Origin of the sequence: Sphingomonas sp. CL5.1 (assembly GCF_013344685.1) — a bacterium.
Lineage (GTDB): Bacteria > Pseudomonadota > Alphaproteobacteria > Sphingomonadales > Sphingomonadaceae > Sphingomonas.
Map to the genome: position 1 here is coordinate 1,880,402 of NZ_CP050137.1, position 57,671 is coordinate 1,938,072.

The following is a 57,671-nucleotide window of genomic DNA, read 5'->3' on the forward strand; positions in this document are numbered from 1 at the left end:
CTGCTTGTTGAACCAGAATTGGTGATCCGGGATCGCGACGCCCAACCGCTTTGCCTCTTCGATGTGCTTGCGGTAGTTCATGCCGATCGCAAGGAATTTACCGGGCCGTTCGACGGGGGCCAGCAGATGGACATCGGAAAGGCAGGCATGGACGGGCGCCGTCTCGGCGAATGCCCGGACTTTCGCCAGCGCCGCGTCCCCGCCCGCGATCAGCGACAGCATCGTGGGATATTCGCCGGCCAGCGGAGCGAGGCTGATCACGCCCCCGTCCCGGCACACGCCGAGCGTGGGGCGCCCGCCGTCATCGAATCGCAGCAATTTCATCTGGCATCCCTCCATCCGTCGCGCCGCGCTTCCCTCCGCCGGCTAGTGTATAAATCTTGCCACTAACATTTTTTTGGAGCAATATATATTTCTATGCTGAGGTTGATAGATAATGAGCGCGCCGACCCGGCTGCTCCACGCAGCCAGACCAGCGCCGCTTATTCGGAGATCAAGTCCGGCATCCTGACCGGCCGGATCGGGGGCGGGGAGAAGCTCAAGATCAACGATCTTGCGGCCCAGCTCTCGGTCAGCCCCGGCGCGGTGCGCGAGGCATTGTCGCGGCTGGTGCCGGAAGGCTTCGTCATTTCGCGCGACCAGCGCGGCTTCACCGTCGCGCCGCTCTCGATCGCGGACCTGCTCGACCTGACCCGGCTGCGTTGCGACATCGAGGAGATCGCGCTGCGCCGATCGGTGGCGGAAGGCGATGCGGCATGGGAGGCGTCCGTCCTCGCCACCGCGCATCGCCTGCGCCGCACGCCGCGCGTGATCGACGATGCGCCCAACCTCGACTGGCTCGCCCAGCATGAATCATTCCACCGCGCATTGGTGAACGGCGCGTCCAGTCCGCGGCTGTTGATGCTGAATTCACAGCTTTACCAGCAACTTGAGCGGTATCGCGTGCTGGCGTGGAAAGCAGATCGCGCGCGCGATGTCGATGCCGAGCATCAGGGACTGGTGGATGCGGCGCTCGATCGCGATGCCGACGCGCTGGTGCGCCAGGCGCGGGCGCATTTCGAGAAGACGGCGGTATTGATCGTCGATGCCGCGAAAAACGACGACGCGAATCTGGCTGCCTGCTGAACGTCCGCGACCGCGCCGCCGTTGCTTTCAAGTGTGCGCCAGCCGCGCCGTGCGATGGAGGCGGAGCAGGGAAATTCCGCCTGTATAAAAATTTTATTGTAAAAAAAGTTTTTTTAGAGCTATTGGCCCCGACATAACAAAGTGGACGAGATTCGTCCGAGTTGGGGAGGTTCCGATGCGTCATATCCTGCTGTGCTCCGCTTCTGCCCTGATGTTCCTCGGCGGACAGGCCGCCGCCCAATCGGCCGACGGCGCCGCGTCCGCCAGCACGGCCGGCGCCCCGGACGCACAGGCGGCGGGCCAGCTCGGCGACATCATCGTCACCGCCCAGCGGCGCGAGGAAAGCATGCAGCGCGCGGCGGTCGCGGTGAACGTGGCCAGGGGATCGGACCTCATCAACGCCGGCATCACCGAGCCGTATCGCCTGTCGGAGCTCGCCCCCGGCCTCACCATCCAGCCGACCAGCGCCGGCAACCTGATCTTCATGCGCGGCGTCGGCAACGTCACCACCACGCCCAACAGCGACCCGGCGATCGCGTTCAACTATGACGGCGTCTATATCGCGCGCCCGACCGCGACCAACGGCCTGTTCTTCGATCTCGACCGCGTCGAGGTGCTGAAGGGGCCGCAGGGCACGCTCTATGGCCGCAACGCGACCGGCGGCGCGATCAACGTGATTCCGGCGCAGCCGAGGGCGGGCGAACTGTCCGGCTATTTCACCGGCAGCTACGGCAATTACAACACGCGCACGCTGGAGGGCGCGGTGAACCTGCCGATGGGCGACACCGGCGCGCTGCGCGTTTCGGGCGCGATCGCCAGGCATGACGGCTATCTGCGCGACGGCACCTATGACAACGACACCGCGTCGCTGCGCGTGCAGGTGAAATCCGAGCTGACGCCTGACCTCACGGTGCGCGTGGCGGCCGATTTCGAGCATGTCGGCGGCACCTCCTTCGCCCCGACGCTGATGGGCAGCTACAAGTCGACCACCTCGGGCAACACCTTCATCCCGTCGGGCCTGTCGCTCGACGCGGGCAGCTTCACGCCGGAGGCGACCGCCTATCGCACCAGCCTGATCGCCGGCACCGCCGCGCGGCACTATAACGCCACCGTCCCCTATCCGAACCATGATGACCGCTTCTACGGCGCCAACGCCCAGATCGACTGGAGGACCGGCGCCGGCACGCTGACGATCATCCCGGCGTGGCGTTATGGGGCGCTCGATTCCAGTTCGGACGGCGGCGGCATCTTCTATTACCGCACGCGCGAGAAGGACGAGCAGTTCAGCCTGGAGGCGCGCTTCACGGGCAATCGTCTCGGGATCTTCGATTATGTGCTGGGCGCTTATTATTTCCACGAGGACATCGCCTCGCGGATCACGGTGAACGTGCAGTCGGCGGCGTCCTTCCCGGGGCCGAACGATTACAAGACCGAATCCTTCGCGCCGTTCGCGCGGCTGACCGCCAACCTGACCGATCGCCTGCGCGTGGTCGGCGGCCTGCGCTATACCAGGGACAACAAGAGCTTCGTCGGCACCACCACCAGCTTTCAGATTATCTGCGTCGCGGCGGGCTGCCCGACGGTGCCGTTGCTGCCGACGGTCGATTACTACACCGATTATCCTTTCCCGTATCCCACCACGGCCGGAACCATCCCTTACGCCCCCGGCGCGTTGCTGGCGCGCGGCGCGACGCGGAACGACAACAGCCGCCTGACCAACGACCGCGTCACCTATCACGGCGGGATCGAGTTCGACGCTGGCCCTCGCTCGCTGCTCTATGCCACGGTGGAAAGCGGCTATCGCGCCGGTGGCTTTAACCCGGCGACCGGGTTCGAGACCTACAAGCCGGAGTTCATCACCGCCTATACGATCGGGTCGAAGAACCGTTTCCTGGGCGATCGCCTCCAGCTCAATATCGAGGGATATTGGTGGGAATATAGCAACCAGCAAATCTCGCACGTCGGCGTCGACCTGTCGGGCCGCGCCGCCAACTTCACCCAGAATGTCGGCAAGTCGCGCATCAAGGGCGTCGAGGTCGAGGCGCACGCGCTCGTGACGCGGAACACGCTGGTCAGCGCCGATGTGCAATATCTCGACGCGCATTATCTCTCCTTCTCCTATCCGCAGCTCGCCACCGGGACGACGCCGCTCAACGGCTGCTCCAACACCACCAGCGGCACGCTGGTGACGACCGATTGCTCGGGCCGCCCGGCGCTCAACTCGCCGAAATGGACGATCAACCTGGCCGGGCAGCAGACCATCCCGCTGGGCGACTACAAGCTGGTCGCGGGCGTCGACACGCAGCACCAGTCGAGCCGTTACGTCGGCTTCGAATATCTGCCGCAGGAGCTGGTCGGCCCGACCTGGACGACGAACGCGCAACTCACCTTCTCGCCGCTGAACGATCGCTGGTCGATCTCCGGCTTCGTCCGCAACATCGAGGACAACCGCATCTACCTGAGCACCACGATCGTCCCGACCACCACCATCCTGGCGGTCGGCACCTCCGCGCCGCGCACTTATGGCGTGCGCGCCTCGGTGAAGTTCTGACGTGATGCGGGTGACGGTGGCCCTGGGGGCGTTGGCGGCGGTCGCCGTCGCGGGCGCCGCCCCGGCGCGCGAGGCGCGGCCGGGCGGCAACGTGGTGCTCACCAACGTGCGGGTCATTACCGGTACGGGCAGGGTGATCGGGCACGGCGCGATCGTCGTCGCGGACGGCAGGATCGTGTCGGTCGCGGAAGGCGCGGCCCCGCGCGGCGCGCGCGGGACGCGGATCGACGCGAGCGGGATGACCGCGATCGCCGGCTATATCGACACCCACCGCCACCTGATCCCGCTGGGGAAGCCGGGGACGGGGCCGACGGCGGCGCAATATCTGGCGGGCGCCGCCGCGCGCGACATGCAGGCGCTGCTCGAATCCGGCGTCACCACCGTCCAGTCGGGCGGGGACGATGCGAAGGGCATCATCGCGCTGCGCGACATGGTGGCGGCGGGCAAGATCAACGGTCCGCGCATCATCGCCGGGGCCTGGGCCTTCCCGCCGGTGATGGCGCCGCGCACGATGACCGAGGCGCAGGTGCGCGCCGCGATCGACGCGATCCATGACGAGGGCGCGGATTCGGTCGCCGAAATCCCCTATCCGACGATCGCGTCGATGACGGTGGACACGCAATGGCCGTTCAACCCGACCGGGCAGGAAACCCGCAATCTCGCCGCCGCGCTGGCTGAGGGGAAGAAGCTGGGCATGGAGGTGCAGGTCCATGCCGTCAGCCCGCCGGCGCAGGTGGCGGCGGCGCGGCTGGGCGCGCGGCGGCTGGTCCATTCCTCGCACTACGCCTTCATGACCGACGCCGAGGCGAAGGAGATCGCTGCGACCGGCGCGATGGTCGCCTCCTCGGTCGCCAACGCCTCGCCGCTGTTCGGCGTGTTCAACCATGACGACAAGCCGACCACGCGTGACGGCGCGCCGTGGCCCACGGGCAACCCGGCGTCGGAGGATCGCGGGCAGGCGGCGGGCAAGTTCCCGCTCAACCTGCGCACGCTTTACGACAATGGCGTCAAGATCGCTTATTCCTCGGACACCAGCTTCGATCCGATCGCCACATTGGCGCACGAGCTGAACACGCTGAGCCTCGTCTTCTCGCCGGTCGACCTCGTGCGGATCCTCGGGCCGAACTCGGCGGCATTCGTCGATCACGCCGCCGATCGCGGCACGCTGGAGCCGGGCAAGCTCGGCGACATCCTGCTGCTCACCGGCAACCCGCTGGACGGCTATTGGAATTTCCTGAAGCCGGTGGTGGTCATCAAGGGCGGCAAGGTCGTGGTCGACAAGCGCGGCAAGCTGCGCACCATCAGGACGCTATAGGGAGAAGGCTTATGACCGGGATGCGTGGCAGGTTGCTGGCCGGGATCGTGCTCGCGGCGCTGGCTGTTCCGGCGGCGGCCGGCACGCCGCTCGCGCTGGCGACATGGACGACGCTCGGCACCAATTCCGGGCCGATCCCGCGCAAGGACCGGTCGGAGCCAGCCAATCTGCTGCGCTACGGCGATCAGGCCATATTGGTCGATGCGGGCGACGGCGCCTCGGTGCAGCTCGCCAAGGCGGGCGTGCCGCTCGCCGGGCTGCATGCCCTGGTCATCAGCCACCTGCATTTCGACCATACCGGCGGCCTGTTCGCCGTGATCGCCGAGCGATACCAGATGATCGCGCCCGGCAAGCTCGTCATCTACGGCCCGCCCGGCACGAAGGAGATGGTGCGGGGGTTGATCGCGGCGATGCATCCGTCGCCGTCCTCCGGCCCCGGTGCGCGCGTGCCGCCGGATCAGACGGTGGAGGTGAACGAGGTCGGCGACGGGGCGCAATTCACCATCGGCGCGGTCCGAATCACCGCCGCCGCCAACTCCCACTACGCGGCGACCCCGGCGGCGGCTGGCGACCTGTCGCTATCCTATCGTTTCGACACGCCGGGCCGCTCGATCACCTATACCGGCGATACCGGGCCGAGCGAGAAGGTCGAGAAACTGGCGCGCGACACCGATCTGTTGGTGAGCGAGATCATCGATCCGCAGGATGCGATCACCCAGCTGCGCCGCACCCGGCCCGACGTCACCGAAACGCAGCTCGCCGTGGTGATGCGTCATTACGAGCAGGAGCACCTGCCGCCGCAGCAGGCCGGGCAGCTCGCCCGGCGCGCCGCGGCGAAGGCGCTGGTGCTCACGCACGACGCGGTCGATCCGCAGCGCACGCCGGAGCTATTGCCGGGGATCGCGGCGGAATATCACGGCCCGGTCCGCTTCGCGCGTGATCTGGACACGTTCTGACGCCGGAACGGATATCGTCCCGCTCCGGCGAACGGGCATCGACCAGCAATAATCATCGCCGAACAGTCGGCTGGCCGTCCGCTTCATGTGCGGCACCTCGCCGGGATGCGTGCCAATGCCGCCAGGCAGGCCAAGCACCGCCATGCGTTTGCTCCGTGTGAAGCAACGCCTAACGGCGCGCCGTATCGGACGATTGACGATGAAGGGTGCCGATGAGCGCGGCCGCGACCAGCGGCCCGACAGCGAAGATCAGCGAGACGCCCGCGCGGGTCATGCCATGCGCGAACATCATTCCGGCGGTCGCGGGACCCGCGGCACTGGCGATCCGCGCCGCGCCCATCACCAGCCCCATCCCTGACGCGCGCAGGGCGGCGGGAAAGCTGTCGGCCATGATCGCGTAGAGCATCCCGGTGGTACCGGCGAGGCAGAGGCTGAGCGCGCCGGCCGCAATGACGAACAGCGCGATGACCGGCGGCACCAACCCGACCGCAACCAACGTGATCGCGGCCCCCGCCATCGCCGTCGCGGCGACCCGAATCGGCGAGAAGCGCGAGGCGAGGGACGCGAACCCCACGCCCCCGACAAAGCCGATTGCGCCCGACAGCGCCGATACCATGCTGCCTTGCGCGGGGGAGAAGCCGGCGTCGACCACCATCTGGGGAAGCCAGTTGATGATGTAATATGAAGTGGTCGCGATCAGGATCGCTGTCGCCATCAGCCGCAGGACGACGCCCAGCAGGCCCGGCGCCAGCAGCGCGCCATAGCTGCCGTGCCGATGGTCCACCTTTTGCGGGAGGTCGACGATGCCCGGCTGATTCAGGCGGGCCAGCACCCGATTGACCCGTTGCAGCGCGTCCGCCGGGCGCCGGGCGATGATGAAGGAGGGGGATTCGGGGAGCGCGGATGCCACGAGCAGGAATAGCACAACTCCGCAGATCGATCCGGTCAGGAACACCCAATGCCACGTCGCGGCCTTGAGGATCGCCGAGGAAGCCAGTCCGCCAAGCACGCCGCCGAGGGGAAAGCCCAATGTTGCCACCGCCGCTACCGCCAGCGAGCGGCGGCGCGCATTGGTGAACTCCGCCGAGATCAGCGTGGTCATCGCGACCATCACGCCGATGCCGATGCCGGTCAGCCCGCGCGCGGCGGCAAGCATCGGGACCGACCCCGCCGCGGCGGACAAGGCCGTGCCGATCGTCAGCAGCACGATCGCGCCCAGCACGACGGCGCGCCTGCCGAGCCTGTCGGCCACCGGCGAAAGCACGATCGCGCCGGCCGCCATGCCGACGAGGCTGCTCGACAGCAGCAGCCCGATCACATCCTTGCCGATCCCCCAGTCGCGACCGAGCACGGGGGCGACGAACGCCATCGACAGCGCGTCGTAGCCGTCCAGCGCGGCGAGCAGGACGGCCAGGACCAGCACCAATATCTGCCGCGCACGCATCGGCGCGGCGTCGAGCGGATTGTCGGTTCGGGAATCGATCAGCGGTGCGCTCATCCCGCAACTCCGGATTGTGGCACGCCGACCATCATCGCGCGCGCTTGCCTGTTCAGAACTTCGTCGACAATCGCACGCCATAGGTGCGTGGCGGGGCGATGATCGACACGATCAGGTTGGAGGCGGGGACGGTGGTGCCATAGACCTGCGGACGGTTGTTCTCGATATTGCGGACAAAGGCGCCGATCACATATTTGCCGTCCTTCATGCCGAACGAGATCGACGCGTTCGACACCCAGCTATGATCGACATATTCCTGCGGGATATAATCGAACCCGGTGTAGCGGCCGGAGCGGTATTGCGTGTCCGCGTCCAGCACCAGCTGGTTGCCGCCGAGGGGAATGGTTTGCCGCACGCCGAGATTGACCGTCCATTTCGGTGAGTTGAGCGCCGGGCGGCCCGAGCAATTGACCTGATACAGCGCGCCGGAGGGCGTGACGGGGCAGCCGGTGAACACCGGCGCCGGCGAAAGATAGGTGAAGCGGTCGTAGCCGGCGTCCAGATATTGCACGTTCGCGTTCAGCATCGTGGTCGGCGTCACCAGCGCGCGGCCCTCGACCTCCACGCCCTTGATCGTCGATTTCCCGACGTTCGCGGTGATGATGCCCAGCCGCCCGGTCGGATCGATGCCGAAATAGGTGAGCTGCTGATCCTTGTATTTCCAGTAGAAGGCCTCGACGTTGAGCTGGAGGCGATTGTCGAGGAAACGGTTCTTCGACCCGATCGTATAAGCGGTGATATTCTCCGGGTTATAGGCGTTGAAGGCGTTGAAGCCGCCCGCGCGATAGCCGCTCTCGACGCTGGCGTAGAGCAACGACCGGGGCCCGGCGTCGATCTCCACGGCCGCGCGATAGGTCACCTTGCTCGTATTCAGCGCGCCGCCGGGAAAGGTATCCGAACGCGAGACCAGCACGCCCGGCGCGGCGACCACCGCGCTCCCGCTCACCGCGGGGACGAACGGCTGCTGCGCCATGATGCGGGTATAGGGCAGGAGCGGCGCGGTCGGGCAAGCGGCCGGGACGGTGCAGACAACGGAAAGCGCCGTGTTCACCGCGTCGAAATAGCGCTTGTGATCCTCCGTATATCGCGCGCCGCCCGTGAACCTCAGCCAGTCGGTCGCGTGGAGCGTCAGGCGGCCGTAGAACGAGGGCGAATGGGTGGTGAAACGGCCCTTGTTGAAGTTCGCGACGGACCCGGCCGAATTGTGCACGTCGTCGTCGATCTGCTCGCTGAAATAATATGCGCCCAGGATATAATCGACCAGTCGCCCGCTGCTGCCGACCAGACGGGCCTCGACCGAATATTGGTTCGCGTCCTGCGTATTGCCGACCTGTTGCGCCGATTCGGTATTGAGGTTGTCCTTGCGCGCGTGGCGCCACGCCGGGATGATGCTGAACGTGCCGATCGGCGTCTTCCAGTCGATATGCGTCGCGATCCCGTACACGTCGTTGCGCTGGAACGGACGATTGGCGAGCGGGTCCAGGAAACGCCCCGCCAGCCTGCCCGCCGTGCCGTTCGCCGCGCGATAGGCCTGCGCCTCCGGGGTGAACAGGCCGTCGCCGAGCGGCAGGCCCGAAGGAGTGGCGACGAACTGGCCGGTAAGGGGATTGAGCGCATATCTGGCGACATAGTCGGAGCCGCCGCCCACGCCGCGCTGCTGTGCGTAATCGCCCTCGATCCGCACGGTGAGCGACGGCGTCAGCGCGACCTTCAGTTGCGCGCGAACGCCGGCGGAATCGTCGGTCTGGGTGCCGTCGCGGAGATAGCCGTCGTGGTGCGTGTAAAGGCCGGAAAGCCTGAACGCGGCGTTCTCGCCGAGACCGACATTGACCGCGCCCTCCGCCTGGACCTCGTTATGGCTGCCGTAGCTGGCCGAGGCATAACCGGAATTCTCGCCCAGCCGGGGCTGGACGGGCAGGATGTTGAGCGCGCCCGCCGTGGCGTTGCGCCCGTATAACGTGCCCTGCGGCCCCTTCAGCACCTCGACCCGTTCGAGATCGTAGAAGGTGCCGAACGTCGCGCTGGACCGCCCGACATAGACGCCGTCGAAATTATAGGCGGCGGCGGGATCGCTGCTGGCGACGAACGAGAAGTTGCCGACGCCGCGGATGAAGATCAGATTGCCCTGGCCGCCGGCCGCCACCACCAGCGAGGGCACGAGCTTGCCGAGCGTGTCGATGCCGCGAATGCCCGAATTCAGCAGGTCGTCGCCGGAAACCACCGCGACCGGCACCGCCGCCTTCTGGAGATTTTCACCGCGCTGCTGGGCGGTGACGACGACTTCCTGCAACCCCGCCTGCGCCGGCTCGCCCTGCGCGGGCGCGGATTGATCCGCAGGCGCCCGGTCCTGCGCCCAGGCGGTCGCGGGGGCCGACAGGGTCATGGTCGAGATCAGGAACAAAGCCTTGCGTGAAGCGGACATAACCTCTCCTCCCTTTGGCGCCGCGGCTTTCAGGCGGCTGCCTTATCGATCGCTCCGTATCGGGCGAGTTCCGTCCGGCGACGCGGACGGGTCGGTTCCAGCCGCCCCATCCCGACACCGGTCGATAGGCGATCGACATGCGATCTGCGCCGCAAGCGGAAAAGATGGCATTTGACCGATGTTGTTACCCGTGAGGTATAGGGGCTGGCCGTCGGGCGGTTCCGTCGGTCATGCGGAACCGCGAAGCCTGTGCACGTAAGTCGCGGCGGCGCGCATCGCGAGGTCGTTCAGAAACTCGGCGGCGGGCGTCAGGGGGATGTTGGCGCGCCGCAGCGCGCAGATCTTCGGCGCCTTGGATACCTCGCGCACCGCTATGCGCTCCATCAGGCCGGTCGCGCGGATCACCTCCGTCCATTGCTGCGGCACCGGCGCGAGCAATTCGGACGTCGCCACGATCACCGCCAGATTCATCGCCGACGACGCCTGCATGACGATGCGCGGGGCGGGCAGCCCGGCGGCGGCGAACACGCTGTTGACCTCATTGTCGCTGTCGATCGCCATCGGTGTCGTCACCCAGGAGGCGCCGACCAGCTCTTCCAGCGAGGTCGCATGGCGCAGCGGGTGGCCGCGCCGCCCGACGATCATCCGCTCATTCTCGAACAATGTCTCGATGGTCATCGCCGGATCGACGAAACCGGGCGCCACCGGGCCGTAATAGAGGTCGATCAGCCCGTCCCTGATCTGCGTCTCCAGCATCGGCAGCGAGCCTTCGAGCAGCTTGATCCGGATATTGGGATATTTCACATGGAAGCGGTTCACGATCGTCGGCACCATCGCGATCAGCGTCGCGCTGGAGCAGCCGACCGTGATGACGCCGCGATCCTCGCCCCGCAGATGCTCCATCTCCGCCAGCGTGCGGGCGAATTCCGCCTGGATCGCCTTGGCCCGCCGGACGAACACCTCGCCGGCGCGGGTCAGCGTCATGCCGAACTTGTTGCGCTCGAACAGGATGACGCCGAGTTCCTGCTCCAGTTCCTTGATGCTTCGCGACACGGCGGGCTGGGCCAGCCCGAGGTGCTTGGCGCCGGCGCGCAGGCTGCCCCTTTCGACCACCGCCACCACGTTGCGCAGATGATGCAGCTTCACGGACACCCCTTGGGGCGATGCGGGTCGCCACCCTATACCTCGTTGGTAACAACCTCGCCCAAATCATATCTCGTTGCAATCCCGCATCGCCGTTAGGGTCGATCCCCGGACAAGCGGCCCGGCGGAGGCGCGCGATGGCGCGCCTCGATCCCGCCGGTCGCCAGGAGAGGGTGATCCGATCATGTTGCACGGTGCCGGAGAACGAAGCGATGTCGATCATCGGCGTTCGATCGACGACGCGCTCGACCGGCTGGCGATCCGCGAATTGCTGCAGAACTGGGTCGTCTGGCGCGACGCCGGGGAGTGGGAGCGGTTCGCGACGGTCTGGCATGACGACGGGCGCATGGTCGCGACATGGTTCCAGGCGAGCGCGGCGGAGTTCATCGCCGGTTGCCGCAAGGGTTTCGATCAGGGGGTGATCGGCCTCCACGCGCTGGGCGGCATCAGCATCGACCTGCGGGGAACGCGCGCCGTCGCGCAATCGAAGATGCAGATCGTGCAGCGCGGGGAAGTCGACGGCGTCGCGGTGGACGTGACGTGCCTGGGCCGTTTCGTCGATGCGCTGGAGAAGCGCGACGGGCGCTGGGGCATCGTGCTGCGCCAGCCGGTCTATGAACTGGACCGCATGGCGCCCGTGGACCCCGCCGCGACGCCCAGGCTCGACGAATCGCTCCTTCGCTCCTTTCCCGAAGGCTATCGTCACCTGGCCTATCTCCAGAGCAAGGTTGGCTTCACGGTCGACAAGTCGCTGCCCGGCACCAGAGGCCCGGCGATCGAGGCGCTGAACACCCGGATGGCGCGCTGGCTGGATGGCGCGCCCGCCGCCTGCCTTTCCGCATGACCGCCGCCGGGCGATGAAGGAGCGCTGACCGATGGCCGTGCGGCAACTCACCGACGACGTGTGGCTGATCCCCGGACTGGTCAACGTCTACGTCCTTCGCACGGAGGACGGACTGGCGGTGCTCGACACGGGCTTTCCGGGCCATGCCGGCAAGATACTGAAGGCGCTGCGCACGATCGGCAAGACGGCGGGGGACGTGCGCCATATCGTCCTGACGCACTGCCACCCGGATCATATCGGCAGCGCGGCCGCGTTGAGGCGCGAGACTGGCGCGATCGTATGGGCGCACCCGATCGACGCCCCGATGATCGAGGCGGGCACGACGATGCGCGCGCCGATGACCCCCTCGCCAGGCCTGCGCAACCTGATCCTCGCGAAACTGCTTTCCGGGCGCGTGCGGCAGGTCGAGCCGACCAGGGTCGATCGGTTGCTCGCGGACGGGGAAAGCCCGTCGTTCGCTTCGGACATGACGGCGATCCACGTGCCCGGCCATTGCGCCGGCCAGATCGCGCTTCTCTGGCGGCGGGACGGCGGCATCCTGTTCACGGCGGACGCGTGCGTGAACCGGCGCGGGTTGACGCTGGCGGTCGCAACGGAGGATCCGGCGCTCGCGCTTGTCAGCCTCGCGCGGCTGGCGGATCTCGATTTCGACAAGGTCTGCGTCATGCACGGCCCCCCGATCCTGCGTGACGGCGCCGCGCAATTCCGGCGGACCAATTTCGACACTTTCAGGAAAAGAAGGGCTTAGTCATGGCTTGCATCTCAAGCGCACTGGTCGTCGGCGGCAGCATCGCGGGCATGAACGCCGCCATCGCGCTCGCGCGGCAGGGGGTCAGGGTCGATCTGGTCGAACTGGCGGAGCAGCCGCTCGGCGCGTCGCTGGCATTCTCCGGCCGCGCCGCCGAGACGTTGGTCGAACTCGGCATCTATGACGAGGTGCATGCGACCGGGACGCCGTTCGGCCCTGATTCCACCGCCGTGTCGATCCACGATTCCACCGGACGCCTGATCAGCGCCGGGCCGAAACGGCCCACCTGGCCGGGGGCGGTCGATGCGATCGCGGTTTATCGCCCGGTTTTCCTCGACGTCGCCGAAGCCGCGGCGAAGCGCCTGGGCGTCAGGGTCCGCAAGGGCGTGACCTATGAGACGATCGACAATGGCGCGGATGCGGTGGCCGTCACCTTCACCGACGGGGAGACGGGAAGCTACGACCTGCTGGTGGCGGCCGACGGCATCGGCTCCAGGACGCGCGGGCTGATCTTCCCTGATGCGCCCAAGCCGAAATTCGGCGGGCAACTCAGCATCCGCTGGATGGCGCCCGGCCCGGCGATCGAAGGCGAAGGATGGTATGTCTCGCCGGTCGGGCGGCTGGGCTTCTATTATCTTCCGCAAGGCATGGTCTATGTTCCGTCGGTCATCGACATGCCCGAATGGCGCTGGCTTTCCGACGAGGACGTGCGTTCGATCTTTGTCGAACTGCTCGATTCGATGACGGCGCCGCCGGTCGCGGAACTGCGCAGCCGGTTCGACGCGAACGCGCAGCTTATCGGCCGCCCGTTCGACTGGATCCTGCTGCCCGATCCGTGGTTCAGCGGCCGGGTGGTGCTGATCGGCGACGCGGCGCACGCGACCAGCGCCCATATGGGCATGGGCGGCGGCATGGCGCTGGAGGACGCGGTGGTGCTCGGCCAGTCGATCGCCGATGCCGCGACCTTGCCCGAGGCGCTCGCCGCATTCATGGGCCGCCGCTTCGAACGGGTGAAACTGGTGGTGGAAACCAGCGTCAGGCTCGGCCGGCTCGAGCAGGAGAAGGCCCCGCCGTCCGAAAATGCCGCGTTGCTCACCAGGGCGTTCGCGGCGCTTGGCGAGCCTTATTGATCGATGCGATACATATGCGCACGCTAAGCGGAAAAGGCGTGCCCGGCGTTCAGGTCCGTTCCGCCCGGCTGTGATCTGCCGGCAGGTCGGCGAGGGCGCGACGACGTATGGCGGTCATGGCGTAAGCGCGCGGTCAGGCGGGGCGCTGTCGGACGCGCGCCGCCCGCGCGAAGCCGATGAGATTGACGCGCCGCCCGACATGTATCCACACCGCGCGGCGGGTCATGGTCCTGCGTCTCCCGCGCGGTTGGGACTTGATCTCATCCCATATGGACAATATTGTCCCATTAAGAAAAATATTTCCGCGATTGGACTGGCCGCGCCGACGTGCCAGGGGGAGACCGACATGAAGCTGATGCTTGCACTTGCGCTGATGAGTCTCCCGCTGCCGGCGATGGCGCAGTCGTCCGCCCCCGCCGACACGCCGGGCAGGACGCCGGCCGGCGTCCAGTTCGTCCAGCCGAAGGACTGGACGATGCAGGCGAACGGCGCGGTGACGTCGTTCGTTTCGCCCGAGGCGGACTTGCGGATCGCGGTGGTGGATGTCGGCGGCGCGGCGGATGCGCGGGAGGCGGCGGCGAAGGCCTGGTCGCTCTATCGGCCGGCGCGCGCGCCGAATGTGCGGCTCGTCACCGCCGCGCCGGCGACCGACGGCTGGAGCGAGCGCGCCAGCATCGCCTATGAAACCTCCCCGGCCGAGCGGGCGGTGCGCAGCGCGTTGGCGCTCAAGCAGGGGCAGGCGTGGACGGTGATGCTCGTCGACGGCGCGGAGGCGACGTACAACAAGCGCTCGGCGGCGACGTCGGTCATCCAGGGCAGCTTGCTCCCCGCCGGATTCGCCCGCGAGACGTTCGCCGGCAAGGTCGCGCATCGCCTGACCCCGGAGCGCATCCAGGCGCTGCGCGATTTCGTCGCGCAATCCGCGCGCACGCTGGAGGTGCCGGGCGTCGGCATCGCGCTGATCGATCAGGGCAAGGTGGTGTGGGAGGGCGGCGTCGGCGTGCGCGCGCTCGGCTCGGCCGAGCCGGTCGATGCGCATACCAAGTTCATGATCGCCTCGAATACCAAGGGGATGGCGACGCTGCTGCTTTCCGTCCTCGCCGACGAGGGCAAGCTGAAATGGGACCAGCGCGTCATCGATCTCTATCCCTCGTTCCGGCTGGGCAATGAGGAAACGACGCAATCGGTGCTGGTGCGGCATCTCGTCTGCGCCTGCACCGGCCTGCCGCGCAAGGATTACGCCTTCATCCTCGCCGATCAGGGCGCGCCGGCTTCCGACACTTTCCGCCAACTCGCGCAGACCCAGCCGACCAGCAAGTTCGGCGAGCTGTTCCAATACAACAATTTGATGGCATCCGCGGCGGGCTATCTCGGCGGCGCGCTCAGCTATCCGAAGATGGAGATCGGCGCCGCGTTCGATCGGGCGATGCAGGAGAAGATATTCGATCCGATGGGGATGCGCGACACGACGTTCGACTTCGGGAAAGGCATGAGCGGCGACTGGGCGAAGCCGCACGGATATGACGTGGACGGCCGGATGACGGTGATGTCCAATTCGTTCAACTACACCGTCTATCCCTACCGTCCGGCCGGCGGTGCCTTTTCCAGCGCGGCGGACATGGCGCGCTACGTGCAGCTCGAGCTGTCCAAAGGCCTGACGCCGGAGGGCAAAAGGGTGGTGAGCGAGCGGAACCTGCTGAAGCGACGCGAGCCGGGGGTGCAGGTCGCGCGGGATAGCTGGTACGGCATGGGGCTGTTCAACCGCGTGGCCTGGGGCGTGCCGGTCGTCACTCATGGCGGCACGCTGCAGGGCTTCCACAGCAACTGGTATGCGCTGCCCGACCAGGGCATCGGCGCGGTGATCCTGACCAACGCGGATTCCGGCGCGTCAATGCTGGAGCCGTTCCTGCGCCGGCTGATGGAGGTGGTGTATGACGGCAAGCCCGAGGCCGTCGACGAGGTCAACGCCGCCGCGAGCCGCCTCAAGGCGCAGGCCAGGGCGCGCCGGGCGCGGCTGACGGTGCCGGGCGATCCGGCGGTGCTGGCCGCGCTTGCCGGAAGCTATCGCAGCCCCGAGGTCGGCTCGATCACGATCAGCGACCGCGACGGCGGCAAATGGATCAAGGCCGGATCGGTCGAGGGGCCGGTCGCCACGCGCAAGAATGCCGACGGCAGCGTCTCGATCGTCTCGATCGCGCCGGGGGCGATCGGCGTCGAGGCGCTTGTCGGCGCCAATGCCGACAAGGCGCGCACGCTGACCATTCGCGACAGCCAGCACGAATACGTCTACACCGAGGTGCGGTGAGGGGGCCGGCGGATCGTCCTTGACGGACGGTCCGCCACGTCTCCCGGCATCATCGCGACGAAAACGAAACGCCCGCCCGCGAGATATTGTCCTCGCGGGCGGGCGCGTATCGGATCAACGCCGGGCGGCGACCGGCGTGAACAGCAGGTCCTGATAATCCCAGCTGAAGTCCGCCAGCGGCGAGACCGCCTGCATCGTCACCCGATCGACCTTGCCCGTCGGGCCGAGCGCGAAAGTGACATAGGCCGGCTCGGCCGCCGGATCGTCCCAGCGCGTGCGGAAGCTGTCATATTGCCAATGCTCCAGCGTGCCGGTCATGCGCGGCGTCTGCTTGAAGTCGATGCGCAGCTTGCCGCCTACCTCGCGGATCGCGATCGGGCCATACCATGGATCGACATAATCCCCGGCATAATGCGCCAGCGGCAATGACGGGCCGACCTGCGCGCGGGCGGCGTCGGCGCGGCCGAGCGCGGCGAGCGCCTTCGCCTGACGATCGCGCTTGTAGGCGCGCCATGCCGCCGGCCAGTCCTGCGTCGGCTTTTCGAGATAATGGTCGAGCAACTCATATTGCAGGCCCTTGATCAGTTCGCCGTCCTCCGAGTTGATGAGGATCGTGAAGCCGACGTTCCTCTCCGGGATCAGCACCACCAGGGACTGGAAGCCGAACACCGCGCCGGAGTGGGAGACGATCTTGACGCCCTTGTAATCCTGCACGTTCCAGCCCAGCGCATAGGTGTTGAACATCGAGCCGGTGTCCTTGAGCGCGCCCTGCATCGGCGGGTTCGGCAACAGCACCACCGGCTTCCACATCTCCGCCGAGGCCGCCTCGCTGAACAGCCGCCCGTCGCCCTCCGGCAGCTTGCCGTGGGCGAGCTGGATCATCATCCAGCGGGCCATGTCGTTGGCGCTCACCGCCAGCCCGCCGGCCGGCGCGGCGTTGCGGCCGAGCTCGTCGCGCTCGTTGAGCACCGACTGGTCGCCGACGCCGCGAAACGCGCCATTGATCCGCGCGTGCGGCCACGCGCGGTTGACGGTGGCGAAGCGCGGCGCGCTGTCGCTGGTCGAGTTCTTCATCCCCGCCGCCTTCAGCACATGGCTGGCGACGAAATCCTCCCACGTCTCGCCGCTGACCTCCTCGATCAACTGGCCGGCGACCATGTAGAGCACATTGTCATAGGCATAGGCGCTGCGGAAACTGGTCGCCGGCTTGAGATAGCGCAGCCGCCGCACGCTCTCGCGCCGCGACAGGCTGGTGCGCGGCACCATCAGCAGATCGCCCTCGCCAAGCCCCAGCCCGCTGCGGTGGACGAGCAGGTCGCGCACCGTCATCTCGCGCGTGACCCATGAGTCATACATCGCGAACCATGGCACGTGGTCGATCACGCGATCGTCCCATTTCAGCTTGCCCTGATCGACCAGCACCGCGAGCGCCGCGACGGTGAATGCCTTGCCGGTCGAGCCGTTGGGGAAGATCGTGTCGGCGTCCACCCGGTCCGCCGCGCCGAGGCGCTTGATCCCGAAGCCGCGCGCGAAAGTGACCTTGCCGTTCTCGACGATCGACATGGCGACGCCGGGCACGCCGATGTCGCGCCGGAGCTGCTCGACCTGATCGGCGAGGCCGCTGGGCGGATCGGCGGCGGCGATCGACGGCGCGGCGGCGAGCGCCAGCGCCAGCACGGCGCGGGAAGCGAGCGAACGACGGGAGAGGGGCATGGGGCAGCTCCTTGATGGGCGACGGCGCCGGATCATTCGGGCTTGACGAAATGATAGGTTTCGTAGGGTTCCGAGGCGAGCGAGAGGCGCGGGTCCCGCGGGCCGCCGTAGAATTTCAGGCGATCATAGGGGCCGCCGGCGCGCGCGCCCGTGACCTGCTCATATTCGTCCGGCGCGATCTGCGCATAGGCGGTCTTCATGCCCTCCGCCGTGACCGTGATGACGTGCGGGGCCGGCATCTCCACCTTCAGGTCGTGCGCCGGATTGGCGGGGCGGGAATAGTCGCGACGGTTGGCGCGATAGGCGCCGAGCGGCGGCGGCGGGGCGTCCCCGGTGTAGCGCGGCGCGGGCGCCCGTGGAAACAGCCGCCCGATCAGCGCGTTGCGCAGCTCGGTCCGCGCGACATAGCTGCCCTGGCCGCCGGTGAAGGAGATGAAGAAGCCGATCCCCTGCGCCGGCGCGAGCACAAGGTCGGAGTGGAAATCGGCGGTGTTGCCGGCATGGCCGATCATGCGCGGCCCGGCCTCGCGCTCGACGAGGAAGCCGTGCGCCAGCCCCGGCATGCCGGCGACGTTGGTGAGCGAATCCCGCTCCAGCAGCGCGATGGATTCGGGGCGCAGGATGCGCTTGCCGGCGAGGGCGCCGTTGCCGAGGATCGCCAGCATGAAGCGCGCCATGTCCGGCGCGCTCGACGTCGCCGATCCGGCGGGCATGATCGCGCTGAGATATTCGAACGATCTGGGCACGAGCTGCCCGTTCACCAACCTGTGCCCGTCCGCCATACGCGGGGCGAGCGCGGCGGGCAGCGGCTCGCGGAAGGTGGTGGAGGTCATGCCGAGCGGCGCGAAGATGTGGCGCTCGACATAATCGGGATAGGCCTCGCCGGAGACGCGCTCGACGATATAGCCGGCGAGGGCGGCGCCGTAGTTCGAATAGGCGATCTCCGTGCCCGGCGCCCAGAGGCGCGCGGGCACATGCGCCTTGATCCATTGCTGGTAAGGAGTGAGCTTGTCCGGGCTGTCGGTAATGAAGCCGCCGACGTCGCTCATGCCGGGGCTGTGCGACATCAGGTCGCGCACGCGGATTGGCGCGCCCTGGAAATCGGGGATTCTGAAATCGAGGTAGCGGTTGACGTCGGCGTCGAGATCGACGCGGCCCTGCTCGATCTGTTGCGTCAGCGCCACCCAGGTGAACAGCTTCGATACCGAGCCGGGGCGGAACAGGGTGCGCTGGCCGTCGACCGGCACCTGCTTCGCGACATTGGCGAAGCCGTAGCCGCGCGTGAACAGCACGCGGCCGTTCGCCACCACCGTCACCACCGCGCCGGCCACCTCGCGGCTCGCGATCTGCTCCGCCATCACGCCGTCGACGAAATCCGCCAGCCCCGCGAGACGATCATCGGCGCGCGCCTGTCGCGCGGTCGCCGGCGAGGTGGGGGCGAGGAGCGCCACCGGCGCTGTGCAGACGAGCGCGACGCAGGTCAGGGCGCGGTTCAGGGGCATCGGGCTTCTCCGCAAGAGGGGAGGGGAATGGTGCCGCCGCGCCCCGGAAAGGCGCGGCGGTGACAAGGTCGAGGGGAGGCGATGCGGCGGGGCCTCGCCGCCGCATCGCGCGCCGTCAGTAGCGTGTCGACATCGACATCAGGTTGAACCGGAAGGCGAAGTAGAGGATCACCAGCGACGCCAGCAGCACCGCCACGCTCCACAGCCTGCCCGTCCACCTGCGCCCATCGCGCCACGCCAGCCACAGGTTCCAGCCGGCGATCCCGACCCCGCCGATGAAGACGATCGCGCCGATCACCTGCAACGCCATCAGGAGCGTGTCGAACCTGCCCGCGAGGTTCTTGAGGTTGCTGAACATCGCGGTGATGAGCGTCATCCACGCGATCAGCACGCCCGCCTCGAGGCCGGCGGCGATGCGCGTCGCGCGATACGCCTTCAGCGACTGGCCCGAGACGCCGAGCGGCGCGTTGTAGCGGCGGCGGATCGCCCAGCTCACCGGCCACCACAGGAAGGTCAGCAGCATGATCGCGAAGCTGGCGTAGAGCGCCGGCTTGAGCCACGAGGCGGAAACGCCGGCGGGCACGCGATCGAACACGATGAACGGCGACATCTCGTCCATGCTCCAGCGCACGACCTTGCCGTCCACCACCTTGGCGGCGAGGCGGTCATGCCCGTCGCGTTCGCGCCATACGAACGGCGCGATCTCGACCCACTGGCGCGGCCTTCCGCCGGCTGCCTTCAGCGAGGGGACGACCAGCTCGCCCTTCGCATCGACCGTCACCTCGGTCTGGCCGAGCAGCCCGAGCGCGGCGGTGAAGCTCGTCACCGAGCGGCGGCTGTTCTCCCACAGGCCGGTCATCATCTTCGCATGTTCCCGCGCGGTCCGCTCGTCGACCCGTCCGTCGGTGCCCTGGTTGGGGAAGTAGCGGTCGGCGAAATCCTCAAACAGCGCGTTGCGCAGCGTCCCCACCGCGCCCTGCCGGCCGGGGCTGTTGAACGACACGTAGAGCCCGACGTGATCGTTGATGAACAGGTGCAGCGAGGTGTGGAACGCCGCCGTGTCGCCGAGGTGGCCGATCACCTCATGCCCGTTCACGTTGGTTTCGAAGAAGCCCAGCTCCATCCGGTTGAGCGGCGGGATCAGCGAATAGGGATTGACCTTGTCGAGCGGGCTGTCGTGCATCAGCGCCGCGGTCCGTTCGCCCAGGATGCGGTTGCCCCCCAGCTCGCCGCCCTGGAGGTGCGCGAGCATGAACTTCGCCATGTCGATGCCGGTCGCGGAAAGCGCGCCGGCGGGCGCCGGGCCGATCAGCTCGAACTTGTCCGCCTCGCCCGGCTTGCGATAGCCGACCGCCATGTTCGGCACGAGCCGCGCCGGCAGCGGCTGGCGGAAGGTGGCGTCCTTCATGCCCAGCGGCGCGAAGATGTGGCGCTCGACATAATCGTCGAACGGCTCGCCCGAGACGCGCTCGACGATATAGCCCGCCAGCGCGGTCGCCCAGTTGGAATAGGCGGGCGTCGTGCCCGCGTCATAGACGCGCGCCGGCACCGATCCCTTGAGGAAGTCGCCGAGCGGGCGCAGGTGGCGCGGATCGTAGAAGATCACGTCCTTCGCCGCTTCCTCGAAGCCGGCGGTGTGCGTCATGATCTGTCGCAGCGTGATCGGCTGGCCGTTGCGCGGCGGGATCCTGAAATCGAGGTAGCGGTTGACGTCGGTGTCGAGGTCGAGCTTGCCCGCCTCCACCTGCTGCATCACCGCCGTCCAGGTCACGAGCTTGGAGACCGATCCGGGACGAAACAGCGTGCGGCCGGGATCGACCGGGATATGCTTCGCGACATCGGCATAGCCGTAGCCGCGCGCCGTCAGCACCTGGCCGTCCTTGACGATCGCCACCACCGCGCCGGGGATGTCGCCCGTGTGCAGCGCATAGGGCAGGTAGCCGTCGAGCCAGGTGTCGATATCCTCCTTGACCAGCGCGCGTCCCGCGCCGGGCAGGGGAGGGGCCGTGCGCGCCGGTGCTGGCGCCGCCTTCGCTGCCTCCGTCGGCGACAGGCTTGGCGCCAGCCTGTCGCTGCTCTGACCGATCGCCGCGCTCGCAACCAGCGCGACAGCTCCCATTGCCCAATTTCTGATCGACCGCATTGGCCACTCTCCGTGTTTTCCCGCGAGGCGCATTTGCCAATCCCCGTCAGGCGAGATGTGCTCACTATTGCTCTGTATGGGATTTATTATCCCAATTGGAGAATTGGTCAATTGCTCTCCGGCCCGGCCGGCGCTTTAATCGTTAATCCCCTGTTCCGGTCGGCGCGGGAGAGCGTTGCGCAGCCGCGCGCAACGATGCTACGCGAGGGGCGGATCAGCGAGATCGGGATCAGGCCGGAAGGACGGAATGGCGGAACGGCACTCGACGCTCGGAGCGATCGTAAGGGGATTGAGGGACAGCAACGGCTGGACCTTGCGCGAGATGAGCGAGCGCACGGGCATCCCGGTATCAACCCTGTCCAAGGTCGAGCACAATCGCCTGACGCTGACCTACGACAAGCTCCAGGAATTGAGCGCGCGGCTCAACATCCGCATGGCGGACCTGTTCGCGGACAGCGATCCGGCCCCGGCCAACTCCCCCGTCACCGCGCGGCGCAGCATCGGCACCCGCGAGAATGCCTTCCGCGTGCAGACCGCCAACTACGATTATTACTATCTCTGCGCCGAGCTGCGCCGGAAGCGGATGATCCCCAACATCACCACGATCCGCGCCCGCTCGCTCGGCGAGTTCGGCGCGCTAGTGCGCCATGCCGGCGAGGAGTTCATCTACGTGGTCGAGGGGCGGATCACCGTTCATACCGAATTCTACGATCCGGTGACGCTGGAGCAGGGGGAGTCGATCTACATCGATTCGAACATGGGCCATGCCTATGTCGCCGGCCCCGATTGCGACGAGGCGGTGACGCTGGCGGTGATGTCGAGCGCCGAGGACGATTTGATGGACTCGCTGATAACGATGCACGGGGAGCGCTGAGCCGCCGTCAGCGCGCCTCCCGCGCCACCATACGGCCGTCGATCAGGAGGTGACGCTCGGCTTGCCTTCCGCGAACGGATCGGCGCGCTCGAATGGCAGCGTCACTGTCCGCGCCGCGCTCATTTCCAGGTCGCGCCGAGCAGCCGGCGGAAATTGCCGCCCAGCACCCCGCGGATGTCGGCGTCGCTGTAACCGCGCTTCATCAGTTCCTCGGTCAGATTATACATCTTGAGCGGGCCGGAGAAGCCGTCGATGTCGATCTTGTCGCGGAAGCCGTAGCTGCCCTTATAGCCCGCCTTGAGCATCTTATACTGGTCGGGCGCCATCTTGTCGTAGCCGTAGAGATCGGAATCGGTGCCGATGCCGACATGCTCCGGGCCGATCAGCTTGCGCACATGATCGATGTGATCGACCACGTTGGCGACGGTCGTCGGATCGGTGGCGCTCACGAAGTTGCGCACCCCGGTGATGCCCATCACGCCGCCCTTCGCGCCCAGCGCCTTGATCGCCTCGTCGGTCTTGGTGCGGGGGTGGTTGTTGATCGCCCGGCAATTGCCGTGGGTGATGGCGATCGGCACCGGCGACGCCTCGATCGCGTCCAGCGTGGTGCGGTCGCCGCAATGCGAGGTGTCGACCAGCATGCCGACAGCGTTCATCGCCTTGACGATCTCCACGCCGAAATCGCTCAGCCCGCCGTCGACCCGCTCGGTGCAGCCCGATCCGATCAGGTTCTGGCTGTTGTAGGTGAGTTGGGAGCAGCGCTGGCCGAGCTGGTAAAAGAGCTCCACATCCTTCGGCGTGCGGAAATGATCCGAATCCTGGAGGCCCATGATGACCGCCACCTTGTTCTGCCGCTTGGCGCGATCGACATCGCCGATGTCGTTGACGAGCGTGAACAGGCGGTCGTTATGGCCGACGAAGGCGCTCCATCCGGCGAGGAACCTGAGGACGTTGGCATAGCCGTCGCGCCCGCCGACGCCGAAGGAATTGTGGAAGGCGGTGATGCCGCTGGCGCGGAAATCGGCGACCTGCGCGTCGGTGAGCTCGGTCGCGATGGTCTCCGGCCGCAGGTCCAGCGAGAGCGGCCCGAGCATGTCGATGATGATCGAGCTTTCCACCAGCTCGACGACGCGCTTCGGATAGGCGCGATGCGAGGCGGCTTCGACGCGATAGGCGCCGAAATTGACCATCGGGAAGGCGACGGCGCCCGATGCCGCCGCCATGCCACGGATCAGTGTCCGCCGTGACAGCCGGGACGTCTCCATGCCTCTCACTCCATCTTGATCTTGTTGATGCCCGGCAGTCTATGCGAATTACCCGTCCTGCGAAGATAAAATTTTCTATACAGGATAATTATTCGGGAATTGCTCCTGTCAGGGCTTCAGCTTCGCGTCGAGGAAGCGGACGGTCGCGCTGTCCGCGCGCAACCAGGTGTCATAGCGCAGGAAACCGTGGATCTCGTTGGGGAAGATCAGTTCCTCGAACGGCGTGCCCTGCGCCGCCAGCCGCCGCGCGAGATCGACCGTCTGCTCGAAGCGGACGTTGCGGTCGTCGTCGCCCTGGATCAGCAACACCGGCGAGCGCCACGTCCTGAGCGCGGCCTCCGGCGAGCTTTCGAACGCCAGCCGCGACAGTTCGGCGAAATTGTTCTGCTCATAGCGTTGCGGCGCGTTCCGCCCGATCGACCAGTCATGCACGCCATGGAAATCGACGCCGACCTTGAACAGGTCGCTGTCGCGCGCGAGCGCCTGGGCGGTGAGCAGGCCGCCATAGGAGCCGCCCCAGATGCCGAGCCGCCGGCCGTCCACCTCCGGCAGCGACTGGAGATAATGCGCCCCGGCGACGACGTCCTGATATTCCGAATTGCCGGTCGCGCCGGCCCTGAGCGGATGCTGGAAATCGCGGCCATAGCCGATGCCGAGCCGGTAATTCACCGACAGCACGACATAGCCGCGCGAGGCGAGATACTGGTTCAGCGCATAGCTGTGCGTGTAATAATCCATATAGGACCAGCCAAGCAGCATCTGGCGCGGCGGTCCACCGTGGACGAAGATCAGCCCCGGATGCCTGGCGCGGCCGTCGCGCGGGGTGAAGAGCTGGCCATGGACGAGCAGCCCGTCCGGCGCGGTGAAGGTGACGGGTTTCGGCGTGACCAGCGCGTTCGAGGGGAAGGCGGGATCGCTCTGCGACAGTGGGCGCCCATCGCGTCCGTCCGCGCCCGACAGCGTCACGCGCGGCGGGACGGCGGCGGTGGCGGCGATATAGGCCAGCTTCCCGTCCTTCAGCGGCGCGGGCAGCCATTCCAGCCCCGTCCCGCTGCTCAGCGCGGCCGGCCCCGGCCGGTCGATCGCGACACGGAACAGATGCCGTCGATCGATGTCACCCGCCGTGCCACCGGCATTGGCGCTGTAGAGCAGCGCGCGGCGATCGGGCGTCATCACGACATGCTCGACCATGAACTCGCCCGGCGTCAGCAGCACCGGCTCGCCGCCACTCGCCGCGACCGAATAGAGGTGCGCCCAGCCGTCCATCTCGGCACGGAAGGTCAGGCGGTCGTTCGCGCCCCACATCAGGAACAGGCCGTCCGGCACCGTCGGATAGGAGCCGCGCAACGTCCTGGGGCTTTGCCATATCGGCGCGCCCTCGCCGGTTTCGACGGAGGCGACCCATAGCGAGAAGGGATTCGGCATCGGCGTCAGCGGCGAGGCGAGGATGTCCGCGATGCCGGTCCGCCGCGCGAAGGCGACGCGCCTCCCGTCCGGGGACCAGACCGGCGAGTCATCGAACGCGGTTGCCGGCGCCAGCCAGATGATCGGATGATCCGCCCCGGCATAGACGCCGATGAAGCTATGGTCGCCGCGCCGCGAGACGAAGGCGAGCCGCGTGCCGTCGGGCGACCATGTCAGCTCGCTCACCTTGCCGCGATCGTAGAACAGCTTCTCCGGCTTGTCCTTGCCGTCCGCGCCCACAATCCAGGCCTGATTGTCGCGGATGAAGGCGATCCTGCCGCTGGCGGAGATCGCCGGTTCCTCGCCCTCCGCCACCTTCACCGGCGCGCCGCCGTCGATCGACGCCCATATCTCTATCTTCGGCTGCGTCACGGCGGAGGCGGGGTTGGCGGCGGGGAGGCCGTTCGCCCAGGAATTGTGCTCGACCGCGCCGCGCACCCAGGCGAGCACGCGGCCATCGGGTGAGAAGGCGAGCTCGGAGAGGTCCTGCCCGTCGTCGGCGGTGCCGTCGGTGAGGCGGCGCGGGGCGTAATCGGGCGCGCGCGCGAGCCAGATGTTGCGCCGCCCCTTGTGAAGCTCCATCCAGGCGATGCGATCGCCGGCCTCGGGCGCGCTCAGTTCCCCGACGAAGGTATAGGAGAGGAAGGACTCGAGGCCGGACGGCGCCTCGGCGCCGGCGACGCGCGGGACGGACAATGCGGCAAATCCCGCAAGCAGCAATGCGCGCTTCATCATGGCTTCGTCTCTCTCCCCTTGTTTCCATCGGCATCCGCCGGAAATCGCGCCACGCGGCGTGCGCGCCCTGACGGGCGAAAAGGTGCGACCCGAATCGGCTTCTACCGTTTCGATACGGAAGGCTATTGTCCCGATCAGGACTCGTCAATCGGCCTCGCTGCTCACCTGCCGTAATAAAATTGCCGTCCGCGAAGCGTTCACGCCCAACGGCGATCCGGCTACGACACATTTGCGTGACACGGGAATGACTATCCTATTAGGGACGTATTGTCTCATTCAGGATAATGTGCATTATTGCCGCAACACCCGGTCAAAGAAGTCGGAGGTCCGCTCGGAAACCGTTCAAGGGGGACGGCCAACGGGCGGAATGAGGAGGTATCCCATGCGCATATTGTCCAATATGTTCGGTAATCGGCGTGCGGCGAGGGGCGCCAGCATGGTCGCGCTCGCGGTCGCGCTTGCCCACGGTGGCGCGGCAATGGCGCAGACGGCGCCGGAAAAGGGCGCGGATTCGGATACATCGGACCGTGAGATCGTCGTGACCGGCTCGCGCATCGAGCGCGCCGGCTTCGACCAGCCGACGCCGACCACGGTGATCGGCGCATCCGAGCTGCGGATCGCCGCCAAGCCGAACATCCAGCAGGTGCTGAACGATTCACCGCAGTTCCGCGCGACCGTCACGCCGACCGTGTCGAGCGGCAACACCGCGACCGGCACCGCCCCGGTCGACCTGCGCGGGCTGGGCACCAACCGCACGCTGACGCTGCTCGACGGCCGCCGCTTCGTCGGCGACGGCAACCTCAACTTCGTGCCGATGAGCATGATCGAGCGCGTCGAGGTCGTCACCGGCGGCGCATCGGCGGCCTATGGCTCCGGCGCGGTCGCGGGCGTTGTCAACCTCATCCTCAAGAAGGACCTGAAGGGGCTGTCGCTCGGTGCGTCGAGCGGCGTATCGTCGCGCGGCGACGGGCAGCGTTATTCCTTCGACGGCTCCTTCGGCACCAGCTTCGCCGACGGGCAAGGCCATTTCATGATCGGCGCCGAATATGTCGACGATCATGGCATCCCCGACCGCAACTCGCGCCCCAATATGGGTAGTTCGGGGATCGTCACCACCAGCGCGGGAACGATGCTGGTGCGCGACGTCAATTTCGGCAACATGACGCGCGGCGGCCTCATCACCACCGGTGTGCTGGCTGGCCAGGTATTCAACAACGACGGCACGTTGCGGCCTTTCCGTAGCGGGACGCAGATCGGCTCCGCGCGCTTCAATTCGCAGATGGTCGGCGGTGAGGACGGCGTCGGCCTGTATGACGACGTCGGCGCCTCGACTCCCTTCAAGCGTTTCAATGCCTATGCCCGCGCTTCCTATGATGTCGGCAAGGCGACGCTGTGGGCGGATTTCTCTTACGGGCGGACCACGTCCAACGGAAAGTTCCTGCCCGATTACGTCGTGGGGCCGCTGACGATCTCGGCGACCAACCCGTTCCTTTCGCCCGCCATCCAGGCGCAGCTTGCGGCGGCCGGCGAGACCAGCTTCACCTTCAACAAGCTGTTCGACGACGCGTTCGAGCTGCAATACAATGTCATGCGCGAGAACAAGGAAGGCGCGATCGGCATCGACGGCAGCTTCGGCAATAGCTGGAAATACAGCGCGCACTACAGCCACGGCGAGGTCTATTCGGACCAGCAGGTCAGGAATTCGCGCATCGCCGCCAATTTCGCCAGGGCGATCAACGCGGTCACCAATTCCGCCGGCCAGATCGTCTGCGCGGTGAATGCCGATGCCATCACCACCAACGATGATCCGGCCTGTTCCCCGCTCAATCCCTTCGGCAGCGGCGCGGCCTCGGCGGCGTCCCTGGCCTATGTGCGCGGCACGCAGGAGAGCTTCACCACCAACAAGCTCGATGCCGCCGGCGTGTCGCTGCAGGGCGATCTCGTCAACCTGTGGGCCGGCCCGCTGACGATCGCGTTCGGTGGCGAGGCGCGCTGGGAGAGCCAGAAGCAGTCGCGCGGGGCGCTGAGCCAGATTTCCCCGACGATCTTCGGCCCGTTGACCCTCTACACCAGCGACACGTCGGGCGGCTTCAACGTCAAGGAAGCCTTCGCCGAAGTGGCGCTGCCGCTCCTCAATCTGGAGAACAAGGCGAAGATCGACCTGAACGGCGCGGCGCGTTATTCGGATTACAGCAACAGCGGCGGCATCTGGTCGTGGAAATATGGCGGCACCGCGCGCCTGTTCAACGATCTGCTGCTGCGCGTCACACGCTCGCGCGATATCCGTTCGCCCGGCATCGGTGAGCTGTATTCGGTGCGCTCGATCAACATCGCGCCGCTGGTGGACCAGGACAAAGCCGGGCGGACCGCGACCGGATATAACCCCAATCCGCAGACGGTGACGACCTACACCGGCGGAAATCCACTGCTCAAGCCGGAGATCGCCAACACCTTCACCGTGGGCGGTTCCTATTCGCCGTCCTTCGCTCGCGGGCTGAACTTCTCGGTCGACTATTATAACATCAAGGTCGACGGCTATATCACGACGCTTTCGGGGACGTTGCTGACGCTATCGTGCGCGCAAGGCAATGCCGCTTCGTGCGCCTCGGTGATCCGTGATTCCACCGGCACGGTGACGACGGTCTTCACCAACAACCAGAATATCGCGAACCTGGAGACGCGCGGGATCGATTTCGAAGCGTCCTATCTGCTGTCGCTCGACCGCGTGAATGCCCGTCTCCCCGGCTCGATACGGATGCGCGCGCTGGCGACCTATGTCGACAAGTTCGTGTTCAACAACGGCCTGACCAGTGTCGACACCGCTGGCGATGTGGGCGACGCCACGCAGCGGGCAGTGCCGAAATGGCGCGGCACGTTCAGCCTGAGCTATCAGAACTCTGGGTTCGGCTTCGATGCGCGGTTGCGGTATATCGGCGGCGGCCTCTATAACCACCTGCTCCCGACGCTGGTGAACAACCATATCGACAGCCGGACGTATCTGGACATCGGCGCGCAGTTCAAGGTGGCCGATCGCTTCACCTTCTACGCCAACGTCAACAATGTCTTCGATCGCGATCCGCCGCTCATCACCACGGGCAGCCCGCTCTACGACATCGTCGGGACCTATGTCACCGGCGGCGTGCGGGTGAATTTCTGACGCGATGCGGCCGGGCGGACGAAAAGGCCTTCGTCCGCCCGGACCCTAGCCGATCGGCAGGGCGGTGGTCGATTTCAGTTCCGAAAGGGCGACGGTGGAATTGATCTCCTGCACGCCCGGCAATTTCGACAGATGGTCGAAGAAGAAGCGTTCGTAAGCCTCGATATCCTCGGTGACGATGCGCAGCATGAAATCGAAAACTCCCATCAGGACATAGGCTTCCAGCACCTCGGGAAAGGAGCGGATCGCCTGGGCGAACTCGTCGAGATGCGCGCGGCCGTGGGCGTTGAGCTTCACCTGCGCGAAGATCTGCGCGTTCAGCCCGACCTTCCTGCGGTCGACGATCGCGACGCGGCGGACGATCACGCCTTCCTGCTCCAGCCGGTCGATACGCCGCCAGCATGGCGAGCTGGACAGGCCTACGCGCTCGGCGAGCTTCGCGGTCGATTGCCCGGCGTCGCGTTGCAGCTCGTTCAGGATCCTGCGCTCGAACGGATCGAGCGGGACGGGGGGGGTTTGTTCTGCATTGTTCGACATGATGGTGAAGTTTTTCCCGCTTTCGCTGTTTCTGGTCAAGATCGGTGAAAAATTCCCCTGGAAACGCGATAAATTCGCTTTCGAAAAATTCCGGTGGAGGTGATGATGGCCAGGGCGGTTCATGCGATGGGAACCACGCCCGAGCATATCGTGCTGCTGGAGGATGACCGATCCGGCCTGAAGGGCGTGATCGTGCTGCACTCGACGCAGCTTGGCCCCGCGCTTGGCGGTTGCCGCTTCCGGCGTTGCGACGATCTGGCGGCGATGCATGGCGAGGCGCTTCGGCTGGCGGAGGTCGCGACCAACAGGCACGCGATCGCCGGCCTGCCGCTGGGCGGGGGGCAGGCGGTGCTGGCCGTGCCGGAACGGCCGTTCGACCGCGCGCGGTTGTTCGAGGCGTTCGGCCGTGCGGTGGCGCGTTTCGGCGGGCGCTATCTCGCCATCGGCGGCCTTGGCATGACCGCCGATGACATGGCATCGATGCGGCGCACGACGCAGCATGTCGTCGGGATCGCGGACGACGTGTCGCGATGGACCGCGCGCGGCGTGTTCCGGGCGATGGAAGCCGCCGCGCGGCAGCGGTTCGGCAAGCCGCTGCGGAATATTGTCGTCGCGGTGCACGGGCTGGGCGATGTCGGCGCGCATTTGTGCGGGTTGCTCCACGGCGCTGGCGCAAGGCTGATCGTTGCCGATCCTTGCGTGGAGGCGACCGCGACGATGGCGGCGCGCTACGGCGCGCGGGTGGTGGAGGGCGACGCGATCTTCCACGCGCCGGCCGATATCTTCGCGCCCTGCGCCGGCGGCGGCACGCTCGATCGCGACCGCATCGCTGGCCTGCGCGCGAAGCTCATCTGCGGCGCGGCGGACGGCGTGCTGGCGACGCCGGACGGCGGCGAGTTGCTGGCGGCGCGCGGGCTGCTGCTTGCGCCGGATCATGTCGTCAACGCGGGTGGCGCGATCGCGACCGCGGGCGAGTATTTCGGCTGGGATGCCGCGGCGGTCGAGGCGCGGGTGGACAGCATCGGCGACCTTTTCGCCGACTTGCTCCGCCACGCCGACGCACAGGGCATCACGCTCGGGCAAGCCGCCGATTGTCTCGCCCGTCGCCGTATCGCCGAGGGTGCGGCGAGCCGGTCGCCGGTGGCCTACGCGCTGTGAGCACCTTCCATCTCGAGCTGGCGCCCGACGCCGGCCTGCTTTGCCGCGTGATCGGTCTGATCGCGCAGCGCGACCTGGAGATCGAACGGATCGCCGCGCAGCCGGATCGCGCGGGGATGCTGCGTCTCAGCCTCGAAGTCCGGGATCTGGATGCATCTTCGGAATCGATCGTCGCGGCGAAGATGGCGCGGCTGGTCGGCGTGACGGCGCTGCGGATGGAGGCGGCGGCCGCCTGAGCATCGCCCGTCAGGCCGGTTCCGACACGCCGTCCGCCGATGCGTCGTCCCCGTGCCGGATCAGGCGCGCCACGCCGAGCGTCAGCAGCGGGACGATATAAACGGCGAGCAGGGCATAGGCGAGGTAGCGATAGCCGCTGCCGATCAGCGCGATCAGCCCGATCCGGTCGGCGACGAAGATGCACAGGATGAGCAGCGCCGCCGCGATCCCGCCGCGCGCGCGATGGGATAGGTCGACCCCCCGGCGATGCCGCCACACCGCCGCCACGCGCTCGTTGATAGCATGGACCGATCCGGTGCCGCTCTCCAGCAGCGCGGCGAAGATCATCGCCTGGAACAGCAGGTGGAAGACGGGAATGCGGAGCTGCTGGAGCAGGAAATCCGACGGCAGCGCGAGCGCGGCGATCCCGGGATAGAAAGCGACCATGCAGATGAAGAACAGCAGCGCCGGCAGCATCGCCATCGGCCCGGCGACGACACCGGCGATCACCGCGTCGCGCCGGCTGGTGAGATGCCGCATCACCGGCAGGATGACGACCGCGCCGACGACATTGTAGCTCGCATAGGTCAGCCCGCCCATGGCCCATCCGGCGGTCGGCGCTGGGAGGGTGAAGGCATGCGCGATCCGGTCGCCGAAGCGCGTCAGCGCCAGCACGACGAACAGGGCGTAGACCCCGTAGAGCAGGAAGGTGACGTATTTGAAGAGGCGTTCCACCGAGGCGTTGCCGAAAGTGGCGACCAGCGCGATCGCGGCGGCCAGCGCGAGCGTGCCGACGAGCGGCGGCAGGCCGAGCGTCGCCGCGCCGATCGCGCCGGCGGCGGCGCCGAACACCGACAGGATCAGCACCACGAACAGCACATAGGCGACCTCGAACGCGATCCAGAACGGGCCGAGCAGCTCCTGGAAGAAGCTGCGATAGTCATAGGTGCGCGTCGCGTGCGCGAAGGAGAATGTCACCGCGCAGACGAGGCTCCATATCGCCATCGCCAGCAGGATCGCGGCCAGCCCGCCGACCGGCCCGCTCGGCAGGAAGAACTCCGCCAGTTCGCGCCCCGTCGCATAGCCGCCGCCGATCACCACCGCCTTGAAGGCGAAGCCCGGCAGCAGGAAGCGTTGCAGCCAGGTCGATCGCGCGGGGATGGAGGCGGGCGCCGTCATCAGGCGAGACAGGCGTCGACCAGCCGATCGAACAGCGGCCCGCGTCGCATCGGATCTGCGACCGGCAGGCCGAGACGGCGGCTCTCCTGCTCCATCAGCGCCTCCGCTTCCGCCGCCGGAAGGTGCGAGGTGTTGAAAGCGACGCCGCCGCAGCGGATCGACGGATTCGTCCGCCGCCCGAGCGCCAGTGTGAGCGAGACCACTTCCTCGACGCTCGGCACTTCATAACCGGGGGCGCCGAGCACTTCCCGCCGCCCCGGTTCGTGGCACACCACGACCACGTCGGGCTGGCTGCCGTGCAGCAGGCCGAGCGAGACGGCGGCATAAGCGGGATGCAGCAACGATCCCTGGCCCTCGATCACGTCCCAATGGTCGGGGGCGGCGTCGGGCGAGAGGATCTCGGCCGCGCCCGCCTCGAAATCCGAGACGACCGCGTCCATCGGCATTCCTCCTCCGGCGATCATGATCCCGGTTTGCCCGGTCGCGCGGAAATCGCAATCAATTCCGCGCGCCGAAAAGGCGTCGGCCAGCGCAAGCGCCGTATATTTCTTGCCGAGCGCGCAATCGGTGCCGACGGTCAGCAGGCGGAGGCCGGCACGCTTGCGCCCGCTGGCGATGGGGATGTCGGCGGGCGGCACGCGCACATCGATCAGCCGCCGGCCGTGGCGCACGGCCGCCTCGGCGAGGCCGGGGACGTCGGCCAGGCGGACATGCATCCCGCTGATGATATCCAGCCCGGCGGCCAGCGCCCCGACCAGCGAGGCGCGCCAGCTTTCCGGGATGAAGCCGCCGCGATTGGCGACCGCGATCACCAGCGCGCGCGCGCCCGCCGCCGCCGCCTCGGCCGGCGTCATACGCGTCAGCCCGATCCGCACCGCGTCTTCCGTCACCGCGCACTCGCCGACGCATTTGTCCCCGGCCCAGTCGCGCAGGCCGAACGCCGTCTTGGCATAGCCCGGCTCGGCCACGTCGCCGACGAACAGCAGATAGGGTGTCGGCAGCGCAAGCGAGCTTGCCGCCGGCGACGGCGCGGCATCGGTCATGGGATGTGGAACTCCGTGTATCGCTTCGCCGGTAGGGGCGGGAGAGAGGGGGTGCGGCGCCTCGGCGTGGTCCATCGCGTCAGGCCTGTGCCGCGACGATCGGCGGCGGCACCGCCGATGGATGGGCCTTGTCGCGGCGGAAGATGTGGCTGAACGCGACGGCGGACTGCGCGGTGGCGCTTTCCCGCGCGGCGAGCGGCGTCCATGCGATCGGGTAGGCCGATGCTGCGGCCAGCGCGGGCGGCGTGATTTTCGAGGCGCTGGGCAATCGCATGTCGGCTCCGTTGCTTGATCCGGCGCGCAGCCTATCAGGATCAGGAAGTTTCCGTCTAGAGAATATTGCGCTTAATGGGATTAAACGATCCCGATTGACAAAGCGGTGTCGATCGGGCCTGCTCATGGTGGAGGATCGACCGATGATACCCTCGACCAGCCTTCGCATCGCCGCGCTCGCCCTGCTCGCCGGCGCAGGCAAGGCGCCGGATTAGGACTGGTCCTAGCTTCCGCGAAGCGCCGTCAGGATCGCGTCGAGCGCCTGCACCGTCCGGTCGATCTCCGCGACGGTGTTGTAATGGCACAGCCCGAGCCGCAGCAGCCCGCCGCGCTCGGTTAGGTCGAGGCGCTCGATCGTCTCGACGGCGTAGAAATGTCCCGCCCAACTGTAGATACCCCGTTCGCCCAGCGCGGCGGACACGTCCTGCGGCGACGCGCTGGCGAAGGTCATGCCGAAGGTCGGCACGCGCCCCTCGGTGGAGGGTGGGCCGTGGAGCGTCACGCCCGGCAGGATACGCAGGCCGTCGAGCAGGCGCTGCGAGAGCGTCCGCTCGTAATCGGCGCAGCCCGCCATCGCCGCGCGCAGCCGCTCCCGCCGGCCCGCCGCCTCGGGAGACAGCAGCGTGCCAAGGGCAGCGAGATAGTCGATCGTGCCGAGCACCCCGGCCTGCGCCTCGAACGAGGGCGTGCCGGTCTCGAACCGCCGCGCGCCGTCGTTGCCGGCCGGGCGCACCTTATAGGCGGCGAGCCGCTCCATCACCTCGGCGCGGCCCCATAATATGCCCTGGTGCGGGCCGAAGAACTTATAGGGCGAACAGACCAGCAGGTCGCAGCCAAGCCGCGCCACGTCGGTCGCGACGTGCGGGACGGACTGCACCGCATCGACGAACAGCAGCGCCGGCGAATGCGCCTTCACGATCGCCGCGATCGCGGGGACATCGTTGAGCGTGCCGATCGCGTTGCTCGCGCCGCCGACCGCCACCAGCCGCGTCCGCGCGCCGAGCAGCCCCGGCAGCGCGGCGAGGTCGAGCGTGCCGGTGGCAGGATCGAAATCCAGCCAGCGCACCGTCATGCCGCGATCCCGCGCCACCAGCAGCCATGGCGAGACATTGGCGTCATGGTCGAGCCGCGTCACGACCAGCTCGTCCCCCGCGCCCCAATCGGCGGCCAGCGCGCGCGACACCGCGAAGGTGAGCGAGGTCATGTTCGGCCCGAAGGCGATTTCCCGCGCGTCGGCGCCGAGCAGGTCGGCGATCGCCTCGTGCGCGGCGGCGCTCAGCGCCCCGGTGTCGCGCGAGACGGGGAAGGCGCCGCCGACATTGGCGGTCCCCCGCTCCAGATGGCGCGTCATCGCGCGGATCGCATGGACGCAGACCTGCGTCCCACCCGGACCGTCGAGATAGATGCGGCGCCCGGCTTCGGGATAGTCCAGCGAGGGGAAGGAGCCGCGGACAAAATCGATCGGGAAGGGCATCGCTCGTCACTCCGCGCGGGGTTTCCGAACGACTAGCCGCCGCGCCGGGCGGCGACAATATGGTTTTCCTATCGCGCTTGACGTGTCCCAATCAGGACAATAGCCTTTCGCTCGAAAGCAGGATGCGGCGGCGGGTCCGCTCGATCCACAGGGGAGCCTTTCGCATGAAGCGCCTGATGCCGGGCTTGCTCGCCGCCGTCCTTTGCGCCCAGCCGGTGATGGCGCGGGACGAGCTTGCCGTTTACTCGCCCGATGCGCTCGACCGCGCGCTGGCCGGGGCCGCCGATGCGCGGCTCGCCGTGCTGGTGCCGATGCGTGACGGCGTGGGGCTGTCGACCGACATCTACACGCCGAAAAGCGGCAGCGGCGGGAAGTTCCCGGTGATCCTGTGGAAAACGCCTTACAACGAACACAAGCTGCGCGGATCGACGCTGCGCTACGCGATCGAGGCGACGCGGCGCGGCTATGTCTTCATCATGCAGAACGAGCGCGGCCGCTATTTCTCCGAAGGTAAATACGAAATCCTCGGCCGGCCGCAGACCGACGGATACGACACGCTGAGCTGGATCGCGGCGCAGCCGTGGTCGAACGGCAAGGTCGGGACGCTCGGCTGCTCCTCCTCGGCGGAATGGCAGCTCGCGCTCGCCGCGATGCATCATCCCGCCCATGCGGCGATGGTGCCGATGTCGGCGGGGGCGGGGATCGGCAAGGTGGGCCGCTTCCAGGAGCAGGGGAACTGGTACACCGGCGGCGTGCCGCGCACCCTGTTCGCGCCGTGGATGTATGCGGTCGACAATCCGCTGCGCGCCGAGCTGCCCAAGGGGCTGGACGAGAAGACGCGCGCATATATCGAGCAATATAACGACCTCAATGCGAAGAAGCCGGCGGTCGACTGGACCGTGCACATGCAGCGACTGCCCTATGATTCGATGATGAGCAGCCTCGGCGAGCCGCCCGCGACCTTCGATTCCCTCGTCCATCGCGCGCCGGCCGATCCGGCATGGCGGACGGGCGGGCTGTATCACGACGACATGGGCTGGGGCGTCCCGGCCCTGTGGTTCAACGCCTGGTATGACGTGTCGATCGGCCCGAACCTGGAGCTTTACAACCATGCCCGCAAGGTGGGCGCGGATGAGGCCGTGCGCGCCAACCAATATGCCGTCATCGCGCCGGGCACGCATTGCAGCTACGGGCGGCTCGGCCCGAACATGAAGGTCGGCGATCGCGACATGGGCGACGCGAGCTTCGATACCGATGGCGCCGTGTTCGGCTGGTTCGACCGCTGGCTGAAGGGGGACAGGAACGCCTTCGCCGCGAGCACGCCGCACATCCGCTATTATCTGATGGGCGCGAACAGGTGGATGGCGTCGGAGCAATGGCCGCCGGCGGGCGTCACCATGCGGCGGCTGTATCTGCGCAGCGGCGGCCACGCCAACGGGCTGGATGGCGACGGGCGGCTCGACGCAGCCGCGCCGCCCGCCGGCGAGGCGGCTGACCGCTATCGCTACGACCCGATGAACCCGGTGCCGACGCGCGGCGGCGCGGATTGCTGCAACGGCGGGCTGGTGCAGCCCGGCGTGTTCGATCAGCGCCCGGTGGAGGCGCGCGGCGACGTGCTGGTCTATACCAGCGATCCGCTCGACAGGCCGGTTAACGTGGTCGGCTTCGTCGATGCGGTGCTGAAGGTGTCGTCAAGCGCGAAGGACACCGATTTCGCGGTCAAGCTGGTCGATGTCGCGCCGGACGGCACGGCATGGATCATCGCCGACACGATCCTGCGCGCGCGCTATCGCGACGGCTTCGACCAGCCGGCGCCGATGGAGCCGGGGCGCACCTACACCATCCGCCCGACGCCGATGACGACCGCGATCCAGTTCGGCGTGGGCCACCGCATCCGCGTCGAGGTGACCTCGTCCGACTTCCCCAAGTTCGAGCGCAACCTCAACACCGGCGGCCCGAACGAAAGCGAGAAGCTGGGCGTGGTCGCGGACAATGTCGTGCGTCACGCGGGCGAGGACGCATCGTTCATCGACCTGCCGGTGATGCGCTGATCCGGCGCGGTGCGCCGGCCCGCTAGCGGGCCTTGGGAGCCGTCTCCGCCGCGTCCACCGTCGCCTCGTCGGCGTTGGTCGGCGGCTCGGCGCGCATCGCGTCGGCGACCTTCTCCGCCGCCGCCATCACACGCAGGATGTTGCCGCCCGCGAGCTTGGCGACATCGGCGTCGCTCCATCCCCGGCGCATCAGTTCGGCGAGCAATGCGGGATAGGTCGAGACGTCGCCCAGACCCTCCGGCAGCAATTCACCAACGCCGTCGAAGTCCGAGCCGATGCCGACATGATCGACGCCCGCCATCTTGGCGATATGCGCGACGTGATCGGCGACCTCCGCCAGCGTCACGCGCGGCGCCGGGTGCTGGCGATGCCATTCCTCCATCGCCGCTTTGGCCTTGTCGGGCTGGCCGATCAGAAGCCCGCCATAAGGCGGCGCGTTGAGCCGCGTGCGTTCCGCCGCCTCGTCCGCCGACCAGCGACGATAGGCGTCGGAGATGTAGATCGGCGCGAAATTCACCATCACCACGCCGCCGTTCGCCTTCACGAGCCGGAGCACGTCGTCCGGGACGTTGCGCGGATGGTCGTCGATCGCTCGCGCGCTGGAATGGGAGAAGATCACCGGCGCGCGCGAGACCTTGAGCGCGTCGCGCATCGTATCCTCGCTGACGTGGGCGAGATCGACGAGCATGCCGAGCCGGTTCAATTCGCGCACCACCAGCCGGCCGAACGGCGTCAGGCCGCCGTGGCGCGGGTTGTCGGTCGCCGAATCCGCCCATTCGAGCGTCCGCACATGCGTCAGCGTCAGATAGCCGGCGCCGAGCGCGTGATAGGCGCGCAGCACCGACAGGCTGCGGTCGATCTGGCCGCCGCCCTCGACCCCGATCATCGACGCGATCCGCCCCTCGCGGTGGATGCGCATCACGTCCGCCGCCGTCCGCGCGAGCGCGAAGTCGCGGGGATAGCGGCCGACGATCTGGTGGATGAGATCGATCTGCTCGAGCGTCTCCTCCACCTGCCGTGGGCCGGGCAGGTCCGCAGATACATAGACCGACCAGAATTGCCCGCCGACCATGCCGCGCTTCAGCCGCTCGATATCGGTGTTGTACGGCTGCGGCCGGTTCGCGAGGCCGCGCTCCAGCGGCAGGGTCCAGCGCTTGTCGCCCTCGCGGCCGCGCAGCACCTCGGGCCAGTCGTTATGGCCGTCGATCAGCGGAGTTTCTTTCAGCACGCGGGCGACGCGCGCGGCATAGTCCTGCGCCGCCGCCGGAACGGCGATCAGGCTGGCGGCGGCGAGGAACGCGATCATTTTGGCGGTCAACGGTAATCCCCTTCGAACATTGGGACAAAGGCACGTCCGGCGCGGGAGGATGTGACCCGCCCGGACATCAACAAGCGGCTTCCCCGGACTCGTCCTGCGCGGCGACCAGCCGCGACAGCGGCCGGTCTAGCGCGCGCAGCAGCAAGGCAGCGGCGGCGGCGATCGCGACGAGCAGCAGGAAATAGGCGGGCGGCGTCATGCCGTGCCACAAGGTGCCGACCAGTCCCGCCGACAGGCTGCCGCTGAAGATCGTGACATACCAGGCGGCGACCGTCGTCGCGCCCAGCCCGGCCGGCGCCAGCCGCGCGAACAGGCTGAGGCCGGTGGGCAGGATATACAGCTCGCCGAAGGTGAAGATCGCGAAGAAGGCGGCCAGCCACGGCCATGCCGCCCGGCCGTGGCTCGTCGCCGCGACGGTGGCGAGCAGGAGGTAGGCGAGCGCGACGATCAGCGCGCCGGTCGCCATCTTCGCGCCGGGCGCCTCGGGCGCGCCCGCCTCCGCCCGGCGGCGCCAGTGGCGCAGCAGCGGCGGGGTGAGGAGCATCACCAGTAGCGGGTTGAGCGACTGGAACCATGTCATCGGAACGGTCCAGCCGCCCGCCGCGCGATCAACGCCGCTGTCCGCCCACAGGGCGACGGTGTTGCCGACCTGCTCGTAGGCGCCACGGAAGATCGTCACCGCCACCGCGATCCCGAACAGCAGCAGCACCGTCCGCCGGTCCATCCGCGCGCGCCGCCCGGCCTTCCCGCGCGGCGCGGCCGCGCGCGTCTGGTCGGGCAGATAGCGGCCGCCGGCGATATAGATCGCAAGGCCCGCCAACATGCCCAGCCCGGCCGCGCCGAAGCCGTAATGCCAGCCCCATATCTCGCCCAGCGTGCCGCACACCAGCGGCGCGAGGAACCCGCCGATGTTGATGCCGACGTAATAGACGTTATAGGCCCAGCCGACGCGCGGATCGCCCGGCTCGTAGAGGTCGTCGATCTGGCTCGGCAGGCTGGGCAGGAACAGGCCGTTGCCGATCGCGATCGTCGCCAGCGCGAGATAGAGCAGCGGCTCGAACGTCATCATCAGATGGCCCGCCGCCATGATGCTGCCGCCCAGGATGATCGCGCGCCGCTTGCCCAGGAAACGATCCGCCACCACGCCGCCGATGATCGGGGTGAAATAGGCGCAGGCGGTATAGGCGCCGTAGATCACCGAGGCATGCGCCTGCCCGATCATGAGCTGCTTGGTCATGTAATAGACCAGCAGCGCGCGCATCCCGAAATAGGAGAACTGCTCCCACATGTTGGTGAGGAACAGGACGGTCAGCCCGCGCGGCTGGCCGAACCACGGGGTGGCGGCGGAGCGGCTCATGCGACGGGCGTCGCCTGCGCTCCCCATATTTCCTCGCCGGCCCAGATATTGCCGTCGCGATATTCCACCCCCGGCACGCGGTCCCGCGTCAGGAAGGTCGGGCCGTCGAGGTCGACGAGGTCGCATAGCTGCCCGAGCACGAAACCCGGCGCCATCGCGAGACTGGTGCCGACCATGTTGCCGACCATCACGCCCATGCCGAGCCGGCGCGCCTCCCCGGCCATCATCAGCCCCTCGGTCAGGCCGCCGCACTTGTCGAGCTTGATATTGATCACGTCGAAGCGCCCGGCGGCGGTGGGAAGTTCGGCCAGCGACAGGATGCTCTCGTCGCCCGCGATCGGGATCGGCGACTTGAATCCGTCGAGGTCCTGCTCGCGCCCGCGCGCCAGCGGCTGCTCCAGCAGGCTCACCTCGGCGGCCTGCAACGCGGCGATCAGCGGATCGAGCTGCGCGGCGGCGAAGCCCTGGTTGCCGTCCACGCCCAGCCAGGCGTCGGGTCGCGCGGCGCGGATCGCCCGGACGCGCGCGATGTCGAGATCGAGATCGCCGGTCAGCTTGATCTTGATCGAGCGCGCATCGGCATAGTCGCGCGCGCGCTCGGCCATCACGGCGGGATCGTCCGCGCCGATGGTGAAGGTGGTGCGCAGCGGGCGCGGCGCGTCGAGGCCGGCGAGTTGCCACACCGGCTGGCCGGCGCGCGCCGCCTCCAGCTCCCACATCGCGCAATCCACCGCGTTGCGTGCGCCGCCCGCCGGCAGGATCGCGCGCAGTTCCTGCCGCGTCGGCCCCGCCTCGATCGCGGCGCGCGCGCCTTCCAGCGCCGTCAGCATCGCGGGCGCATCGTCCCCGGTGTAATAGACGCCGGACGCCTCGCCGCGCCCGCGATGCCCGCCGTCGGACAGGGTGACGACGACCACGTCGGACGTCTCGAAGACATGACCGGAGATACGGAACGGCGCGGCGAGGCGCAGCGTTTCGGTGGTCCAGTCGATGGAGAGCCTGGTCATTGATGGAATACCTTCATCGCGGAGAAAGCGGGATGGAGCGCGGGTTCAGGCCGACGCGTGGGCGGGGGGCGGGTTCTGCCGGAAGCCGGGCGAAAGCCTGTGAAAACAGCATGCCAAGGCGGCTGGCGGCGACTAGCCCTCACTTTTTCCCTCCTTCCATCCGGTGTGTCGGGGATTGCCCCGGTTCGGCCCTATTGGTAAAACGCGGACCGAATACGCTTCGATAGGACGTTTTATCCCAATCGGAGAATTGGTCAACTTTTAAGGAAAGAAGTTTCCATGGCTGCGCCCGTTCCAACGCTGGGCGCGCTTTTGCGCGGAATCCGCAGTCGCAACGGTTGGACGCTGAAGGAAATGAGCGCCCACAGCGGCATCCCCGTCTCCACTTTGTCCAAGGTGGAGCATGACCGGCTGACGCTGACCTATGACAAGCTCCACCAGCTCAGCCAGCGGCTGGGGATGCGGATGTCGGAGCTGTTCTCGGAAAGCGACGAGGAACTGGCCCAGCCCGTCACCGCGCGGCGCAGCATCGGCGACCGCGACCGCTCGGTGCGGATCGAGACGGCGAACTACGACTATCGCTATCTCTGCACCGAATTGCGTCGCAAGCGGATGATCCCGGTGATCACCAACATCCGCGCGAAAACGCTGGAGCAATTCGGTGCGCCGGTGCGCCACGCCGGCGAGGAATATATCTATGTCCTCAAGGGGCGTATCACCGTCATCACGGAATTTTACGATCCCGTCACGCTGGAGGAAGGCCAGTCGATCTACATCGATTCGAACATGGGCCACGCCTATCTCGCCGCCGAAGGATGTGACGAGGCGGAGGTGCTCGGCGTGATGTCGAGCGCGGATGAGGAATTGATGCAGTCACTGCTCGGCATCCATGAGGAGCAGAAGAAGATCGCCCCGGCCAGAACGCCGCGTGCGCGCGGCGGTGCGAAGCACAAGCGCAAGGCGGATCAGTCTCCCGAGGCGTGAGACTGGATTCTCGCACGCACCGGCCGGGAATGGGGCATCGCTGCCGGCGGCATTCGGACTCTGGTTCGCGGATCTTCGAATGTTGGTGATTGCCCGATGCAGGCCCTTGAAAGGCGTGCCTGTCAGAGAGGCCTCAATGCCGCCACCCCTCCTCATACTTGCGCCAACGCGGTGATTCTCCTCCGCCGGTGCCGGTCATCGAGGCGGCGATCCCATGCGGATGCTCAAGGCCAATCCGGTCGTTGAACGGCGGGTGATATCGGGCTCATCACATCGGCCAGACGGCGGCGATCAGCGGGGTTCCCACCGCCAGCACCAGCACGGACAGGGGCAGCCCGAGCCGCCAGTAATCCCCGAAGCGATAGCCGCCCGGCGCCATCACCAGCGTGTTGCACTGGTGGCCGATCGGCGTGAGGAAATCGCAACCGGCGCCAACCGCCACCGCCATCAGGAATGCGTCGGGATGCAGCCCAAGCCCCGTCGCCACCGACACCGCGATCGGCCCCAGCACCAGCACGGTCGGCGCATTGTGCAGGAACGGCGAGCAGGCCATCGCCACCAGCATCATCGCGCCGAGCGCCCAGATCGCGGGCAGGATATGGAGCTGCCCCACCAGCAGGTGCGCGATCAGGTCGGTGCCGCCGGATTCGCGCACCGCCTCGCTCAGCGGCGTCAGCGCGCCGATCAGCACCAGCACCTCCGGCTCCAGCGACTGATAGGCCTCGCGCATCGACAGCGCGCCGATCACCACCATCGTCACCGCCGCGCCGAAGAAGGCGGCGGCGACCGGCGCCCGCCCGGTGCCGACCAGGATCATCGCCACCGCGAGGATCAGCACGGGAAGCCAGCGCCCGCGCCGCTCGCCCATCTTCACGTTCCGCTCGGCGAGCGGCAGCAGCCCGAGCAGCCCCATCATCTCGGGAAGCGCGCTTTCGCCCGCGCGCAGGATCAACAGGTCGCCGCCACGGAAACGGATGTCGCGCAGACGATCGACGATGCGCTCCCCGTTACGGCCGACGCCGAGCAACTGGACGCCGTAGCGGTCTTCCATCCGGGTGCGCTCGGCGGTGCGGCCGATCAGCGGGCTATCGAGCTGGACCACCGCCTCGATCGTGCGCATCTCCTCGTCAGGCTTCTCCTTTCCGACGTCGTTCCCGTCGCGTTCGGGGGCGAGCGGCGCGCGCGCGAAGACCCGGTCGAGCGCGCCGTCCTCCCCTTCGAGGATCAGGCTGGCGCCGGGGACGAGCTGCATGTCGGCAAGCGTCCTGCGCCGGCTGCCGTCGGGCAGGATCATCGCGCGTGCCTGGACCTTGTCCTCGCCCAGCTTGAGGTCCGCGACGGTGGCTATCCCCGCCGGCAGCTCGTCCGCGATCCGTGCCTCGGTGCTGTAGGTCGCGCGCGAGGCGATCTCGCCGAGATCGACGCGCCCCTGTCGGTCGCGCGGCAGCAGGCGCCAGCCGAAGCTGACGAAGATCAGCCCCAGCGCGGTCAGCGCCAGTCCGACCGGCGCGAAATCGAACATGGCGAAGGGCTTGCCCAGCATCTCCTCGCGCACCTGCGACACGATGATGTTGGTGGAGGTGCCGACCAGGGTGACCAGCCCGCCGAGCAGCGACAGGAAGGACATCGGCATCAGAAGCGCGGCGGGCGAGGAGCTCTTGCCTCGCCCCATGCGCAGCGCGACCGGCATCAGGATGGCGAGCGCGCCGACATTCTTGGTCACCATCGACAGCAGCGCCGTCGCCCCCGCCAGCACCGGCACCTGGCTGCGCGGCCGTTGCAGATGCGTGGTGAGCGGGCGGATCAGCAGCTCGATCACCCCCGATCGCGCGATCGCGGCGCTGATCACCAGCGCGGAGGCGATGACGATCACCACGTCGCTGGTGAAGCCGGTGAAGGCGTGCTTCGCCGGAACGACGCCGACGGCCAATCCGATCAGCAAGGCCGCCAGCGACACCACGTCGTAGCGGAAGCGCCCCGACGCGAAGCACAGGATCGCGCCGCCGATGATCGCGAAGGAAAGCGCCTGATGCGCGGTCAACCGACCCAGGTCCCGACGAGCGCGGCCATGCTGACCAGCACGAGGAAGCCGTTGACCGTCACCAGCATCCACGCCGGGATGCGCCGGGTGTCGGGCTGGGGCGGGGAGACGCGGATCATCTGTCGCCATACGGCGGCGGCGAAGCAGAAGGCGCTGAACAGGATCAGCACCGATACGGTCGCCCCGATCAGCCACGGCGCGACCACCTTGTCGAGCAACGCCTGCGCGCCGATCCCGGAAGCGAGCGCGGCAAGCCCGGTTCGCACCCATGCGGCATAGGTTCGCTCGGCGGCGAGCACGGTGCGATCGGCGGCAAGTTCGGTGCGCCGGTCGGCGCTATCGGTCTGCTGCTCGGCGCTTTCGCTCAGCCGCCCGGCGCTGTCGGCGAGCTTGACCTGCGCCGCGGCCGCTTTCCCCTGTGTCGCATCCATCGCCTCGCCAAACGCGCGGAAGCCGAATTCGTTACATGCGCCCCCGGCCCGTGCCTCAGCGCAGCACCTTCGCGGCCAGTCCGGCGCAATCGGCGTCGGTGGCGCGCGGCCCCTGATCGCCGGTGATCGCGCGGCCGATCGCCTTGAAGATATTGCCGGCGGACTTCACCTGCTTCGGCACGACGACATCCGGTTCGCGGATCGTCCCCGCCAGTTCCGCCGAGCCGGGCAGGCGCAATACGCTGCCCCGTTTCGGGGCGCCGGTCAGCCGGATCGCGAGCCGTTCGGACGGGAAGGAAATGGTGCCGGCGCCGTCCAGCCGGCTTTCACTGGTGTCGACGATGAACGGATCGACCTTGCCCACGCCGCCGCGCACGTCGGCGCCGACAACCACGCATCGCAAGCCGGCGCGCTGGCTTTCGTTCGCCAGCAGCGCCCGGCCGGCATCGAAGCCGAGCGCGGCGGCGATCTTGTGCGGCAAGGAGCCGTCGCGCGCCGCCAGCCCGATCCGTCCGTCCGACGCGCCGACCGCCTCGCGGATCGTGCTGCCGCGCCCGACCAGATAGGCGCGCGCGTCGACGCGCCCGGTCACCGATCCGCCGCCGCCGGCCAGAGCGCCGATCGAGCTGCCCGTGATGCGCAGGTCGAGCGTGACCTTCGGCACCTTCGCGCCGTCCCGCTGGTCGACGACCGCACGGCCGGCGAGCGCGCCTTGCCGTAATCCGATGCGCAGCGGGTCGACGACGAGAAGGCGGCGATCGAGCGTCACAGCGCCGGAGAGATTCGTCAGCGGCGAAGGCTTGTCCCCATCGACGATGCGGGTCGCGCGAAAGGCTATGCGCCCATCGGTATGGCTGATCTTGTAGATGTTGATGCGGGTTTCCGGCACCAGCTTCGGTCCATGCGCGCGCACCTCGGCGCGGGCGGCCGCCTCGCTTCCGGGCGAGGAGAAATCGTTGAAATCGAGGAGATCGGAGTGGATTTCACCATCCAGCCCGGTGCGCGGGCCGGACTTGTCGACGGTGACGCGACCAACGATCCGCGACTGGCCGATCGTGCCGGTGAGATCGCTCACGATCCACTTCGCGGCCCGTCGTTCGACATGCGCCGCGAGATGGACGGGGTGCGTTTCGAACAGCCCGGCCTCGATGATCGCATCGACCATCTTGAGATCGCGCGCGCGCGTCTCGAGGTCCAATGTCATCTCTCCGGTATCGAGCGGGTGCGCCATCGTGCCGGCGGCGGTCATCGCCAGATCGGCGCCGTCGATCGTCGCGCGGAACGGCCAGCGGCCATCGTTGCCCGCCAGCGGCGCGCCGGCAAGCGAGACTCGCACCGCGCTGCCGCGCACGATGCCGGGTCCGCTGGCGCGCAGGCCGTGCACCGGGTCGGCCGCCACGTCCAGCACGACCGCGCGATCCTGCGCCGCGTCGCGATAGCTGATCCTCATGTCGCGTACGACCAGCCGCGTGAGGGATGCGCGCCCGCCGGCATCGCCTCGTCGCCGCGGCTCGCGCTCCCAGTTTTTCCGCTTGTCCCTCGTGCGCACGAGGTTGAGGCGCGCGCCCGAGATCGTGAGCGCCGTGGGCCGGAAGCCGCCGAGGAACGCGGAGAGGACCGGGAAAGTCACGTCGGCGCGCTCGATCCGCGCCATGTCGCCGTTGCCCGCCCACGGCGGTTGCGGCACGCGCAGCTCGCGGATGGTGATCGTCGGATGGAACGAAAAGACTTCCCGCCGCTCGATCGCCGCGATCGTGACCGGGCTTCCTAAACGCGCGCTGAGCCGCTGCTCGATCAGCGACCGGAACTGGCCGAACGGAAAGGCGGCTAGCCCCAGCGCCAGAACAAGCGCGAAACCTCCGACGACATAGGCGCCAATCGCGGCGGCGCCGCGCCAACCGCGACCGGGCATCGCTCGCCGTTCGATCAACCGCGTGTTTCGGCGGTTGTCCGAACCGTGGCGTGGCTTCCTTCCTGATCCGACCTGATCGTGCCACCGAACAGCATCTTCACCTTCCCGGCGATCGACATGTCGGTTTCCCACAATTCCGCGCTATCGATGTCGACACGCAGCAGCGCGAGGTCCGGATCGTCCTTTCCGCCCGGAAACCATGCCTCGACCTGCCTGTTCCACAATTTGTCGATCAGCGCCCGATCGTTATCGACACGCGCCTTCCCGTGCAGGCAGGCGAAGAAATCATGTCCTCGCGACACGAACTGGAGCATCAGCTCGCCGCCATTGGCGACGCGATTGTTCCGGCCGATGAAGAAGAACAGCGTGTCCACCTGGTCCCTGTCGAGTTGCGCGGTCAGCGGCTCGCTATGCGTGCTGCCGTCGGCCGGGCCGACCATCAGGAATGGACTCTCGGCCATCTTCTTCCACAGATCGCCCTTCAGCTTGGTCGCATCGGCATGGGTATCGGTCATGGTGCTCGACTCCTTTCGATTGAACAGGAGAACGGGAAACGGAGGCGTTGGTTCATCGATGCAGCGCACAAGTTACGAAGCGCATGTGATGTCCTGCCCGAGCCGGACGCTCCTTCGATCATCATCGATCAATTCTCCGGATCGACCGGAAACAGCCTTTAGCGGAAAAAATCACGGTGCTCGCGCGGATTTATATTTGCGGATTACGCGGCAAGAAATATTCCTGTTTCAGGATAGCTTATTCCGCTGCTTTTGAAAGCGCGCTTAATGCCAGAAGATCAGCAGAAGGATGATGATCGGGATAGGAATGCCGATAAGCCAAAGCAGAATTCCCTTGCCCATATCCATCTCCTCACGGTCGTTGCAAAGGTTCAAACCATCATCTTCTGGCGCGGTTCCACCAGCTGTTCGAATCGACTTCACGCGCGGCGACGAGCGCGGCGACGGGGAACCTTGATCGCCCTCGGGAAATTCTCGTCCGATGCGATCGGCGCAGGATCGAAGGAGTGACGGAGATGATCAGGAAGCTCAAGTCCGGCAAATATCGCCTTTATTCGCGCAAGCCGGATGCGGAAACGGGCAAGCGCCGCAATCTCGGGACCTTCGACACGCGGGCGGCGGCCGAGAAGCACGAGCGGGAAGTCCAGTATTTCAAGCGACACTGACGCGGCGGCGCGGCCGGATGGCGGCGACCAGCGGGCTCCGGCGCGTCAGCAGAGTATGGCGGGCAGGCTGGAGAAGGCGTTGCGCAGCGCCTCGCCCCAGCGCCGCGAGATGGCGACGAAGCGCGGATCGTCCGCCTCGATCCGCTCATGGACGTCGAACGCGCAGGCGTCGCGGCGGATCACCGCGAGGTCGAGCGGCATCCCGACCGACAGGTTCGACCGGAGCGTCGAATCCATCGACACGCACACCGCCTTCGCCACCTCGTCGAGCGGCGTTTCCATCGTCACCACGCGATCGAGGATCGGCTTGCCGTATTTATGCTCGCCGATCTGGAAATAGGGCGTGTCCGCGGTCGCCTCGACGAAATTGCCCGCCGAATAGACCATGAACAACCGGTGGCGCCCGCCCCTGCGCTGGCCGCAGACGAGGACCGTGGCGTCGGCGCCCGCGCCCTCCGCCTGGATCGAATCGCGATAGCGGTCCTGCAATCCCTGCATCGCCTCGCCGACCAGCTCGGCGACGCGATACAGGCTGGCGGCGTTGAGGATCGTCTCGACGTGCGGGTCTTCCGCCGATCGTTCGATCGCCTGCTCGAGCCGGGTAATGACGCCCTGCGTGATCGAGAGGTTGCCGGAGGTCGCCATGCCGATCGCGCGCTCGCCCGCGCGTTCCCAGGTGAACATCTTCGAGAAGCGCGAGACGTTGTCGACGCCGGCGTTGGTGCGCGTGTCGGACAGCAGCACGAGGCCATCGGCGACGCGCACCGCGACGCAATAGGTCATGGCAGGATGTGTCCCCCGATCATTGCTGCTGCTGTTGCTGCTGCTGGATCGTCTCGATGTCGCCTTCGCCGTGCGCGATCCTGACGTCGGCCGAAACGGCGCCCGGCCCCCCGCCGGTCACGATCCCGCGTACCGGCGCGGCGTCGTCGGCGTCAAGGCCGGTGCACAGGCGGACATAATGGTCGGTCGGGCTGACGCCATTGGCCACGTCGAAGCCGACCCAGCCGAGATCGTCGACATGGGCCTCGGCCCAGGCATGGGTCTCGAACTGCTGATGCTCCTCGTCGCTCGCCAGCAGATAGCCCGCGACATAGCGCGCCGGCACGCCGCGCGCGCGGGCGGCGGCGATGAAGACATGGGTATGGTCCTGACAGACGCCGCCCTCGCCCGCGAGCGCGGCGGCGGCGCTGGTCGTGCTGTCGGTGATGCCGCCGCGATAGGGGAGAGCGCCGCGCACCTTCTGGCTCAGCGCGTGCAGGCCGGCGAGTGCGTCCGTCCCCGGCGCCAGCCCCTCGCCGAGCGCGTGGATCGCGTCGTCGGCGCCGGTCAGCGCCGTCGCGCGCAGGAACACGGCGGGCGGCGGCGCGCGGCGCAGCCCCTTGACGATCCCCGCGCGATCCTCCGTCTCGACGCGGCCGTGCGCGACGATCTCCAGGTCGTCGCGCTGGCCCTGCGCCAGCCATTGCGCGAAGCGCTCGCCATAACCGCTGACGATGGTGTGGGCGATCTCCTCGCCGTCCACCTCGACATGCCAGTCGATGACCTTCTGCCCCTCATGGTTCTGCGGGAACAGCTTGAGGCGCAGCGCGACGCCGGCGGCGCCTTGCGGATAGCGCATGTGGGTGAGGTGGCGGACAAGCAGCAGCATCTGGGCCTAGGCGAAATGATAGGCCTGCGCGATCTCGCGCGACAGGCGGTTGGTGATGGCGAGCGCGTTCTGCACGAATTCGTGCAGCCCTTCCTCGAATATCTCGCCGCTCTCGCGATCGCGCAGCTCGGAGAGCAGGCCGGCGGCGGTGGCCTGCGCGGCGGTGCGGCGGCCGTGCGCCTGCGCGAGCCGGTCCAGATGCCATGCGATCTGGCCGAAGCAGAACGACAGCGATCGCGGGAATTGCGCGTTGAGGATCAACAGGTCGGCGATCCGCCACGGCGTATAGTCGCCGCCGCCATAAACGTGGTGATAGGCGCGCGCCGCCGACAGCGCGTGGAGCACGGAGGTCCATTGATAATGGTCGCGCGCGCCGCCGACCACCGAAGTCTCGGGCAGCAGGACGTAATATTTCACGTCGAGCAGGCGCAGCGTCATCTCGGCGCGTTCGAGCGCGCCGCCGATGCGCAGGAAATCATGGCCCGCGTTCCTGATCTGCCCGGTCTCCGCCGCGCCGCGGAAGGTGGAGGCGCGCGTCTTCACCCAGTCGAGCAGCTCGGGCAGGTTGCGCCGCGCGCTGGCGACGTCGTAATGCTCCAGCTTGCGCCAGTCCTCGTTGAGCGCCTCCCACATGTCCTGCGTCAGCGCGGTGCGCACCGCGCGGCCATTGGCGCGGGCGCGCAACATGCACGCGCGGATCGAGGAGGGGTTGCCCTCGTCGAGCAGCAGCAGGTGGACGATATCCGCCTCCGCCACCGGGCGGTCGCCCTCGATCAGCCCGTCGCAGCCGGTGACGCGCAGCACCGATCGCCATTCCTCGCGGTGGATCGGGCCGGGCAGGATCGCCATGCGCTGACCCATCTGGATCAGCCGCGCGGTGCTTTCCGCCCGCTCGATGTAGCGCGCCATCCAGAAGATGTTCTCGGCGGTGCGGCTCAGCATGTCATTCGTCCAGCACCCAGGTGTCCTTGACGCCGCCGCCCTGCGAGGAATTGACCACCAGCGACCCTTCCGTCAGCGCGACCCGCGTGAGGCCGCCGGGCGCGAGCCGCATCTGCTTGCCGACGAGGCAATAGGGACGGAAATCGACGTGCCGGCCGACGATGTCGTGATGCCCCAGCACCGGCACGGTCGACAGGTCGAGTGTCGGTTGGGCGATGAAATCGGCGGGATCGGCGCGAATCCGCGCGGCATAGGCGTCGATCTCGGCGCGCGTCGCCTTGGGGCCGATCAGCATCCCGTAGCCGCCCGATCCATGCACCTCCTTCGCCACCAGCTCGCCGAGATGATCGAGCACATAGGCGCATTCGTCGGGCAGCGCGCAGCGCCACGTCGGCACATTCTCCAGGATCGGCTTTTCCGACAGATAGAAGCGGATCATCTCCGGCACGAACAGGTAGATCGCCTTGTCGTCGGCGATTCCCGCGCCCGGCGCGGAGCACAAAGTCACCCCGCCCGCGCGATAGGCGCCGAACAGGCCGGGCACGCCGAGCATCGAATCCGGGCGGAAGGCGAGCGGGTCGATATAATCGTCGTCGATGCGGCGATAGATCACGTCGACACGCTTCGGCCCGTGCGTCGTCTTCATCCATACCTTGTCGCCGTCGACATAGAGGTCCATCGGCTCGACCAGCTCGACGCCCATCAGGTCGGCGAGGAAGCTGTGCTCGTAATAGGCCGAGTTGAACGCCCCCGGCGTCAGCACCACCACCGTCGGGTCGCTGCCCGCGCCGGCCGGCGCCACTTCCTTCAGCGTCGCGAGCAGGTCGTTGGGATAGGAATCGACCGGCGCCACCCGGCTCGCCCCGAACAGTTCGGGGAACATGCGCTGCATGATCTCGCGGTTCTCGAGCATGTAGCTGACGCCGGAGGGCGTGCGGCAATTGTCCTCCAGCACCTGGAAGCCGCCCTCGCCGGTGCGGATGATGTCGATGCCGACGATATGGCTGTAGACGCGCCCCGGCGGATCGAAGCCGATCATCTCCGGCAGGAACGCCTTGTTGCGATAGACCAGCTCGCCCGGCACGATCCCGGCGCGGATGATCTCGCCGCGATGATAGACGTCGTAGAGGAAGGCGTTGAGCGCCCGCGCGCGCTGGCGGATGCCGCGATCGAGCACGCGCCATTCGGCGGCGGAGAAGATGCGCGGCAGCAGGTCGAACGGGATCAGCCGCTCCGGGTCGCCGCCCTCGCCATAGACCGCGAAGGTGATGCCGATGCGGCGGAAGATCGTCTCCGCTTCCTTCAGTCGCGCGTTGAGGCCCTCGATGCCGACTTCCTCGACCCAGCGGCGCACCTCGGCATAGCAAGGCCGCACCGCGCCGGTCTGATCGGTCATCTCGAAAAAGGCCATCCGCTCTCCTTCGCGAAAGCGTGATGATGCACTGCACAATGCTTTTGGCAAGCGATTTGTATCGTGGCACGAAGCGGCTGTTTCCGGTGTGCCCGGAACCCGTCCGTCTGGCCGGCCGCCGCGACCGGATTTTCAACGGCGCGGATCGCCGCGCTCAAAAGGTGCCTATCTGGCCCATCGCTTCGCGCGCGCGGCCATTTCCGCTGCGCGGTCCAGCGGCTCGCCCGCGATGACGGATTGCACGAAGCGCATCTCGCCGTCGTCGCCTCCCGCCATGCGATAGTCGCCGCCCGGCGCCGTGTTCGGCGCGCCGTAGCGCAATCGCCAGCCGTCGCCCGCGCGGCAGGCGACGCCGGCGAGATGCGTGGCGGCGAAGCTGCGGCAAAGGTCGCCGTCGCGATCGCGGAACGACAGGGCGACGCGCACCGCGCCGGCCTCGCCGGAAAGCTGGCGATCGAGCGCGGTCGCGATCGGCCGCGACAAGGCGAGCGCTTCCGGGCTGTCGCCGACGCCAGCCGCGCCGTCGATGCCGTGGCCGAGCATCAGGCCGACGAGCAGGCTGGCGGCGATCGCGCCGGGCATCGCCCAGCGCGGCCACGGCGAGCGGCCCTGGCCGCGCCGCCGGCGCGCCGCGTCGAGCGAATGGATCGTGGCCGCTGGCGGGGCGGGCATCGCCACGGCTTCATCGGCGATCGGGCCGAAAGCGGCGGCGAAGCGCGCCTTCAGCCGGCGATGCCGCTCCGCCAGCGCCGCGAGCGCCGGATCGTGCTCCACCGCGAAAGCGGCGCGGGCGGCGGCGGCCTCGTCCAGCTCTCCATCCACCCAGGCGACGATCGTCGCTTCGTCGATCGGCTCAGACATGGCTCAATCCTCCAGCATCGCCATCAGCGCCTGACGACCGCGCACGAGGCGGCTGGTCAGCGTGCCGATCGGGATATCCAGCACCCCGGCGGCTTCCGCATAGGCGAGCCCCTCGATCATCACCAGCGCCACCGCCTCGCGCTGCTCCTCGGGCAGGCGCCGCATCGCGCGCATCAGATAGCCCAGTTCGACATTCGCCTCCGCCTCGCCCGCCGCGCCGACCGACAGCCCCTGTTCCTCCGGCGCCAGCACGGCGTCGCGGCGCCGGCGGCTGCGCGTGGTGTCGATCCACAGGTTGCGCAGGATGCGATAGGCCCAGGCGTCGAAGCTGGTGCCGGGGCGCCATTGCGTCCGCGATTTCAGGATGCGCTCCGCGGCCGCTTGCGTCAGGTCGTCCGCGTCGGCGCGATCGCGGGCAAGGCCATGCGCGAAACGGCGCAGGCGGGGAAGCATGCTTGCCAGCGCGCGTTCGATCTCGTCCAATGATCGCCCTCATGTTCATGCGGATGAAACGGCGCCCGCCGGTCGTTTCATCCATCGGCACGGAAAAAAAGGAAAGAGCATGGGCAGGATCGCGAACCTTTGGATGGCGGCGGCGGTGATCGGCATGGCCGCGCCCGTATCGGCGCAGCTTCTCGGCGGCACGGGCGGCATCCTGAACGGCGGCCGGCTGGGCGACGTGACCGGCGGCCTGCTCGGGCAGTCGACGGCCACGAGGGACACCGTCGTCGATACAGTCGCCGAGCCGCTGATGACCGTCGGCGACACGTTGCGCGCCACGGCGCCGGCCGACCTGCTCTCGCTCCGGCGGCAGCGGCTCGCCACGCTCGTCCGCGACAATCGCGGCGTGCTGGACGTCGACGATCATGGCAATCCGGTCCGCCGCGACGAGATCGTCGGGATCGGCCTGAGCGACGAGCAGATCGCGAAGGCGACGGCGGCGGGCTTCGCGGTGCGCGGCACGGAGTCGATCGAGGCGCTGGCGCTCGGCGCGACCATCTTCACGCCTCCGGGGAAGAAACCCGCGCGCAAGGCGATCGGCGCGCTCCGGGCGCTCGTGCCCGGCGCGCAATTCATGCTCGACCCGATCTACGAGCCGGCCCGCGCGCCGCTCGCCCCCGCCGGAGGCGCCGCCGAGGGAAGTGCGGGGCCGGCAGGCGGCGCGCGCATCGGCCTGATCGACGGGGGCGTCGGCAACCATCCGGCCTTCGCCGCCGCGCGGATCGAGCAGCGCGGCTTTGCCGGGCCGCCGAAGCCGACCGGCCACGGCACGGCGGTCGCCTCGCTGATGGTCGGCAGCGCGGGCGTCTTTCATGGCGCGGCGCCGGGGATGCCGCTGCTGGTGGCGGACGTCTATGGCGGATCGGCGGCGAACGGTTCGGCGGTCGCGATCGCGCGGGCGATGGGGTGGCTCGCCGCGAACGGCGCGCGCGTCGTCAACATCAGCCTCGTCGGCCCGCCCAATCCGTTGCTGGAGGCGGCGACGAAGGCGCTGCTCGCGCGCGGCGTGCTCGTCGTCGCGGCGGTCGGCAACGACGGCCCGGCGGCGCCGCCGCAATATCCCGCCTCCTATCCCGGCGTGATCGCCGTCACCGGGGTGGACGCGAAGGGGCATGCGCTTATCGAGGCCGGGCGGGCGCTCCACCTCGATTTCGCCGCGCCTGGCGCGGACATGGCCGGGGCGGTGCCCGGCGGCGGCTGGGAGGCGTTGCGCGGCACGTCGTTCGCCGCGCCGCTGGTCGCCGCGCGGCTGGCGCGCGTCGGCAGTAGCGGCGCCCTTGCGGCCGAGGCGCGGCCGGGCAGCGGACGGGTCGGGCGGGGCATCGTCTGCGGCGCCTGCGCCATCCCGCCGAAAAGCCTTGGCGTGAAATAAATTCGCATCGGCGGGATTAAACCGGATTCCGCCGTCGTTGCTCTTTCAGGACCGGGAAAGCGAGCCCGGTCGCCGAAGAGGAGAAGAGTGATGAACAAGGTTCGGATTCCCCTGATGGCGGCGGCGATGATCGTGGCCGGGGCAGGCGCCATGCCGGCTGGCGCGCAATTGCTCGGCGGCGCGGGCGGCGGCGGGCTGCTGGGCGGCACGGTGGGCCGCGCGGGGAGCCTGGGCGGCGCCGTGTCCGGCACCGGCGATCTGGGCGCCGGGCGGCTCGGCTCGGCGACGGGCAGCCTTTCTAACAGCGTGTCCGGATCGGGCAGCGTTCGCGGCCATCGCTCGGTCAACGCCAGGTCCGGCAAGGTGTCGGGCGACGCCGGCCTCGCTGGCTCGGTGAGCCGCAGCACCAATGCGACGCTGGGCGCGACCGGCGGCAACGGCGGCGCGCTTGCCGGAACGATGAGCAACGCGGGAAGCGCGAGCGTCAGCCGCAACGTCGGCGGCAGCGCGCAACTGATCGGCACCGATCAGGCGTCGAACACCGTGGGCGCGGCCCGCGACCGCGCGACCAACGCCGTCGACACCGCGCGGGATCGCGCGGCCAATGCGGTCGGCAAGGCACGCACGACGGCCGGCAATGCGGTGAACGCCGCCGCCGATCGCGCCGGCATGGCCGCCGGAACGGTGCGTGACCGCGCGGGGAGCGCCGTCAATGATGCGCGCAACGCGGCGGGATCGGCTGGTGCCAATGCCTCGGGCGGCTTGGCCGGCACGGTTTCCGGCGCGTCGGGGTCCGTCAACGGATCGGGCGCGGCGGGCGGCGGCGCCTCGGCCGACGCCGGCACGCCGAAGAACTGATCGTCGCATTGACTGAAGTGACGGAGCTGCCGGACGCACTGTCCGGCAGCTTTCGTTCCGCTGGATCTTACGGCGCAGGCCGGCGGCCTCGCCGTTTTCGGCACGTAGATGCTGTGAATCGGCATATAGACTGATCTTTCAGGTCGGGAAAACCTCTCATATAGGTATCGGCGTTCAGCGGACTCAGAGCCGCGCCGCCAAGGGAGGGTATGCCATGAAGTTTCGCCCAGTTCTTGCCGCATCGGCGGCGATCGCCGCGCTGTGCCCCGGCGTCGCGTTCGGTCAGGCTTCCGGCGCCGGGGTTTCGGATGGGCCGGCGGCGATCCAGCCGGGCGACATCGTGGTGACGGCGCGCCAGCGCCAGGAATCGCTCAAGGACGTGCCGATCGCCGTCACGGCCGTGTCGGGCGACACGATCAGGGAGCAGCAGATCACGCTGGTCAAGGATATCGCGAATATCGCGCCCGGCGTGAACATCAACTCGGATTCCGCCGGCCGCGCGTTCATCTCGATGCGCGGCATCGGCACGACCATCATCGACACGGTTCAGCCGGGCGTCGGCCTGTTCATCGATGGCGTCTATCAGCCCAATACGAGCTATCTCAATTCGCCCCTCGTCGATGTCGAGCGCGTCGAGGTGCTGCGCGGCCCGCAGGGGACGCTGTTCGGCAACAACACGCTGGGCGGCGCGATCAGCGTCATCACCCGCCAGCCTTCCAACACGTTCGAGGGGCGCGTGGACGGCGCCCTCGCCGCCGGCGACAATTACGGCAGCGTCTCGGGCAGCATCAGCGGGCCGATCGTCAAGGACGTCCTGCAATTCCGCATCGGCGCCGCCTATCACACCCAGGACGGCTTCGGCCGCAACACCCTCGCCAACGGCAGGATCAATCCGCTCGAGACGAAGAGCGTCAACGGCACCTTGCGTTTCGTGCCGGCCGACTGGGCGGTGTTCACGCTCAAGGGCAGCTACGACCATGTGTTCGGCGGAAGCGTCCCCTATATGACGGTGACGGGGCCGAGCGATTTCCACCTCGACACCGCGACCAACTCGCTGAGCCTCGTGGCGATCGACTATTACGCCGTCACCGGCAAGGGCGAGTTCGACGTCCGCTCGCTCAACACCAAGATCACGGCGATCGGCAGCTACAATCAATCGGACGCATACAGCTTCGCCGACGGGGACTTCACCGCGGTGGATTTCCTGCGCGGCACCAACAACCGCTTCCTCAAGACGACGAGCGGCGAGCTGCGCTTCGACACGAAATGGTCGGATCATGTCTCGACGTTGCTCGGCGGTTTCTACAGCAATGCGACCAACGACCAGTATATCACCAACACGATCGTGCCGCTTGACCTCACCGTGCCGGCGGTCGGGCATGCCGACAACAGGAATTATGCGATCTTCGGCACCGCCTTCATCAAGTTCGGCGATACGCTCGATCTTGCCGCCGGCCTCCGGTTCGACCACCAGAAGCTGACGGCGTTCAATTCGTCGCAGGGCGGCGATTTCGCCATCTACGAGGCGAATCAGGTCCAGCCGCGCGTCACGCTGACCAAGCACTGGACGCCGGACTTCATGACCTATGCCTCGATCGCGCGCGGCACGCGCGGCGGGGGCCAGAACGAGCCGAGCGCGCCCAACGCGCTGTATCGCGGCGACAGCGTCTGGACCTATGAGATCGGCGCGAAGGCGAGCGCGTTCGACCGGCGCCTCTCCTTCAGCATCGACGGCTTCTACAACGATTATAACGACTTCATCGGGCCGAACGCACTGGCGCCGAGCACGGGCGGCGCGGGCTATGTTTCGGTGAACCTCAACGCCGGCCATGTCGAAAGCTACGGCATGGAAGGCGAGTTCGACGCCCGCCTGACGAACTGGTGGCGTCTCTACGGCAATATCACGCTCCTCCACGCCCGCGTGACCGACGGGACGGAGTGGTTCCAGACCACCGGCTATGCCTATCCGGGGGATCGCATCCCGTTCGTGCCCGACGTGAACGGGATGATCGGCACGACGATCACGGCGCCGGTCGCTCAGGACCAGTCGATCGTGTTCGACGCCAGCGTGATCTACAAGGGGAGCCGCGCCGGTGAATCGCTCGACGCGGCCTCGGTCCCGATGATGCCGTCGTTCACGCTCGTCAACGCGTCGATCGGCTGGCAGACCCCGCATTTCGAAGTGGCGCTGTTCGCCACGAACCTGTTCGACGAGAAGTATCAGGAGACCTATTTGGATTCCTCGCTCCTCGGCCGCGCGGGCGTCCCCGCGTTTCTCGTCAACAACCTGGCCATTCAGGGGAACCGTCGCCGGGTCGGCTTGCGGGGCTCCATCAAATTCTGAGGTCTTCGCGATGCAATCGGGACAAGAGCTTGAACGTAAACCCCTGGATGCCGCTTTCCTGGCTGCGCTTCGCGAGCGGTTCGGCGACCGTCTGAGCCTGTCCGCCGCGATTCTCGCGCAACACGGCCGGAGCGAGACGCATTACGAGCCGAGCCTGCCCGACGCGGTCGTCTTCGCGCATTCGACGGAAGAGGTGGTAGCGCTCGTCGCGCTTTGCGCGCGTTTCTCGGTGCCGATCGTGCCGTTCGGGGCGGGCACCTCGATCGAGGGCAATGCCCTGCCGGTGCGCGGGGGCGTGTCGGTCGACCTTTCGCAGATGGACGCGATCGTCGCGGTGAACGCCGGAGACTTCGACTGCACCGTCCAGGCGGGGTGCCGGCGCGAGCAGCTCAACGCCCATCTGCGCGACCTGGGGCTGTTCTTCCCGATTGACCCCGGCGCCAATGCGACGATCGGCGGCATGGCCTCGACACGGGCATCGGGGACCAACGCCGTCCGCTACGGGACGATGCGCGAGGCCGTGCTGTCGCTGACGGTGGTGACGCCGGACGCGCGGGTGATACGGACGGCGCGGCGCGCGCGGAAGTCGGCCGCCGGCTATGATCTGACGCGTCTTTTCATCGGGGCGGAAGGCACGCTCGGCATCATCACCGAGGTGACGTTGCGCCTCCATCCCATAC

At 67.8% G+C, this 57,671-nt stretch carries 47 protein-coding genes (2 of these 47 running past the window's edge); 20 read left to right on the forward strand and 27 right to left on the reverse strand.

Annotation, left to right across the window (positions count from 1 at the left end; translation table 11 throughout):
* A protein-coding gene (locus F9288_RS09165; RefSeq protein WP_174836333.1) for a fumarylacetoacetate hydrolase family protein crosses the window boundary here: on the reverse strand, positions 1-324 show its 5' end (the start). The gene continues 543 nt to the left of window position 1, outside the view; the window shows 324 of its 867 coding nt (coding positions 1-324); its start codon is at positions 322-324; its stop codon lies off the left edge, out of view.
* A 93-nt stretch (positions 325-417) separates the two neighbouring features.
* On the opposite strand from F9288_RS09165, the gene F9288_RS09170 reads away from it, so the two are divergent.
* The 4 genes from F9288_RS09170 (at position 418) to F9288_RS09185 (ending at position 5,947) form a co-directional block, all read left to right on the forward strand.
* A complete protein-coding gene (locus F9288_RS09170; protein ID WP_174836334.1) occupies positions 418-1,125 on the forward strand; it encodes a GntR family transcriptional regulator in 708 nt (235 codons plus the stop codon).
* A gap of 175 nt (positions 1,126-1,300) precedes the next feature.
* Positions 1,301-3,676, forward strand: coding sequence for a TonB-dependent receptor (locus tag F9288_RS09175; protein ID WP_174836335.1), 2,376 nt, complete (start codon positions 1,301-1,303; stop codon positions 3,674-3,676).
* Between the two features lie 4 nt (positions 3,677-3,680).
* Entirely contained in the window at positions 3,681-4,991 is a 1,311-nt protein-coding gene (locus F9288_RS09180) for an amidohydrolase family protein (RefSeq protein WP_254621193.1), read from the forward strand.
* Positions 4,992-5,002: 11 nt separating this feature from the next.
* Positions 5,003-5,947, forward strand: a complete 945-nt coding sequence (locus F9288_RS09185; protein WP_174836337.1) for an MBL fold metallo-hydrolase — start codon at positions 5,003-5,005, stop codon at positions 5,945-5,947.
* Positions 5,948-6,116: 169 nt separating this feature from the next.
* On the opposite strand, the gene F9288_RS09190 is transcribed toward F9288_RS09185, so the two are convergent.
* From F9288_RS09190 to F9288_RS09200, 3 genes are all read right to left on the reverse strand, one after another.
* Positions 6,117-7,445 (reverse strand): MFS transporter, encoded by a 1,329-nt coding sequence (locus tag F9288_RS09190; protein ID WP_174836338.1) that lies wholly within the window; start codon positions 7,443-7,445, stop codon positions 6,117-6,119.
* A 52-nt stretch (positions 7,446-7,497) separates the two neighbouring features.
* Entirely contained in the window at positions 7,498-9,867 is a 2,370-nt protein-coding gene (locus F9288_RS09195; RefSeq protein WP_174836339.1) for a TonB-dependent receptor, read from the reverse strand.
* A gap of 228 nt (positions 9,868-10,095) precedes the next feature.
* Positions 10,096-11,013 (reverse strand): LysR substrate-binding domain-containing protein, encoded by a 918-nt coding sequence (locus tag F9288_RS09200; protein ID WP_217482611.1) that lies wholly within the window; start codon positions 11,011-11,013, stop codon positions 10,096-10,098.
* Between the two features lie 181 nt (positions 11,014-11,194).
* Here F9288_RS09200 and F9288_RS09210 point away from each other — a divergent pair, with 181 nt between their 5' ends.
* The 4 genes from F9288_RS09210 to F9288_RS09225 all read left to right on the forward strand — a co-directional run bounded on the left by F9288_RS09210 (position 11,195) and on the right by F9288_RS09225 (position 16,037).
* Positions 11,195-11,854, forward strand: coding sequence for a nuclear transport factor 2 family protein (locus F9288_RS09210; RefSeq protein WP_174836341.1), 660 nt, complete (start codon positions 11,195-11,197; stop codon positions 11,852-11,854).
* Between the two features lie 31 nt (positions 11,855-11,885).
* Positions 11,886-12,602, forward strand: coding sequence for an MBL fold metallo-hydrolase (locus F9288_RS09215; RefSeq protein WP_174836342.1), 717 nt, complete (start codon positions 11,886-11,888; stop codon positions 12,600-12,602).
* Between the two features lie 2 nt (positions 12,603-12,604).
* Positions 12,605-13,732, forward strand: coding sequence for an FAD-dependent monooxygenase (locus tag F9288_RS09220; protein ID WP_174836343.1), 1,128 nt, complete (start codon positions 12,605-12,607; stop codon positions 13,730-13,732).
* Between the two features lie 346 nt (positions 13,733-14,078).
* Positions 14,079-16,037, forward strand: coding sequence for a serine hydrolase (locus F9288_RS09225; protein WP_217482612.1), 1,959 nt, complete (start codon positions 14,079-14,081; stop codon positions 16,035-16,037).
* Between the two features lie 114 nt (positions 16,038-16,151).
* On the opposite strand, the gene F9288_RS09230 is transcribed toward F9288_RS09225, so the two are convergent.
* The 3 genes from F9288_RS09230 to F9288_RS09240 form a co-directional block, all read right to left on the reverse strand.
* Entirely contained in the window at positions 16,152-17,750 is a 1,599-nt protein-coding gene (locus F9288_RS09230; RefSeq protein ID WP_174836344.1) for a serine hydrolase, read from the reverse strand.
* Positions 17,751-17,782: 32 nt separating this feature from the next.
* A complete protein-coding gene (locus F9288_RS09235; RefSeq protein WP_174836345.1) occupies positions 17,783-19,252 on the reverse strand; it encodes a serine hydrolase in 1,470 nt (489 codons plus the stop codon).
* A 115-nt stretch (positions 19,253-19,367) separates the two neighbouring features.
* Positions 19,368-21,371: a serine hydrolase gene (locus F9288_RS09240; RefSeq protein WP_254621142.1), complete on the reverse strand. Its 2,004-nt coding sequence runs from the start codon at positions 21,369-21,371 to the stop codon at positions 19,368-19,370.
* A gap of 271 nt (positions 21,372-21,642) precedes the next feature.
* Between F9288_RS09240 and F9288_RS09245 the strand changes: the two genes are divergently transcribed.
* Complete coding sequence (locus F9288_RS09245; RefSeq protein ID WP_174836347.1) at positions 21,643-22,269, forward strand: helix-turn-helix domain-containing protein; 627 nt, start codon at positions 21,643-21,645, stop codon at positions 22,267-22,269.
* A 119-nt stretch (positions 22,270-22,388) separates the two neighbouring features.
* Here the strand turns inward: F9288_RS09245 and F9288_RS09250 are convergent, their stop codons facing one another.
* Both F9288_RS09250 and F9288_RS09255 read right to left on the reverse strand, forming a co-directional pair.
* Entirely contained in the window at positions 22,389-23,534 is a 1,146-nt protein-coding gene (locus tag F9288_RS09250; protein WP_174836348.1) for a dipeptidase, read from the reverse strand.
* Between the two features lie 108 nt (positions 23,535-23,642).
* Positions 23,643-25,733 carry a prolyl oligopeptidase family serine peptidase gene (locus tag F9288_RS09255; RefSeq protein WP_217482613.1) on the reverse strand — a complete coding sequence of 697 codons (2,091 nt, stop codon included), beginning with the start codon at positions 25,731-25,733 and terminating at the stop codon, positions 23,643-23,645.
* Positions 25,734-26,169: 436 nt separating this feature from the next.
* Here F9288_RS09255 and F9288_RS09260 point away from each other — a divergent pair, with 436 nt between their 5' ends.
* Complete coding sequence (locus tag F9288_RS09260; RefSeq protein ID WP_254621143.1) at positions 26,170-28,890, forward strand: TonB-dependent siderophore receptor; 2,721 nt, start codon at positions 26,170-26,172, stop codon at positions 28,888-28,890.
* 45 nt (positions 28,891-28,935) lie between these two features.
* Here F9288_RS09260 and F9288_RS09265 read toward each other — a convergent pair whose 3' ends face one another.
* Positions 28,936-29,427: an Lrp/AsnC family transcriptional regulator gene (locus F9288_RS09265; RefSeq protein ID WP_174836349.1), complete on the reverse strand. Its 492-nt coding sequence runs from the start codon at positions 29,425-29,427 to the stop codon at positions 28,936-28,938.
* Between the two features lie 126 nt (positions 29,428-29,553).
* Between F9288_RS09265 and F9288_RS09270 the strand changes: the two genes are divergently transcribed.
* Both F9288_RS09270 and F9288_RS09275 read left to right on the forward strand, forming a co-directional pair.
* Positions 29,554-30,585, forward strand: coding sequence for a Glu/Leu/Phe/Val dehydrogenase (locus F9288_RS09270; RefSeq protein ID WP_174836350.1), 1,032 nt, complete (start codon positions 29,554-29,556; stop codon positions 30,583-30,585).
* A complete protein-coding gene (locus F9288_RS09275; protein WP_174836351.1) occupies positions 30,582-30,821 on the forward strand; it encodes a hypothetical protein in 240 nt (79 codons plus the stop codon). The genes F9288_RS09270 and F9288_RS09275 overlap by 4 nt, the downstream gene beginning before the upstream one ends.
* A 10-nt stretch (positions 30,822-30,831) precedes the next feature.
* Here the strand turns inward: F9288_RS09275 and F9288_RS09280 are convergent, their stop codons facing one another.
* From F9288_RS09280 to F9288_RS09295, 4 genes are all read right to left on the reverse strand, one after another.
* A complete protein-coding gene (locus F9288_RS09280; RefSeq protein ID WP_174836352.1) occupies positions 30,832-31,980 on the reverse strand; it encodes a hypothetical protein in 1,149 nt (382 codons plus the stop codon).
* Complete coding sequence (locus tag F9288_RS09285) at positions 31,980-33,023, reverse strand: DUF1611 domain-containing protein (RefSeq protein WP_174836353.1); 1,044 nt, start codon at positions 33,021-33,023, stop codon at positions 31,980-31,982. The genes F9288_RS09280 and F9288_RS09285 overlap by 1 nt, the downstream gene beginning before the upstream one ends.
* 79 nt (positions 33,024-33,102) lie before the next feature.
* On the reverse strand, positions 33,103-33,297 hold the full coding sequence (locus F9288_RS09290) for a hypothetical protein (protein WP_174836354.1): 195 nt from the start codon (positions 33,295-33,297) through the stop codon (positions 33,103-33,105).
* A gap of 222 nt (positions 33,298-33,519) precedes the next feature.
* Positions 33,520-34,770 carry a cysteine desulfurase-like protein gene (locus tag F9288_RS09295; protein WP_174836355.1) on the reverse strand — a complete coding sequence of 417 codons (1,251 nt, stop codon included), beginning with the start codon at positions 34,768-34,770 and terminating at the stop codon, positions 33,520-33,522.
* A 164-nt stretch (positions 34,771-34,934) separates the two neighbouring features.
* Here F9288_RS09295 and F9288_RS09300 point away from each other — a divergent pair, with 164 nt between their 5' ends.
* Positions 34,935-36,821: a CocE/NonD family hydrolase gene (locus F9288_RS09300; RefSeq protein WP_174836356.1), complete on the forward strand. Its 1,887-nt coding sequence runs from the start codon at positions 34,935-34,937 to the stop codon at positions 36,819-36,821.
* Between the two features lie 22 nt (positions 36,822-36,843).
* Here the strand turns inward: F9288_RS09300 and F9288_RS09305 are convergent, their stop codons facing one another.
* From F9288_RS09305 to F9288_RS09315, 3 genes are all read right to left on the reverse strand, one after another.
* Positions 36,844-38,127 (reverse strand): dipeptidase, encoded by a 1,284-nt coding sequence (locus tag F9288_RS09305; protein WP_174838995.1) that lies wholly within the window; start codon positions 38,125-38,127, stop codon positions 36,844-36,846.
* A gap of 79 nt (positions 38,128-38,206) precedes the next feature.
* On the reverse strand, positions 38,207-39,496 hold the full coding sequence (locus F9288_RS09310; RefSeq protein ID WP_174836357.1) for a peptide MFS transporter: 1,290 nt from the start codon (positions 39,494-39,496) through the stop codon (positions 38,207-38,209).
* Positions 39,493-40,503: a dipeptide epimerase gene (locus F9288_RS09315; RefSeq protein ID WP_174836358.1), complete on the reverse strand. Its 1,011-nt coding sequence runs from the start codon at positions 40,501-40,503 to the stop codon at positions 39,493-39,495. The genes F9288_RS09310 and F9288_RS09315 overlap by 4 nt, the downstream gene beginning before the upstream one ends.
* A 279-nt stretch (positions 40,504-40,782) precedes the next feature.
* Here F9288_RS09315 and F9288_RS09320 point away from each other — a divergent pair, with 279 nt between their 5' ends.
* Positions 40,783-41,487, forward strand: a complete 705-nt coding sequence (locus F9288_RS09320; RefSeq protein ID WP_174836359.1) for a helix-turn-helix domain-containing protein — start codon at positions 40,783-40,785, stop codon at positions 41,485-41,487.
* Between the two features lie 268 nt (positions 41,488-41,755).
* Here F9288_RS09320 and F9288_RS09325 read toward each other — a convergent pair whose 3' ends face one another.
* Genes F9288_RS09325 through F9288_RS09340 form a run of 4 tightly spaced genes read right to left on the reverse strand, consistent with a single transcriptional unit; the run spans position 41,756 to position 46,386 of the window.
* A complete protein-coding gene (locus F9288_RS09325) occupies positions 41,756-43,528 on the reverse strand; it encodes an SLC13 family permease (RefSeq protein ID WP_174836360.1) in 1,773 nt (590 codons plus the stop codon).
* Positions 43,525-43,959: a YidH family protein gene (locus F9288_RS22130; protein WP_174836361.1), complete on the reverse strand. Its 435-nt coding sequence runs from the start codon at positions 43,957-43,959 to the stop codon at positions 43,525-43,527. Before F9288_RS22130 ends, F9288_RS09325 begins: the two co-directional genes overlap by 4 nt.
* 55 nt (positions 43,960-44,014) lie before the next feature.
* Entirely contained in the window at positions 44,015-45,871 is a 1,857-nt protein-coding gene (locus F9288_RS09335) for an AsmA-like C-terminal region-containing protein (protein WP_174836362.1), read from the reverse strand.
* Positions 45,872-45,885: 14 nt separating this feature from the next.
* Positions 45,886-46,386, reverse strand: coding sequence for a pyridoxamine 5'-phosphate oxidase family protein (locus F9288_RS09340; protein ID WP_174836363.1), 501 nt, complete (start codon positions 46,384-46,386; stop codon positions 45,886-45,888).
* Between the two features lie 267 nt (positions 46,387-46,653).
* On the opposite strand from F9288_RS09340, the gene F9288_RS09345 reads away from it, so the two are divergent.
* A complete protein-coding gene (locus tag F9288_RS09345) occupies positions 46,654-46,896 on the forward strand; it encodes a hypothetical protein (RefSeq protein WP_174836364.1) in 243 nt (80 codons plus the stop codon).
* A gap of 5 nt (positions 46,897-46,901) precedes the next feature.
* Positions 46,902-47,051 carry a hypothetical protein gene (locus F9288_RS09350; protein ID WP_174836365.1) on the forward strand — a complete coding sequence of 50 codons (150 nt, stop codon included), beginning with the start codon at positions 46,902-46,904 and terminating at the stop codon, positions 47,049-47,051.
* A 45-nt stretch (positions 47,052-47,096) separates the two neighbouring features.
* Here F9288_RS09350 and F9288_RS09355 read toward each other — a convergent pair whose 3' ends face one another.
* From F9288_RS09355 to F9288_RS09380, 6 genes are all read right to left on the reverse strand, one after another.
* Positions 47,097-47,834, reverse strand: a complete 738-nt coding sequence (locus F9288_RS09355; protein ID WP_174836366.1) for a peptidase — start codon at positions 47,832-47,834, stop codon at positions 47,097-47,099.
* A gap of 19 nt (positions 47,835-47,853) precedes the next feature.
* Complete coding sequence (locus tag F9288_RS09360; protein WP_174836367.1) at positions 47,854-48,702, reverse strand: transglutaminase family protein; 849 nt, start codon at positions 48,700-48,702, stop codon at positions 47,854-47,856.
* 6 nt (positions 48,703-48,708) lie between these two features.
* The gene (locus tag F9288_RS09365; RefSeq protein ID WP_174836368.1) at positions 48,709-49,644 is read right to left on the reverse strand and encodes an alpha-E domain-containing protein; all 936 of its coding nucleotides are present in this window, start codon (positions 49,642-49,644) and stop codon (positions 48,709-48,711) included.
* Between the two features lies 1 nt (position 49,645).
* Entirely contained in the window at positions 49,646-51,055 is a 1,410-nt protein-coding gene (locus F9288_RS09370) for a circularly permuted type 2 ATP-grasp protein (protein ID WP_174836369.1), read from the reverse strand.
* A gap of 165 nt (positions 51,056-51,220) precedes the next feature.
* The gene (locus F9288_RS09375) at positions 51,221-51,916 is read right to left on the reverse strand and encodes a hypothetical protein (RefSeq protein WP_254621144.1); all 696 of its coding nucleotides are present in this window, start codon (positions 51,914-51,916) and stop codon (positions 51,221-51,223) included.
* Positions 51,917-51,919: 3 nt separating this feature from the next.
* On the reverse strand, positions 51,920-52,390 hold the full coding sequence (locus F9288_RS09380) for an RNA polymerase sigma factor (RefSeq protein ID WP_368076234.1): 471 nt from the start codon (positions 52,388-52,390) through the stop codon (positions 51,920-51,922).
* 88 nt (positions 52,391-52,478) lie between these two features.
* On the opposite strand from F9288_RS09380, the gene F9288_RS09385 reads away from it, so the two are divergent.
* From F9288_RS09385 to F9288_RS09400, 4 genes are all read left to right on the forward strand, one after another.
* Complete coding sequence (locus tag F9288_RS09385; protein ID WP_254621145.1) at positions 52,479-53,789, forward strand: S8 family serine peptidase; 1,311 nt, start codon at positions 52,479-52,481, stop codon at positions 53,787-53,789.
* Positions 53,790-53,879: 90 nt separating this feature from the next.
* Positions 53,880-54,647 (forward strand): hypothetical protein, encoded by a 768-nt coding sequence (locus F9288_RS09390; protein WP_174836370.1) that lies wholly within the window; start codon positions 53,880-53,882, stop codon positions 54,645-54,647.
* A 214-nt stretch (positions 54,648-54,861) separates the two neighbouring features.
* Positions 54,862-56,991: a TonB-dependent receptor gene (locus F9288_RS09395; protein WP_174836371.1), complete on the forward strand. Its 2,130-nt coding sequence runs from the start codon at positions 54,862-54,864 to the stop codon at positions 56,989-56,991.
* A 10-nt stretch (positions 56,992-57,001) separates the two neighbouring features.
* A protein-coding gene (locus tag F9288_RS09400) for an FAD-binding oxidoreductase (protein WP_174836372.1) crosses the window boundary here: on the forward strand, positions 57,002-57,671 show its beginning. It continues 731 nt past the right edge of the window; 670 of the gene's 1,401 nt are visible here — the first part of the coding sequence; the start codon lies at positions 57,002-57,004; its stop codon lies off the right edge, out of view.

Bases quoted from the DNA above. Each gene is read 5' to 3' on its own strand.
- F9288_RS09265 (WP_174836349.1), bottom strand. From the start codon at position 29,427: ATGTCGAACAATGCAGAACAAACCCCCCCCGTCCCGCTCGATCCGTTC.
- F9288_RS09240 (WP_254621142.1), bottom strand. From the start codon at position 21,371: ATGGGAGCTGTCGCGCTGGTTGCGAGCGCGGCGATCGGTCAGAGCAGC.
- F9288_RS09245 (WP_174836347.1), top strand. From the start codon at position 21,643: ATGGCGGAACGGCACTCGACGCTCGGAGCGATCGTAAGGGGATTGAGG.
- F9288_RS09310 (WP_174836357.1), bottom strand. From the start codon at position 39,496: ATGAGCCGCTCCGCCGCCACCCCGTGGTTCGGCCAGCCGCGCGGGCTG.
- F9288_RS09210 (WP_174836341.1), top strand. From the start codon at position 11,195: ATGTTGCACGGTGCCGGAGAACGAAGCGATGTCGATCATCGGCGTTCG.
- F9288_RS09235 (WP_174836345.1), bottom strand. From the start codon at position 19,252: ATGCCCCTGAACCGCGCCCTGACCTGCGTCGCGCTCGTCTGCACAGCG.
- F9288_RS09185 (WP_174836337.1), top strand. From the start codon at position 5,003: ATGACCGGGATGCGTGGCAGGTTGCTGGCCGGGATCGTGCTCGCGGCG.
- F9288_RS09225 (WP_217482612.1), top strand. From the start codon at position 14,079: ATGAAGCTGATGCTTGCACTTGCGCTGATGAGTCTCCCGCTGCCGGCG.
- F9288_RS09340 (WP_174836363.1), bottom strand. From the start codon at position 46,386: ATGACCGATACCCATGCCGATGCGACCAAGCTGAAGGGCGATCTGTGG.
- F9288_RS09170 (WP_174836334.1), top strand. From the start codon at position 418: ATGCTGAGGTTGATAGATAATGAGCGCGCCGACCCGGCTGCTCCACGC.
- F9288_RS09250 (WP_174836348.1), bottom strand. From the start codon at position 23,534: ATGGAGACGTCCCGGCTGTCACGGCGGACACTGATCCGTGGCATGGCG.
- F9288_RS09215 (WP_174836342.1), top strand. From the start codon at position 11,886: ATGGCCGTGCGGCAACTCACCGACGACGTGTGGCTGATCCCCGGACTG.
- F9288_RS09230 (WP_174836344.1), bottom strand. From the start codon at position 17,750: ATGCCCCTCTCCCGTCGTTCGCTCGCTTCCCGCGCCGTGCTGGCGCTG.
- F9288_RS09270 (WP_174836350.1), top strand. From the start codon at position 29,554: ATGGGAACCACGCCCGAGCATATCGTGCTGCTGGAGGATGACCGATCC.
- F9288_RS09335 (WP_174836362.1), bottom strand. From the start codon at position 45,871: ATGCCCGGTCGCGGTTGGCGCGGCGCCGCCGCGATTGGCGCCTATGTC.
- F9288_RS09375 (WP_254621144.1), bottom strand. From the start codon at position 51,916: ATGTCTGAGCCGATCGACGAAGCGACGATCGTCGCCTGGGTGGATGGA.
- F9288_RS09385 (WP_254621145.1), top strand. From the start codon at position 52,479: ATGGGCAGGATCGCGAACCTTTGGATGGCGGCGGCGGTGATCGGCATG.
- F9288_RS09350 (WP_174836365.1), top strand. From the start codon at position 46,902: ATGATCAGGAAGCTCAAGTCCGGCAAATATCGCCTTTATTCGCGCAAG.
- F9288_RS09360 (WP_174836367.1), bottom strand. From the start codon at position 48,702: ATGCTGCTGCTTGTCCGCCACCTCACCCACATGCGCTATCCGCAAGGC.
- F9288_RS09260 (WP_254621143.1), top strand. From the start codon at position 26,170: ATGGTCGCGCTCGCGGTCGCGCTTGCCCACGGTGGCGCGGCAATGGCG.
- F9288_RS09175 (WP_174836335.1), top strand. From the start codon at position 1,301: ATGCGTCATATCCTGCTGTGCTCCGCTTCTGCCCTGATGTTCCTCGGC.
- F9288_RS09300 (WP_174836356.1), top strand. From the start codon at position 34,935: ATGAAGCGCCTGATGCCGGGCTTGCTCGCCGCCGTCCTTTGCGCCCAG.
- F9288_RS09280 (WP_174836352.1), bottom strand. From the start codon at position 31,980: ATGACGGCGCCCGCCTCCATCCCCGCGCGATCGACCTGGCTGCAACGC.
- F9288_RS09195 (WP_174836339.1), bottom strand. From the start codon at position 9,867: ATGTCCGCTTCACGCAAGGCTTTGTTCCTGATCTCGACCATGACCCTG.
- F9288_RS09285 (WP_174836353.1), bottom strand. From the start codon at position 33,023: ATGACCGATGCCGCGCCGTCGCCGGCGGCAAGCTCGCTTGCGCTGCCG.
- F9288_RS09320 (WP_174836359.1), top strand. From the start codon at position 40,783: ATGGCTGCGCCCGTTCCAACGCTGGGCGCGCTTTTGCGCGGAATCCGC.
- F9288_RS09255 (WP_217482613.1), bottom strand. From the start codon at position 25,733: ATGATGAAGCGCGCATTGCTGCTTGCGGGATTTGCCGCATTGTCCGTC.
- F9288_RS09355 (WP_174836366.1), bottom strand. From the start codon at position 47,834: ATGACCTATTGCGTCGCGGTGCGCGTCGCCGATGGCCTCGTGCTGCTG.
- F9288_RS09305 (WP_174838995.1), bottom strand. From the start codon at position 38,127: ATGATCGCGTTCCTCGCCGCCGCCAGCCTGATCGCCGTTCCGGCGGCG.
- F9288_RS09295 (WP_174836355.1), bottom strand. From the start codon at position 34,770: ATGCCCTTCCCGATCGATTTTGTCCGCGGCTCCTTCCCCTCGCTGGAC.
- F9288_RS09190 (WP_174836338.1), bottom strand. From the start codon at position 7,445: ATGAGCGCACCGCTGATCGATTCCCGAACCGACAATCCGCTCGACGCC.
- F9288_RS09395 (WP_174836371.1), top strand. From the start codon at position 54,862: ATGAAGTTTCGCCCAGTTCTTGCCGCATCGGCGGCGATCGCCGCGCTG.
- F9288_RS09290 (WP_174836354.1), bottom strand. From the start codon at position 33,297: ATGCGATTGCCCAGCGCCTCGAAAATCACGCCGCCCGCGCTGGCCGCA.
- F9288_RS09180 (WP_254621193.1), top strand. From the start codon at position 3,681: ATGCGGGTGACGGTGGCCCTGGGGGCGTTGGCGGCGGTCGCCGTCGCG.
- F9288_RS09220 (WP_174836343.1), top strand. From the start codon at position 12,605: ATGGCTTGCATCTCAAGCGCACTGGTCGTCGGCGGCAGCATCGCGGGC.
- F9288_RS09365 (WP_174836368.1), bottom strand. From the start codon at position 49,644: ATGCTGAGCCGCACCGCCGAGAACATCTTCTGGATGGCGCGCTACATC.
- F9288_RS09345 (WP_174836364.1), top strand. From the start codon at position 46,654: ATGCCAGAAGATCAGCAGAAGGATGATGATCGGGATAGGAATGCCGAT.
- F9288_RS22130 (WP_174836361.1), bottom strand. From the start codon at position 43,959: ATGGATGCGACACAGGGGAAAGCGGCCGCGGCGCAGGTCAAGCTCGCC.
- F9288_RS09390 (WP_174836370.1), top strand. From the start codon at position 53,880: ATGAACAAGGTTCGGATTCCCCTGATGGCGGCGGCGATGATCGTGGCC.
- F9288_RS09315 (WP_174836358.1), bottom strand. From the start codon at position 40,503: ATGACCAGGCTCTCCATCGACTGGACCACCGAAACGCTGCGCCTCGCC.
- F9288_RS09370 (WP_174836369.1), bottom strand. From the start codon at position 51,055: ATGGCCTTTTTCGAGATGACCGATCAGACCGGCGCGGTGCGGCCTTGC.